The organism is Flavobacterium sp. (genome assembly GCF_013822155.1).
GTDB lineage: Bacteria > Bacteroidota > Bacteroidia > Flavobacteriales > Flavobacteriaceae > Flavobacterium.
Window position 1 is genome coordinate 1 of record NZ_PNJW01000013.1, and the last position, 57,671, is coordinate 57,671.

The window sequence follows — 57,671 nt, forward strand, 5'->3', positions numbered from 1 at the left end:
GTTCCTTTATCAACGATTTGACCATCTTTTACATAAATGGTTGAACCATAAGGAATATTGTGAGTGTTTAATACAATACCTGTATTTTCATCCACTAATTTTAATTCTGTAGAACGAGAAATCACGATGTCAATTGCTTTTCCATCAGCATCTTCTCCTTTAACAGTTTTTAAATCATCTAATTCTAATCTACCTTTGAAACGAGTAATGATATTTGATTCTTCAGACATACCACCCGCAACCCCACCAACGTGGAAAGTACGAAGTGTTAACTGAGTTCCGGGCTCACCGATAGACTGAGCAGCAATTACTCCAACCGCTTCCCCTTTTTGAGTCATACGACCGGTTGCTAAGTTTCTACCGTAACATTTTGCACAAATACCTTTTGCCGCTTCACAAGTCAATGGTGAACGCACTTCCACTCTTTCAATTGGAGATGCTTCAATCGCTCTCATTACTGATTCGGTAATTTCTTGACCACCTTCAATCAATACTTCTAAATTCAACGGATTGATAACATCTTGAAGAGCTACACGTCCTAAAATTCTTTCACCTAACGATTCAACGATTTCTTCATTCTTTTTCAAGGCAGAAACTTCGATTCCTCTTAAAGTTCCACAATCTTCGGTATTCACAATTACATCTTGTGATACGTCGTGTAATCTTCTGGTTAAGTAACCGGCATCAGCCGTTTTCAAAGCCGTATCCGCAAGACCTTTACGAGCACCGTGCGTAGAGATAAAGTATTCTAAAATTGAAAGACCCTCTTTAAAGTTAGAAAGAATTGGGTTTTCAATAATTTCACCACCACCAGCAGTTGATTTTTTAGGCTTAGCCATCAAACCACGCATACCGGTTAACTGACGAATTTGTTCTTTAGAACCCCTAGCTCCAGAATCAAGCATCATATACACCGAGTTGAACCCTTGTTGGTCTTCTCTAATGTTTTTCATTGCTAACTCTGTCAATAATGCATTTTTAGAAGTCCAAACGTCAATTACTTGATTATATCTTTCATTGTTTGTGATTAATCCCATGTTATAGTTCATGGTGATTGCATCTACTTCTTCTCTTGCATCTGCTATTAATTCTTGTTTTTGGTGAGGAATAATGATATCACCTAAACTGAATGATAATCCACCACGGAATGCAAACTTGTAACCCATGTCTTTCATGTTATCCAAGAAGGCTGCCGTTGTTGGCACATTGGTTACAGATAAAATTCTTCCGATAATATCACGCAACGACTTTTTAGTTAAAACCTCGTTGATATATCCTGCTGCTTCCGGTACTACTTCATTAAATAATACTCTACCGGCAGTAGTTTGAATTAATTTATATACTAATTTTCCGGTTTCATCAAAATCTCTTGCTCTAATTTTAACACGAGCATTCAATTCTAATTTACCTTCATTTAAGGCAATATTTACTTCTTCCGCAGAATAGAAAGTTAGGCCTTCACCCAAAATTTTATGCTCAGGAGTTGATAAACGTTCTTTGGTCATATAATAAAGACCAAGAACCATGTCTTGAGATGGAACCGTAATTGGTGCACCATTTGCCGGATTCAAAATATTGTGTGAAGCCAACATTAATAATTGTGCTTCCAAAATAGCTTCCGGTCCAAGTGGCAAGTGAACTGCCATCTGGTCACCATCAAAATCCGCGTTAAACGCCGTACACACTAATGGGTGTAATTGAATTGCTTTCCCTTCAATTAATTTTGGTTGGAATGCTTGAATACCCAAACGGTGTAAGGTAGGAGCACGATTCAGTAATACAGGGTGTCCTTTGATAACATTTTCAAGGATATCCCATACTACAGGCTCTTTTTTATCTATAATTTTCTTAGCCGATTTAACTGTTTTTACAATTCCTCTTTCAATCAATTTACGGATAACAAAAGGTTTGTAAAGTTCAGCAGCCATATCTTTAGGGATACCACATTCGAACAATTTCAATTCAGGCCCAACGACAATAACGGAACGAGCAGAATAATCCACACGTTTACCTAATAAGTTTTGACGGAAACGACCTTGTTTTCCTTTTAAGGAATCCGAAAGTGATTTTAATGGTCTGTTTGATTCTGTTTTAACCGCTGATGCTTTTCTTGTATTATCGAATAAAGAGTCAACTGCTTCCTGCAACATACGTTTTTCGTTTCTCAAGATAACTTCCGGAGCTTTAATCTCCATTAATCTTTTCAAACGGTTATTTCGGATGATTACACGACGGTATAAATCATTTAAATCGGATGTTGCAAAACGACCACCATCCAATGGCACTAATGGACGTAATTCTGGTGGAATAACCGGAATTACTTTTAAAATCATCCATTGTGGCAAGTTTTCTCGGTTAAGATTTGCTTCACGGAAAGATTCAACCACTTGAAGACGTTTTAACGCTTCAGTTTTTCTTTGTTTTGATGTTTCATGATTAGCAGCATGACGTAAATCGTAAGACAATTGGTCTAGATTTGTTCTGGCTAATAAATCCATAATACATTCCGCACCCATTTTGGCGATGAATTTATTTGGATCATTATCATCTAAATATTGGTTTTCCATTGGAAGGGTATCTAAAATATTCAAATACTCTTCTTCGGTTAAAAAGTCTAATCTTGATAAAGATTCTCCTTCTGCATTTTGGGCAATACCGGCTTGAATTACTACATATCTTTCGTAGTAAATAATCATATCTAATTTCTTAGAAGGCAAACCTAAAATATAACCAATTTTGTTTGGAAGTGAGCGGAAATACCAAATATGAGCGATTGGCACTACCAAATTGATGTGTCCCACACGATCACGTCGTACTTTCTTCTCAGTTACTTCCACCCCACAACGGTCACAAACGATACCTTTGTAGCGAATTCTTTTATATTTACCACAAGCACATTCGTAATCTTTTACAGGGCCGAAAATTCGTTCACAGAAAAGACCATCACGTTCCGGTTTATGGGTTCTATAATTGATGGTTTCCGGTTTAAGAACTTCCCCTCTTGACTCAGCCAACATTGATTCCGGAGAAGCCAATCCGATGGAAATCTTATTAAACCGCTTAATTGGGTTTTTATCTTTATTATTTCTATTATTCATCATAGTCAATAAAATTTGTTTATTATGTTTCAAGTTTTAAGTTTCAGGCTGCACAAAACATGCAACCTGAAACTTGAAACAACAATATTATTCTTCTAATCGGATATCTAAACCAAGACCTTTCAATTCATGCATTAATACATTGAATGATTCAGGTAATCCCGGTTCCGGCATTGGCTCACCCTTAACGATTGCTTCGTAAGTTTTAGCTCTACCAATAACGTCATCTGATTTTACAGTCAAGATTTCTCTTAAAGTACTTGAAGCACCATAAGCCTCAAGAGCCCAAACCTCCATCTCTCCAAAACGCTGACCTCCAAATTGAGCTTTACCTCCTAATGGTTGTTGCGTGATTAATGAGTATGGTCCGATAGAACGTGCATGCATTTTATCGTCAATCATGTGTCCTAATTTCAACATATAGATTACTCCAACGGTTGCTGCTTGGTGAAAACGTTCTCCGGTTCCTCCATCATATAAATAGGTATGACCAAATCTTGGAATTCCTGCTTCGTCTGTCAATTCATTAATTTGGTCGATTGTAGCTCCGTCAAAAATTGGTGTAGCATACTTTCTTCCTAAATTCTTTCCAGCCCATCCTAAAACGGTTTCATAAATTTGACCAATGTTCATACGAGAAGGTACACCAAGTGGATTCAATACGATATCAACAGGAGTTCCGTCTTCAAGGAAAGGCATATCTTCGTCTCTTACGATACGAGCTACAATACCTTTATTTCCGTGACGACCCGCCATTTTATCACCCACTTTCAGTTTACGTTTCTTAGCGATATAAACTTTAGCTAATTTTAAAATTCCGGCTGGTAATTCATCTCCAACAGTAATGGTAAACTTCTCTCTTCGTAAAGCACCTTGAAGGTCATTTAATTTGATTTTATAATTGTGAATCAAATCATTTACCATGAAATTAGTTTCATCATCAGAAACCCACTGACCTTTTGTTAAGTGAGCGAAATCTTCCACTGCATTTAACATTTTTTGCGTATATTTTTTACCTTTTGGTAAAACTTCTTCGCCTAAGTCATTCATTACTCCTTGCGAAGTTTTTCCGTTTACAATGTTGAATAATTTTTCAACTAATTTTTCTTTTAATTCGTTGAATTTAACTTCGAACTCCATTTCTAATGAAGCCAAATCATCTTTATCTTTTGTACGTTTGCGTTTATCTTTAACGGCTCTTGCAAATAATTTTTTATCAAGAACGACACCATGTAATGATGGAGATGCTTTTAAAGAAGCGTCTTTTACATCACCTGCTTTGTCACCAAAGATAGCCCGTAACAATTTTTCTTCCGGAGTTGGATCTGACTCTCCTTTAGGCGTAATTTTCCCGATAAGAATATCACCAGGTTTTACTTCAGCCCCAATTCTAATCATTCCATTTTCATCCAAATCTTTTGTAGCTTCTTCTGAAACATTAGGAATATCATTGGTTAATTCTTCGTTACCTAATTTAGTATCACGAACTTCCAATGAATAATCATCAATATGAATTGATGTAAAAATATCATCACGAACCACTTTTTCAGAAATTACAATTGCATCCTCGAAATTGTACCCTTTCCATGGCATAAAGGCCACTTTCAAGTTTCTTCCAAGAGCTAATTCTCCTTTTTGAGTGGCATAACCTTCACAAAGAACTTGTCCTTTAACAACTCTGTCCCCTTTTCTAACGATAGGTTTCAAGTTGATACAAGTACTTTGGTTTGTTTTTTGGAATTTGATTAATTGGTATGTTTTTTCATCTGCTTCAAAACTTACCATTCTTTCTTGCTCTGTTCTGTCATATTTGATGGTGATTTTTTCAGCATCAACATATTCTACAACACCATTTCCTTCCGCATTAATTAATACTCTAGAATCAGAAGCAACTTGTCTTTCCAAACCAGTTCCAACAATTGGAGCTTCCGGACGTAATAATGGTACGGCTTGACGCATCATGTTAGATCCCATCAAAGCACGGTTCGCATCATCATGTTCCAAGAAAGGTATTAAAGAAGCTGAAATAGAAGCAATTTGATTTGGAGCAACGTCTGTATAATGAACAGCAGAAGGATCCACAACCGGGAAGTCACCTTCCTCACGGGCAATAACTTTATCCGCTAATATTTTTCCTTTTTCATCCATTTCAATGTTTGCCTGAGCAATCATTTTACCTTCTTCTTCTTCCGCACTTAAATAAACAGGTTCAGAAATCAAATCTACTACCCCATTCGTAACTTTACGATAAGGCGTTTCAATGAATCCCATTCCATTTACTTTAGCATAAACACCAAGTGAAGAAATCAAACCAATGTTTGGTCCCTCAGGTGTTTCAATTGGACAAAGACGACCATAGTGTGTATAGTGAACGTCACGTACCTCAAATCCGGCTCTTTCTCTCGAAAGTCCACCAGGTCCAAGGGCAGATAGTCTTCTTTTGTGTGTAATCTCTCCTAATGGATTTGTTTGATCCATGAATTGAGAAAGTTGGTTTGTTCCAAAGAAAGAATTAATAACCGAAGACAATGTTTTCGCATTAATCAAATCAATTGGTGTAAACACCTCATTATCTCTAACATTCATTCTTTCGCGGATTGTTCTGGCCATACGAGCCAAACCAACACCAAATTGAGCAGAAAGCTGTTCTCCAACTGTTCTAACACGACGGTTTGATAAGTGATCAATATCATCAATCTCTGCTTTAGAGTTGATTAATTCGATCAAATATTTTACGATTGTAATAATATCCTCTTTGGTCAACACTTGTTTTTCCATTGGGATATCCAAACCTAATTTTTTGTTCATTCTGTAACGACCTACTTCACCTAAGTTGTAACGTTGGTCAGAGAAGAACAATTTATCTATAATACCACGAGCAGTATCTTCATCAGGCGGTTCAGCATTACGCAATTGACGATAGATGTGTTCTACGGCTTCTTTTTCAGAGTTGGTAGGGTCTTTTTGTAACGTATTATGAATGATTGTATAATCAGCTTGATTATTATCTTCTTTATGTAACAAAATAGATTTCACATTAGAATCGATAATTTCCTCAACATTGTCTTTATCAATTATAGTATCACGATCTAATATGATTTCGTTTCTTTCGATAGAAACTACTTCACCGGTATCTTCATCAACGAAATCTTCATGCCAAGTGTTTAACACACGTGCAGCTAATTTACGTCCGATGTATTTTTTAAGTCCTGTTTTAGATACTTTAATTTCTTCCGCAAGGTCGAATATTTCAAGAATATCTTTATCTCTCTCAAAACCGATGGCTCTGAATAAAGTAGTTACAGGTAATTTTTTCTTTCTATCGATATAAGCGTACATTACGTTGTTGATATCGGTAGCAAATTCTATCCATGATCCTTTGAAAGGAATAACACGGGCAGAATATAATTTGGTTCCATTAGCATGGAATGATTGTCCAAAGAAAACACCGGGTGAACGGTGTAACTGCGATACAACAACTCTTTCAGCACCATTGATTACAAAAGTACCGCTAGGAGTCATATAAGGAATAGTACCTAAATATACATCTTGCACAATCGTTTCAAAATCTTCATGTTCCGGATCTGTACAATATAATTTTAACCTGGCTTTTAATGGCACACTGTAAGTTAACCCTCTTTCAATACATTCTGAAATAGAATAACGAGGAGGATCTACAAAATAGTCTAAAAATTCAAGTACAAAATTGTTTCTTGTGTCGGTGATTGGAAAATTTTCCATGAAGGTGTTGTATAGACCTTCGTTGCCTCTTTCGTCAGATTTGGTTTCCAATTGGAAGAAATCCTTAAAAGATTTTACCTGAATATCCAGAAAATCGGGATATTGTGGTATATTTTTAGTTGAGGCAAAATTCAATCTTTCAGTCTGATTAGTTATCATCTATGGACAAAATTTTGATTAAAAAAAGTAATTATTTTTGTGTAAAACACTGTTTAACTAATACTTTCTTTTTGCAATCAATACATCTTTAAAAATTTTTTCAGATTGCTCTGTCTTAATTTTCTTTCTTCGTAGTGATCAAAAATAATAGGGTATTTTAAACTAATTGATAATAAAATAATGTATAATTTTATTATACGAAAAATGGTTTAGGTCGTTGGAGGTTAATCCAAGACCTAAACCTAGTTCTTAAACCTAAGTTAGCTTATTTAAGCTCTACTACAGCTCCAGCTTCTTCTAAAGATTTTTTAAGACCTTCAGCCTCATCTTTAGTCACACCTTCTTTAACATTAGAAGGAGCAGCATCTACTAAATCTTTTGCTTCTTTAAGACCTAAACCAGTTAATTCTTTAACCGCTTTAACTACAGCCAATTTAGATGCACCAGCTTCTTTCAAAACTACAGTGAATTCTGTTTGCTCTTCTACTACAGCAGCGTCTCCGCCACCAGCAGCTGGTCCGGCAACTACAGCAGCTGCTGCAGGCTCGATACCATATTCATCTTTTAAAATTGTTGCTAATTCATTAACTTCTTTAACTGTTAAGTTAACCAATTGTTCTGCGAATTGTTTCAAATCTGCCATTTTTTCTATCGATTTAAATAGTTTGTAAAATATAATTTATTAAGTGCGTTCTCGCGGGTTTCTTATCTTTCGGATAAGGTTTTAACAATTCCTGCAATTTTGCCACCACCTGATTTAAGAGCGGATACAACATTTTTAGCAGGAGATTGTAGAAGTCCGATGATTTCTCCGATAACTTCTTCTTTTGATTTAAGAGATACTAAGGCGTCTAATTGGTTGTCACCAATAAAGATAGCCTGATGAATGTAAGCTCCTTTTAAAAGAGGTCTATCTGATTTTTTACGGAATTCTTTAATGATTTTTGCAGGAGCGTTTCCGTTCTCCGCAATCATTATTGAAGTATTTCCTTTTAATACTGAAGGTAAATCTCCATAATCGTTAGCAGAAGCTTCCATCGCTTTTTCCAACAAGGTGTTTTTTACAACATTTAATTGGATACCGGCTTTGAAACACGCTCTTCTAAGATTTGAAGTTGTTTCAGCATTAAGATTTGAAATATCTGCAATGTAGACAACATTACTATCAGCCAACTGTGCAGTTAAATCTTCAATAACTCTTGATTTTTCTTCTCTAGTCATACTATTATTATTTAACTACCAATTAAACTGCTTTAGGATCTAAAGCAATTGCAGGGCTCATTGTACTAGACAAGTGAATAGACTTGATATAAGTACCTTTGGCTGCTGTTGGTTTCATTTTGATTAATGTTTGAATAATTTCGTGAGCATTATCTACAATCATGTCTGCATTGAAAGAAATTCTTCCAATTCCAGCATGAACAATACCCGTTTTATCAACTTTAAAGTCGATTTTACCGGCTTTCACTTCTTGAACTGCTTTTGCAACATCCATTGTAACCGTACCTGTTTTTGGGTTTGGCATTAAACCTCTAGGACCTAAAATACGACCTAATGGACCTAATTTACCCATTACAGCAGGCATCGTGATAATTACATCAACATCTGTCCAACCGTCTTTAATTTTTTGTAGATAATCATCTAAACCTACGTAGTCTGCACCAGCAGCTTTAGCTTCCGCTTCTTTATCTGGAGTAACTAATGCTAAAACTCTAACATCTTTACCAGTTCCATGAGGCAATGTTACCACACCTCTTACCATTTGATTTGCTTTTCGAGGATCAACTCCTAAACGAACTGCAATGTCCACAGACTCATCAAATTTTGCAGAAGCAACATCTTTTAATAATGCCGAAGCATCTTTTAAAGAATATAATTTGCTTTTTTCAATTTTTGATGCAGCCTCTTTTTGCTTTTTTGTCAATTTTGCCATGTCTTTCTTTTAATTAAAAAGGAGCAACTCCTGATACTGTTATTCCCATAGAACGAGCTGTTCCTGCTATCATACTCATAGCAGCCTCAATAGTAAATGCATTTAAATCTACCATTTTGTCTTCAGCGATTGTTCTAATTTGATCCCAAGTAACACTAGCTACTTTTTTACGATTTGGTTGACCTGAACCTGACTTTAGCTTTGTTGCATCCATTAACTGAATAGCAGCTGGCGGAGTTTTTACAACAAAATCAAATGATTTGTCTTTGTATACAGTAATCTGTACTGGTAAAACTTTGCCGGGTTTATCTTGAGTTCTCGCATTGAATTGCTTACAGAACTCCATGATATTAACTCCAGCAGCTCCCAAAGCAGGTCCAACCGGTGGCGAAGGATTCGCGGCACCTCCCTTAACTTGTAGTTTAACTACTTTACTAATTTCTTTAGCCATTGTTTAAAAAAAAATTTAGCACATCTCAATTGGAAGCAAGATGCGGTTTATAATAATGTAACAAATTATACTTTTTCAACTTGCATAAACCCTAATTCTAAAGGTGTTTTTCTTCCGAAAATTTTCACCATCACTTCAAGTTTACGCTTATCTTCATTAATTTTCTCAACAGTTCCATTGAAACCGTTGAAAGGTCCGTCAATAACTTTGATAGTTTCACCAATGTTGAACGGAATATTTTGAGAATCGGTATTTATTGCCAACTCATCTACTTTACCTAACATTCTGTTTACTTCGGATAAACGTAAAGGAACAGGATCTCCGCCTTTTACTTCTCCTAAGAAACCAATAACACCTGTAATAGATTTAATGATATGTGGTATTTCTCCGGTCAAATTTGCTTCAATCATCACATAACCTGGAAAATAGACTTTATCCTTAGCAATTTTTTTACCATCTCGTACTTGTACTACTTTTTCAGTTGGCACCAATACCTGAGCAATAAAATCGCTTAAATGAAGCCGATTAATTTCGTTATCGATATAAGTTTTAACCTTATTTTCTTGGCCACTTACAGCTCTAACGACATACCATTTTTTTAAACTACTATCAGCCATAACAGAAATTATCCTTTTATCAAATTAAAAAATCCTGATATTGCTTTTCTAAAAACTTCGTCAACACCCCATGTAGCTAGAGCAAAGACAACTGTAAAAATCGCTACTATGATCGTTAGACGTTGTACTTCAGACCAAGGTAACCAAGTTACATTAGACTTCAATTCTTCGAAAGCATCTGTTATGTAATTAACAACTTTTGTCATTCTTATTTGTTTTTGCACGGGTGGAGAGATTCGAACTCCCATCAACGGTTTTGGAGACCGCTATTCTACCCTTGAACTACACCCGTTTGTTAAAAGCCAGTAATATTCATAAGAATAGTAACTGGCTTTATATATTTATTGAATTAATCAAGAATCTCAGTAACCTGACCAGCACCTACAGTTCTACCACCCTCACGGATTGCGAAACGTAAACCTACATTCAAAGCAATTGCACTTAATAAAGTTACTTCAATAGTTAAGTTATCACCTGGCATTACCATTTCAACTCCAGCTGGTAAAGAAATAGTACCAGTTACGTCAGTTGTTCTAACATAGAACTGTGGACGATAGTTGTTATGGAATGGTGTGTGACGACCACCTTCTTCTTTTTTCAAGATATAAACCTCTGCTTTAAATTTAGCATGTGGTTTAACAGAACCTGGTTTACAAATAACCATTCCTCTTTTGATATCTTCTTTAGCAACACCTCTTAACAAGATACCTGCATTATCTCCAGCCTCACCTCTATCAAGGATTTGACGGAACATTTCGATACCAGTAACTGTAGAAGTTAATTTCTCAGCACCCATACCTATGATTTCAACTGGATCTCCTGTATTACAAATTCCTGTTTCGATACGACCTGTAGCTACAGTTCCACGACCAGTAATTGTAAATACATCTTCAACAGGCATTAAGAAAGGTTTTGCAATATCTCTTTCCGGCTCTTGAATCCAACTATCAACAGCTTCCATCAATTCAAGAATTTTTGGAGTCCATGCTGGGTCATTATTTAATCCACCCAAAGCTGAACCTTGTATAACAGGACTATTATCTCCATCATAATCATAGAATGATAATAAATCTCTGATTTCCATTTCAACTAATTCTAATAATTCCGCATCATCAACCATATCCACTTTATTCATGAACACAACGATTCTTGGAATACCTACCTGACGTCCTAAAAGGATGTGCTCACGTGTTTGTGGCATAGGACCATCTGTAGCAGCAACTACTAAGATAGCACCGTCCATTTGAGCAGCACCTGTAACCATGTTTTTTACGTAATCCGCGTGACCAGGACAGTCAACGTGTGCGTAATGACGATTAGCAGTTTCATACTCAACGTGAGATGTATTGATAGTAATACCTCTTTCTTTTTCTTCAGGAGCATTATCAATTTGATCAAATGATTTTGCTTGACAGTAACCTGCATCAGATAATACTTTAGTAATAGCTGCAGTTAATGTAGTTTTTCCATGATCCACATGCCCAATAGTTCCAATATTAAGGTGTGGCTTGTTACGATTAAAATTTTCTTTTGCCATTTTAATTAATTTAAATCTTAGTTATATAATAGTGTTAAATCTTACAATTTAGAGCCAATGACGGGAATTGAACCCGTGACCTCTTCCTTACCAAGGAAGCACTCTACCCCTGAGCTACACCGGCAAGAAATCAATCCTTTTTTAGTAAAAAATTGTGGGGAGAGCAGGATTCGAACCTGCGAAGGTTTCCCAACGGATTTACAGTCCGTCCTCGTTGGCCGCTTGAGTATCTCCCCTCAAATTTTTTTATACTTTTTTAAAGAACGTAAATGCTTTAGAATCTTATTCTTACAAAGTATTTTGATTTTTAATTTTTAATTGAGCCGATAGAGGGACTCGAACCCACGACCTGCTGATTACAAATCAGCTGCTCTAGCCAGCTGAGCTACATCGGCAGTGCTCAATAAAAAAAGCCCGCTATTTCTAACGGACTGCAAATGTATAGATTTTATTTGTCAATCAAAAACATTTTTTAAAAAAATATTTTTAGATGTGTGTTCTAATTTTTTCTTTTCTTTTTAGCAACAATCTTTCTAAAGCTTCGCTAGAAGAATCAACTGCTTCTTCAAAAGTTTTGCATTGTTTTTTAACTATTAAATCATCTCCGGGTACATGAACTTTAATCTCAACTATTTTATTTTCCTTTTCACTAGTCGCTTCAACTTTCAGAAAAACGTCAACCACTACAACTTTGTCGTAATATTTTTCCAATTTATCCATGCGTTCTGTCACAAAATCTACTAACTTTCTGTCAACATTAAAGTTAACGGCGTTAACATTTACCTTCATAATCAAATTTTTAAAGTTTAACAATAAGAATTACTTTTGATTTCTGGGATGTGCTTCTGAATATACTTTCTTAAGTTCTGACAAACTGCTGTGTGTGTATACTTGTGTAGAAGCCAAACTAGAATGTCCTAACAATTCTTTCACTGAATTTAAATCGGCTCCGTTATTCAAAAGATGCGTGGCAAACGTGTGACGCAAAATGTGAGGGCTTTTCTTTACCTTCTCGGAGATAGTACTAAAGTACGTATTTATTAATCGATACACAAGAGAGTCATTTAATTTAACACCTTTTTGTGTCAAAAACAATTGCTCTGTATTTTTAATATCCTGAATAGCATTGCGTTGTATAATATACATTTTTATCTGACTAATTATAATAGGCAATAAAGGTAAAATTCGTTCTTTATTCCTTTTTCCAATGACCTTCAGTGTGTTACTATTAAGATCAATCGAACTCAGTTTTAAATTAATTAATTCTGCTCTTCTGATACCCGTTGTATAGAACATATCTATAATGAGTTTATCTCGAATTCCCTCAAAACCATCCGGATAAATAATTTGATTCAGCACTAAGTCTACTTCTTTTTCAGAAAAAGGAATCTGGATTTTCTTTGGTGTTTTAAGAGCTTTATGCTTCAACAAAGGACTTTGTTCAATTTGTTTTATTCTTAATAAGAATTTGTAATAACTTTTTAAAGAAGAAATTTTACGGTTTACTGATGATGCCGAAATATTTCCATCCACTAATGAGACAATCCAACTTCGAATTTGAGGATAACCTACTATATCAATAGAATCTTGTTCAAAATGAGTTTTATTAAAAGAATCAAACTCTTCTATATCTTTTATATAAGCTTTAACGGTATGCAAGGAATAGTTTTTTTGCATTTGTAAGTAATCCTTAAAAGCTTGTTGATTTGATTGCATAAAAAAAACCGTTAGCTTCAAAGTTACAAAACTTATCAAACTAACAGTTTATTTTTTATAAAAAAAACTATTACATTTCTACACTGTCTCGCAATGTTTGAATGTACTGAGCTTTTTGAACTTGTGCTCTTTTAACAACAGATGGTTTAATAAAAGCCTGACGTGCTCTAAGTTGACGAACAGTTCCAGTTTTATCAAATTTTCTTTTGTAGCGTTTTAACGCTCTATCGATATTTTCTCCGTCTTTAATTGGTATAATTAACATAATCTAGACACCTCCTCTCATTTAGGGTGCAAAAGTAACATTTATTTTGAATTGTGAATTATGAAATTTGAATTATTTTACAGCAGGCTGATAATTCTGCTTGTCAATAATCATTTTTGACAATATCTCTTTTAAGATTTCTGAAGTTCCACCGCCTATAGGTCCTAAACGACTATCTCTTAATAAACGTGCCAAGGGATACTCTTCCATATATCCGTAACCGCCTAACATTTGTAGGCAACTATAGATTGTTTCATCAGCTACTTTGGTCGATTTTAATTTAGCCATAGTAGCTTCTTTAACTACATATTCTCCCTTATTTAATCGAGCAACAGCAGCGTAATTAAAAACTTTACAATGTTCTACATCAGTAGCATGCTCAACCATTGTGTGTCTCAATGCTTGAAATTTATTAATGGTACTACCGAATGCTTCGCGTTGTGACATATATTCTATCGTATAGTCAATTGCATACTCTGAACGGGCGTGTGCGTTGATAGCCATGATTAAACGTTCTAAAGCAAAGTGTTGCATAATATAAGGAAATCCTTTTCCTTCTTCACCCATTAAATTCTTTTCAGAAATTTCAACATTGTCAAATGCAATCTCAGCTGTATCCGAAGCCTTCCAACCTAATTTATCAAGTTTTGTAGCGGAAATTCCCGGGGTAGAAGTATCAACTAAAAAAATACTTATTCCTTTATTTCCTAATTCCGGGCTTGTTTTAGCAGCAACTACATAATAATCGGCATACACCCCGTTTGTAATAAAAGTCTTGGAACCATTTAAGTAATATTTATCACCTTTTTTAACGGCTAAAGTTCGCATTCCTGCTACGTCACTCCCTCCAAAAGGTTCTGAAATGCACAAAGCTCCAATCTTATCTCCGGAAATACTTGGCACTAAATAATCTTGTTTTATTTGCTCATCACCTTCTGCATTAAGATGCGTCATGGCTAAATAAGCATGTGCCCACATGGCCGCAGCAAAACCGGATGATTTTATTTTTTGTAATTCTTCCAAAAAGATAACAGTGTAAAACAAATCCAAATTCATTCCGCCGTAGGCTTCCGGATAATTTATTCCAAAAAAACCCATCTCACCAAACTTCTTCCAGATAAAACGTTCAATAGTTCCTGTTTTTTCCCATTTTTCAATGTGAGGCACAACTTCTTTATGTAAAAAATCGCGTAATGTTACCCTAAATAGTTGGTGCTCTTCAGTGAAATAAATAGAATTCATAAATAAATAAAAGTTGTTTTTTTTCTATATTTTTTTAGAATTCCAAATATAAGGCGATAATTTTGATTTTTTCGTTAGGCATTCCTTTAATTTTTGTTAAATCCTCAATAGAATGAATGCCCTTATTCATGCTTCTGTATGTAACAATTTCTTTAGCAATGGTATAGTTAAAATAGGGAAACTTCGCTAATTCTTTTACAGACAAATTATTAACATCAATTTTATTTACTGTTGGAATTGTCGTAACCTGAAAATATTTATTCAAATTTTCAATTACTTCCGGACTTAATCCCCAAATGGATTCCATTTGTTCCATCGTTACAAAACCACCCAGAATATCTTTTTGTTTTAAAATTCTTTCAGACAAAGCAGGTCCGATTCCATAAATCTTGATCAAATCATCTTGTGTTGCCTCATTGATGTCTTTTCGAACAATACTTTTTTTATTCTCGTAGGTATTTTTAGCGAAAGAAGAAAATTCTTTTTTAGGTTGATTTACCCAATCAGGAAATTTAAAATAAGGTGAAATCGCCAGTAGAAGACTATCGGAAACACCCGTAACTGCTTGAAATTCTTTTGCAGAATTCACATATTTATTTTGCTTTCTAAATCCAAATAGTCTATTTAATTCCTCTAAAGACATCCCTAACTGATACCCTTTAAAGTCTGAAATAAAATTTGGATTAAAAGGATATATCTTTCTTTCAGAAGAAGATTGACTTATCTTTAAACTATCTATAACCGATTGCATGGCTAACCAACTTTTATCGGTAGTTGATGGATTTGTTGATTTGCTTGAAGACCAATAAAAATAACTCAATTGAATAATAACGATAAGAAGTAATAAAGAAAGCACACCTCTTCGTTGTTCATTTGTAAACTGGAAGTAGGATTTAATCTTCATAAGAAAATATTTAAAATTATTCGAATTTTTTAATCTCACCGGACTTAAGCTTTCTAAAATATTCTTTCAAATCAGCTTTTACTTCGCTGGAGAGAAAATATAACCCCAGAATATTTGGGAAAGCCATCCCTAAAATCATCATATCAGAAAAATCAATTACAGCACCTAAACTAGCAGAAGAACCAACTACAACAAATACTAAAAACAAAACTTTATAGACATTCTCCATTTTTTTAGTATTTCCAAAAAGATAAGTCCACGATTTCATTCCATAATAAGACCAAGAAATCATAGTAGAGAAGGCAAATAATATAATAGCTACGAGCAATACATATTTAAACCAAGGTAATACACTGCTAAAAGCCGCGGAAGTTAATGCAGAACCCGTTAATCCTTGAGTATCTTGAGCATATCCTGAAAATATTAGTACCAAAGCGGTCATTGTACAAACTACAATAGTATCCACAAATGGTTCCAATAAAGAAACGATTCCTTCACTCACCGGCTCATCTGTTTTTACCGCGGAATGTGCAATTGCGGCAGAACCCACACCTGCTTCATTTGAAAAAGCAGCTCGTTGAAAACCGACGACTAAAACACCGATTACACCTCCCGATATTCCATCAGCTGTAAATGCCCCGGAATAAATTTCGGAAAAAGCATCTCCGATATGAGCAAAATTAACAAATATGATTATTAAAGAGGTAATCACATATAATCCTACCATAAAAGGTACAATTTTATCAGTCACACTGGCAATTTTTTTAATTCCTCCAATAATTACAATTCCGACAAAAAAAGCAACTACTAAACCGTACCAAAATCCATTTCCTACAAAAACAGGAAACACATTAGCTAGTTGAGCAAAAGATTGATTGGCTTGAAACATATTTCCGCCTCCAAAAGATCCTCCAATAGCTAAAACAGAAAAAATAACAGCTAATACCTTTCCAAAGCCGGCATACCCTTTTCTTTTTAAACCTTCAGAAAGATAATACATAGGACCCCCTGAAACTTCACCTAAATCGTTTAATCGTCTATATTTCACACCTAAAGTACATTCGACAAATTTAGAAGACATACCCAAAAATCCGGCTAAAATCATCCAAAATGTTGCTCCTGCCCCACCAATAGAAATGGCAACCGCAACACCGGCAATATTTCCTAAACCAACTGTTCCTGAAAGAGCTGTTACTAATGCTTGAAAGTGAGAAACTTCTCCCGCATCTCCTGGTTTATCGTAATCTCCACGAATTAACTGATAAGCGTGCTTAATTCCTTTTAAATTGATAAAGCCCATATAAATGGTAAAAAAAGTAGCTCCAACAACAAGCCATAGTACAACTAAGGGCATATCAAATCCGAAGGATGCGAAAGGTTTATAGAAAAAAACACTTGCCATAGCATCTACAGCCGGTTTTATCACATCATTAATTTTTTCATCTAATCCTTTTTCCTGACTAAAAGTTAAAATAGGTAGTAAAAGAGCAAAAAGCGAGAATAACTTCTTCATAAAGTTAATTTAAGTTTAATTTAGTTCAGCAAGATGCGAAAAAAATTGCTTTAAAAAAAAAGTATGAGGAATTTTTTGAAAAAAACTCGTTTATAAATCAAAGACAGAACTGCGTTTAGTGTGTAACATATCTTTTAACCTTAACCAAAAAGCCAAAGTTAAATAAACACCAAACCAAAGTCCAACTGTAACAAAAGATATATAGATAAAAAACAGACGAACGTTTGAAGCTCTCATGCCTAAACGATCGGCTAACCTGGAAGAAACATGAAAACCATGTTTTTCAAAAAAATGACGAATAGAAGTAATCCAGCTCATTAATTAGCAGTTTCTTTCACACGCATATAAGGTGTTGTTTCTTCTTCAACATTTGTGACAAAATAAGGAGAATCTCCCCACCAAAAAAAAGTTCGATATCTTTCCTCGTATTTCAACTTAACATACTTTCCTTGAAGATCTTCTAATTGCTGAATCACTTCTTTTTCTTTGTTTGCCACTGAAAAAATAAAAATCTGTGCTCCAGAAATTCCCTGACTCATTTCCCCTTCCCAAGTTTTAAAAACAACTCCTTTTTTACTGAATTTTATAAGTTCACCGGAACGAACTCCTTCACTATAAGGCACATACATTATAAATAAAAAGTATCCAACAAAAGAAAGCAAAAACAGAAATAAAAATCGATAAAAATATTTTTTAACCTTTTGTGAAAAAGAAAGTTTAGTAGTGTTATTTGTTTCCATTTTTAATAGTTTTTAATGACGTAAAGTTAATTAACTTTTGTCCAATTTCACAATTTAAACATTTATTATAATTACAATATTCCTTCTTCATTTGCAATAGTGCCTGAGATTGAAAACTATTTCCTGAATTTATTCCTGCCTTTTTGAACTTATCAATGATTGAATTTTTTTCTGAAGCTATTTCTGAAACTAAACTAATTAATTCTTCAATATTTGTATTTCCATTATTCATTGCATAACAAAACTTAATCGGAACAATACAATTCAAAATAATTAAATCAATGAAATTTTTGGATAAACTTTTATTTTTAGGAGGACTTTCTCTATCAAATATATAATGATTTTTCCAGTAATATGAAGTGTTGACATTAAAAAGTGAGTACAATTCTTTAACCGAATTTACAAGAAGACATTTTTGAAACAGTTGTTTATTTAAATGTATTAATTGAGCTAATTGAGCCAATCGAATAGTTGGAAAATTATCAGGCCGATGTTTAAAAAACTGAATGGGTTCCGGTATTTTTTGTTCTAAACTATATTTGTGTGCCAAATAATTCCATTGTTTTTTTAAATCATTGAAATAAACATCTTCTTTATAGTCATCTAAGAGACCGAGCCTTCCAAAAAAAAGAGCTTCTAAATTTTTAACTTCATGACTTTCTTTTCTTATCATTGAAAATGGAATCGATTTTAGCAGGTTTAGAAAAGAAATTCCGTTTGTATTCAATCCAAAACTTTTGGCCAGAAGACAATAAAAAACAGCCTCCCAATCGTATGTGGATTCCAAAAGCAAATGATTAATTTCCAACGATTTATTTTGCAAACGCTCAATAAACAAACGCTCCTGCCAATTATTCATAGTAAAGTCATCAATGGTTTTAATTTCATTTTCACAATTAATCCATGACTTTGGAGTAGTTAGCTTATGGTAATTAGCAACAATTTCAGGAGAAACATATTTTTTTAGTTCTACTACAGGGATTGCCGTATTGTTTTTTCTAAAAACATCGGTATCGTGTTCCCATACCACGTGTAATACCACATTGTCATAATTAAAATCGGTTTCATGATGATGCACATACCAATCTGAGGATTTTAAATGAATTTCAACATTTCCAGCCCATTTTTGATTATCAATTATAAGTTGAGCATTAAAAAAATCAGGACCTGCTTTTTGAAGATATTGGCCCGTATTTACTATTGATATTTGCTTACCATCAACAGAATAAAGATTTGTAAAGTTGAATTTTTTGTATTGCCATACAAAATGCAGAAAGTCTTCTTTCATGGCGATTAATGATTTTAGTATTGTGGCGGTTAAATGAAATACTAAGATATAAAAAAAATCCTTACCAAAAAAATTGATAAGGAATTATAAAAAAATCGAATACCTTTTTTAGTTTATTGAACTAATGATATCGTGTTTAGTAATGATATGGTACTTTCCGTTTTCTAAAGCTACCAAAACAGCCTGATTATCTTTATTAATCAGTTTTGTGACTTCTTCAAATGGGGTGTTTTCCTGAACAATTGGGTAGGGTTTCCCCATAATTTCACGGATAGGTTTGTCACCAATATTTTTATCAGCAAAATAACTTCTGAATAAATCAGTTTCGTCTAAAGAGCCCACAAAACCGGTCGAATCAATTACCGGAATTTGAGAAATATTATATTTTTTTAATCTTTCAATGGCGTGTGAAACCAATTCCTCTGTGCGAACAATTATCAGAGGCTTGTCTATATGCGATTTAATTAAATCAGAAGCTTTAGTCATTTCTTCATCTAAAAATCCACGTTCCCGCATCCAATCATCATTGAACATTTTACCAACATATCGACTTCCTGAGTCATGGAATAAAACGACCACTATGTCTTCCGGCTTAAAGTGTTCTTTCAACTGTAGCACTCCTTTGATTGCAGCACCGGCTGAATTGCCTACAAAAATACCTTCTTCAAGTGCTAATCGTCTGGTATAAACAGCGGCATCTTTATCGGTAACTTTTGTAAAACCATCTATTAAAGAAAAATCAACATTTTTAGGAAGAATATCTTCCCCAATTCCTTCGGTAATGTATGAATAAATTTCATTTTCGTCGAAGATTCCGGTTTCGTGGTACTTTTTAAAAACAGAACCGTAGGTATCAATTCCCCAAACTTTAATATTAGGATTTCTTTCTTTCAAATATTTAGAAACACCTGAAATTGTTCCGCCTGTTCCCACTCCTACTACAAAATGAGTTATTTTACCATCTGTTTGCTCCCAAATTTCGGGAGCTGTTTGCTCGTAATGAGCAATTGCATTGGATGGATTATCATATTGATTAACGTACCAAGAATTTGGAATTTCCGTACCTAACCGTTTAGAAACAGAATAATAAGATCTTGGATCTTCCGGTTCAACATCGGTTGGACATACAATTACTTTTGCTCCAACTGCTCTTAAAATATCCATTTTTTCTTTGGATTGTTTATCGGTAATCACACAAATTAATTTGTATCCCTTAACAATCGCTCCTAATGCTAAACCCATTCCTGTATTACCGGATGTTCCTTCAATGATAGTACCACCGGGTTTCAAACGACCATCAGCTTCGGCATCTTCAATCATCTTAACGGCCATTCTATCTTTGACTGAATTACCCGGATTAAAAGTTTCCACTTTGGCCAATACCAAACAATTCAGTTCTTTGGTGATTTTATTAATTTTAACTAACGGAGTATTTCCGATTGTTCCCAAGATATTTTCTGCGAATTTCATGCTATTTATATTTCGATTGTAAAGGTATTGATAAAAAAAGATACTGCAAGTTTTGTTGGTAATTTCAAAAAGGTTAGGTTTTAATCATAAGAAAAAGTTCCATACTAATCCAAAGCGAATCATAAAATCTCTATAAGGATAATTTGGAGCCGAATAATAATCAAACCCTGTCCAAGCAGAGTTGAAATGTTCAGCTTTAAGGTAGATTTGAGTCTGACTGATTTTAGCATTTATGAAAAAATCAAACATTGGAAAGTTACCTATTTCTCGGGTAGATTGACTATAGAAACTACTAATAACCGGATTATAATCATTGGCATAGTAATTTGTAAAATAATTAAATGTCACACCGGTTTGAAGAAACAAGGCGTTTTTAAAAAAATAATCCGTGAAATACAATGTATTACGCGTAGTAAATTGAGGAACATTTAAGACGTTTTCACTTTGATCTACTTGTTGAAATAAGAGGGTATTGTCAAGGGCAAGTTTCCACCATTTAAATTCTTTGCTAACGCTTAAACTCAAATAATTAATTGTGCTTGAATATTGTTTAGGGGTGACTAATAATTGTTCGCCTGTAGCATCATCATTACTATAGTATAAAAAATCATTCAAAGTTGAAAGCTGCAAAGTAGCAGAAACCCATTGAGTTGTAGCTTTTGCCGTAAGTGAATTAATTTTTTCATTATTAAAATTATTATACCAATTGTAATCTACATAACTACTTTGGAATAATGTATAACTATGATCCGGAATACGGTTTAAATTTTGATATTGAACACTTAAATTATTTTTTGAATCAAAAGCATAGCTCAAATTCAAATCTAAATCGGATAAATTTTGATCTGTAATTGATTTAGAATAGGTAAATTTTCCATTCCAATTATTTTTACGATAAGAATATTGTCCTCCAAAAGTCTGAATAATATCATTTACGTTATTCGGAATGGTTTGATTTTCGGTAATTATAACTCTATCATAATAGTAATTGTATCTAAAATCTTCAATAAAAAATTTAAATTCACCCAATAGCGTATTCCCATAAACAGCACCTACACGATTAAACATTCTATTATAGCGTGTTTGATCTTTAATATTATTCAAAACATACGAATCCCCAAAACGGTAAATTATTTTATCACCTGTTGGTGTCGTAATAGTAGTGGCAACAGTTGTCTGATTATATTCAATCTTCTTGTGTTCATAATTAAATTGATGATCAATAAATAAGTTATTCGTAGCATCCTTGCTATTAATTCTAAATTGATGGTCTATAAAATAGCGATTGCCTATCATAAATGTATTTGCATCTGTTAAATATACTTGCAAACGAGCTCTGTTTTTAAACTCAGGATCATCACTTTCAAAATCACTCAGATTATAAATACCGCCATTTTCACCATTTAGAAAATCCTGTGATGTAAAATGGGCATTTAAAGCATATCGCTTGTTTTTAGTGACATAACTAGTTGTAAATCGAAAATTACCGGTACTGGATAATTGATTAATGTATTTGCCCAAAGAGCGAAGGCCTTTGTAGGCTATAGAAAAATTTAATTGTTCTGACGTGTTTAAAGTAATAAAAGCATCAAGATTTTGTCCCTGTTCCATAACTGTTTTAAAATACAATTCAGTCAAAGGAGTAGCCACATTATAATATTGAATATCTTTTGCTTGTAAGTAGTTAAAATGCTTCCCAGAGAAACCAACTTCCGGATAAGAATGAAACTTATTAAGACCAAAATCTAATGTGTTATAAGTTTGTCCTTCATTTGCAAAAGGTTGCAATCCAAAAATATCTTTTCTTAAATAATTAAAACGATATTCTTTTTGTATGGATAAGGAAGTATCTAAAACAATTGTATCTCTTTCAATGGTAATAATTTTATATTGATCAATTCTAGCCTTTGGAGCTTTTGGCTTTTTAGAAATTAAAGAGGTTGCTTTTTCTAATTTATCATCTTCTTGTGCGAAAGTAATAGAAGAAATTAATAAAAAAAGAAATAAAAGATTTCTATTCATAATTAATAAGTGTTACGCAAATGTACAGAGAAAAAAATAATTAAAACTCTTACATTGAGAAGTGCCACATAATTTAATACAATTTTAGGAAGAAATTAATCAAAAAAAATCGCCTAAAGAAAAACTTTAGGCGATTAAGATATAAGCTTTAATACTTAGTTAAAATAACTAGTTTTTTTTGCTCTTTTTGCATTTTTAGCTGCAATTTTGTTTTTGATATTGGCTAATTTACCGGTAGCAATGGTTGAACCATTTTTGCTGAAGGTATATAAACCATTTTCAATTTTCAACGTTGCAACATACATAAATTCTGAATCATAATTTGGTACATTACCAAAATCTGAATCAATTGCATCAGCTGAATCTTGCATAAATGAACCACTAAAAGATGAATTATCTCTTGTGTAGTTAACTGTAGTTTTGATTTCAAATGCCGGAGAAATGGCTACAGATGCTAAACCAGCGTCATCATATAAATTCATCGTTAATTCATAAGTTCCATCTTCAACATCTGCCATACTGATTATCATTTCTTCAGGACAAGCACCGGTTGCAGCTTGAAAACCAGAAACATCGTTGCCTTCAGCATCTAAAAGATAGTAATCAACATCATAACCGATATCACAAAGTGTTAAACTAATACCAGAAAATTCAAATGTTGTATTCCAATCTAATACTAAATTCAAATCACCAAAATCAGTGATATTAAAAGCAAGATTTGCTCCAGGAAAACTAACGTTAGGGTCATTAAAATCACCAATTTTCAACGTGAAAGTTTCAGTAGATTCAGTTTCACCATCACCATAAATTATTACAGTACCAACACCTCTTTTAGTAAAAGCAGGTATTCTAACCGAGTGATCAAAATCAAAATCATCACCTTCAACAGCATCACCTGAAGCTAAAGTTACTGTAACATAGATATCAACTGGTTGAACATCTTGTAAAGTAACTGCATATTCAAGTGTTCTATCAATACCACCTTCATTTACATTATTGGTAGCACTGAAAACAAGACCAGGCGTTACTGCTTCAATTGCAGCCGCTCCACTATTAACAATAACAACAGAATCTCCAGTTGCATCATCTTCATTCTCGCAAGATGTGAACGTAAAGCCCGCCATTAAAAATGTTAACAATAGAATATTAAATTTATTTTTTTTCATAAAATTAAAATTTGAATTACTTATCATAAGGATAAGTTCATTATTAAACAATTAGTTAATTAAAGCGGTGTAAGCGTTGTTATAAACGGTCTTTCTACAGTGTTACCAGTAAAAAATATAGAATAGTGAATAGTAATAACACCCGTTGTTAAATCAACTGAACTTAACGCCTTTTGTGCAGCACTTTGTCTAACTTCGTTAGTAAACGCAGCAGCTAAGTTTTGTGTCTCTAAACCTAATACACCACAAACGTCTTTAAAAACATAACCAGCGTTTGTACCGGCAGGTAATTGAATTGTATTACCAGAAGTACCAGGTGTTTGGCCTGCACAGTAATATGGTCCTATGTATGATGTTAAGTACAAACCATCACCAATTTCTCTCACATTATCTTGAGCAAAAGTATAAACAACTCCTGTTTCAGTTCTAACAGTTGAGTTAGAATATAAACCCTTTAGGAATGAACCACAAGATACAGTTACATTTGTTTTTGGATTATTCATGTGAGCATTACCGTTATCTAAATTTGACATATAAGATAATTCCCATTTATCACCAATATTCAACGTTGAATCATCAGCAGGTAATGGCACACCATTAATTGATAAGCCAGCTATCAATTCATTATAGTCAAATGTAAAAGAAACTGTCTCCATTTGGTCAACATTCGGAAAAGTAAGCGTTTTCAATATAATCTTTTCTGACATTACTCCATCAAAAGTAATAAATTGCTTGTAAACATCAACTGTTTGAATCTTTTCACGACCTTGAAAACCTGAAATAGTTACAGGAAAAGCATCAGTTGGTGCACTACCTTGAGCATAAGTCAAATCAGTAGTTTGTACGGTTAACAAACCGCCTTGAGTTGCACTATCCGTTAGCGTATCACTAGTATCATTTGAACAAGACGTAAACGCTATTGATGCAAATAAGAATAATGAAAGTTTAAATATTTTTTTCATAATTATCAATTTTTTAGTTCATCCACCATACTTTAGACAGCATGGTATCTCCATTACTTAATAAAGCGGATGCTGCAGTATAATTTGCATTGTTAGTATTTTGTGAATTAGTAGAATAATAAAATCTACTAGGAATTTGATTTATGTCAGCATTTTGAACAGGAGCAAGAGCAGGGAAACCAGTTCTTCTCCATTCTGTCCAAGCTTCAATACCCTGACTATATAAAGCTAACCAAGTTTGGTATCCAATTCTTTCATTAGCTTGAGCAGTTGTAAAGAAATCGATACCTGATTGAGCAATATAAGCATCAGTTGCAGTTGTACTAATACCATTAAATGCCATACTAGCTCTAATCCCAGCTAAATAAAATTCTCTAGAGGCATCAATACCACCAGAAATAAAACCTTTACTAGCTGCTTCGGCCAATAGAAACTGAACTTGAGCATTTGATAAAAAGATCCCTGGAAGAGTTGGTTGCAAATAAAATGTACCAGGAGACGAAAATCCGTTATAATTTCCAGAATTTTCAACTCCAGGAATGTTACCTACATAAAGATTCGCATCATTTTTTTGAGCATATACCGGTAATCTTGGGTCATTAGTATTAGCTAAAGCGTTAACTAAAACTGAACTTACTTTGTATTCTTTTCTACCTCCATTATCAATTGTTTCATAAATTGGATTTGCATTTGGTATAGAAGATGCATAAGTCATTTGAGCCGAATCAGAGTTAGAAGAAAACAATAATCCAGAATTTACTAAATCTTGTAATTCAGCATTTACATTTCTTTTGGAAGAAATTCGCATTAACGCTTTAAATTTTAAAGAAGCCGCAAATTTTCTCCATTTAGTAACATCACCTCCATAAGCTAAATCAGATGTTGATGTAAAATCACCTGTTCCGGTTGCAAATAAAGATTCTGCTTCATCTAATAAAGCTAAAATACCATCATAAACAACTTCTTCAGCGTCAAAAACAGGTTTAACATTTCCAGGAACAACAGCTTCTGTAAAAGGAACAGGACCATAAACATCGGTCAAAATTTGAAAAGCATTAGCTTGCAACACTAAAGAAACACCTTGCAAATTAGTATTACCTTCTTCACCAGCTAATTTGTAAGCTTGCTTAGATTCATTAATAACATTTACATATAAAACATCATATAATGAATTCATTACCGCTCTTCTGGGAATATATCTTTCTTCGTCATTGTATTGAACTTTAGACCAATGCTGAGCCCAACACAATCCCATATCACCACCAACCTGTGCATTATAAACTATATCTTGAGTATTAATCATAGATGCAGCTAATAAAAGATTAGGATCAGTAACAACCGGGCTATTAGGAGTAGTGTTTATCTCCTCAAAATCTTTATCACAACTCACCGCAGTAAAAGCAATGGAGGCAATAAATAAATAAACTATTTTTTTCATTGTCATTTTTTTTAGAATTTAATATTAACATTAAAACCATAAGATCTAGCAGATGGTAATTGACCAAATTCCTGACCTTGCTCTCCGTTTGCATTACTAAAGGCAGATTCCGGATCAACATGAGGCGTTTTGGAATACAATAATGCTAAATTTCTACCTACTACAGATAATTTTAAATCTTGGATAAAAGAACCTTTTAACCATTCTTTAGGTAAAGAATAACCAAAAACTATTTGTCTCAATTTAACATAACTAGCATCAAAAACACCACTCTCAGTAAAGTTAGAATAGTTATAAGCATATTGATTAAAATCTTTAGCCGATCTTACTACGTTGTTAGCCACATAACCACCATTACCGTCAGCCATTACACCATCACCTACAACACCAGTTTCACGACCATATAAAGTTTCTTCTAAACCACCGGCATATCTACCCCACATATAAGTCATAGAGAATAAATCACCTCCCATTTTAGCATCCACTAAAGTACTTAAATCGAAGCCTTTGTATTTAAACGCAAAATTAACACCACCAGTCCAATCTGGAGTAACATTACCTAAAACTTCAAGTGTTTCTTTATTTGTTTTTGGTAAACCATTTTCATAAATAATTTCACCTGCATCTGTTCTAGCATAAGGGAAACCAACTATAGCACCATAGGCTTCACCTGGGATTGCTTGCAATTCCATACCCCATTGACCTCCTAATACATAAGAGTCATAACCCGCTAAACTAACCACTTCATTTTCATTTTTAGCAAAATTCACATCTATATCAAAGGAGAAATCATTAGTTTTTAATACAGTTGCACCTAATGTAATCTCAATCCCTTTATTTCTCATCTCCCCAGCATTTTCCCATGAATTTGTGAACCCTGAAGCTGTTTCAACTTGTAATGGCAATATTAAATCATCACTCGTTTGATCATAATAAGTAAAAGCGAAACGTAATCTGTTATTAAATCCATTTAAATCAAAACCAGCTTCAATACCAGTTGTTGACTCAGGTTTAATCAATGGATTCCACTGTGTATTTGGCACAGTTGAAATAGTTCCAAATAAATTACCAGTAACATTAAAAGTAGTATTTGTACTATACTCACCCAATGCACCAGTACCCCCTACTTTAGACCATCCACCTCTAAGCTTTAAATAATTTATCTTAGCATTGCTGAATCCTAAAATATCAGATAAAATTAAAGACCCAGAAACAGCAGGATAAAAGAAAGAATTGTAATCTGGAGCTAATAAACTTGACCAGTCATTTCTTCCTGAAAAATCTAAAAAGGCATATCCTTTATAAGATAATTGACCAAAACCAAGCACACTATTAATTCTTTGTTCAAAATAAGTATTATTAGCTAATGCGAAAGTCCCTGATTTAGGATTATTTAAAGTAAATAACCCCGGCAACTCAATACCACTTGCTAATTCTCCACTAATATTTGTTCTTACTCTTTTCATACTATTCATACCCGCATTCAAACTTAACTTAAAATCTTCACTTAAATCTTTTTGATAAGTAAGAATAGTTTCTGCATTTATCTCAGTATATCTTCTTTGGACTTCAGCATAGTAACCATCTTGAAACTCATTAGTACCTTTTTCACTTCTTAATGTTTCTCTTTGAGAATAATGATCCATCATTAATTTACCATTCACAGATAAATTATCATTGAATTTAAAATTCAAGAAAGCATTACCGGTAAATCTGTCTTGATCAAATGTATTTCTATTTTTTTCCAATATCCAATAAGGATTGTTTTGGAAATTAGTATTCCAGTTTAATGGAGTACCAGCTGCTAATGTATTAGGATCAGCCAATGGTAAATTTCTCCAATCTCTTAAATCAGGAAAGTTAACGTTACGAGCAGACCAAATAAACTGTTGTACAACGTTTTGGTTGTTATACCCAACTGTTGGCAAGTTATTACTTTTATTATTAAAATAATTTACACTACCTCCAGCGGTTGCCTTTTTCCCTAACTGAGTTGAACCATTTAAAGAAACATTGAATTTTTTGAAATCTGTAAAAGGAACCATCCCCGTTTCGTCAGAATTACCAATCGAAAGTCTAAAGTTAGACACATCATTACCCCCAATAAAAGACACACTGTTTGTGATTGAAACCCCAGTGTCATAAAAATCTTTCACGTTATCAGGATGAGAAACCCATGGTAATGGAGCTCCACCTACTTTATAAGAATCCCATTGAACAAAGTTTAAGCCCACATCTAACGCAGGACCCCAACTTTCATCTACACCATCATTGTAACCACCACCAGATCCATCAAAAAAATTAAAAAAATCATTGGTAGCTCCTTGTCCATAAGAATTTTGAAAGCTTGGCAATTTCAATGGATCAGAAAAAGTAATGTTAGAGTTAAAAGAAACTTCAAACTTACCTTTGTTTTTGCCTGATTTAGTAGTAATCAAAATAACTCCATTACTGGCTCTTAAACCATATAATGCAGCAGCAGTAGGTCCTTTCAACACATTGATACTTTCAATATCATCAGGATTAATACTCGCAGCACCATTTGGTAAATCTCTACCACCACCAGAACCTGCATTACCATAATTTGTATTATCAAATGGAACACCATCAATAACAAACAATGGTTGGTTGTTACCAACGATAGAAGAAGCACCTCTTAAAATAATTCTGGCAGAAGCTCCAACAGAACCTGAAGAACTTGTAACCTGAACCCCGGCTACTTTACCGGATAAAGCATTCACTAAGTTAGCCTCTCTGGCTTCAGTCATTGCTTCACCTTTAATAGATTGTGCAGCATAGGTTACGGCTTTTTCTTTTTTCTTAACACCAAAAGCACCCGTTACTACAACTTCATCTAAAGCAGTATCATCTTTTAATGTAGCATTTACTACGTTAGACGCAGCAACTTTAACAGAAACTGCTTTGTAGCCTACGAAAGAAAAATCTAACGTTTCGCCTACACTTGCTTTAATGGAATACTTTCCATCAAAATCTGTTGATGTACCTCTACTTGTACCTTTAACAACAACTGTTGCACCTGGCAACGGCATACCGCTAGCATCAGTAACAGTACCTGATACAGTTTTCTCTTGTGCGAACGAAAACTGCATTGAAAACGCTAGTAAAAGCGTAAAAATCCATTTGAACTTCGATCTCATATTAAATTTATTTGAGTTAGTTATTCCGCAAACTTCCTAATAATTTCTTAAATAAACAAATATTACTTCGGAATAATATTATTTATTTTTGTTAAAAATTTTGCAGTTAGTTCGTTGTTATGGCACAAACTTGATTAGAAGATGCTTTAAAACAGAAATGGTTGCGTGACAATTCTCATTTTATTAAACTATTTTTATGTTAAAATTAAGATACTCGGAATATGAATTTGAATGCGGAACAGATGAAGCCGGCCGAGGATGTCTTGCCGGACCGGTGACCGCGGCTGCAGTAATAAGCCCTTTACGATTTGGACAAGAAAATGGGACTCATTTGATTGAAAAATATTTTGAATTACTAAACGATTCTAAGCAGTTGTCCGAAAAAGTCCGATTTGAATTAAGACCCATTATTGAGGAAACTGCTTTTTCTTTTGCCGTTACACATATATATAATGTAGAAATTGATGAAATAAATATTTTGAATGCTTCCATGAAAGCTATGCAGGAAAGTATTTTGAAATTAAAGAGAATTCCAAACTATATTATTGTAGATGGAAACAGACCTTTAAATGGAAAATTAGGATTGATTCAAAAAAATGGTAAGATTTTTACTCCTAAAGAAACGGAACTTTTGAAATCTATTCCGACTACAAGCATAGTTAAAGGGGACAGTAAATATGTTAGTATTGCAGCTGCTTCTGTTTTAGCTAAAACTTACCGAGATGATTATATGAATCAGATTCATGAAGAATTTCCCATGTATAATTGGAAACAAAACAAAGGGTATCCTACCAAGGAACATCGAGAAGCAATTGCTAAATACGGTACGACCAAATACCACCGAATGACCTTTAGATTATTACCTGATCAATTGAAATTGGATTTATAAATTCAGCTTCAAATAAATTAGAAAAGTGTTTTACTATTTTTTCTTTTACTTTCTCTTCCTCTACTTTTTCAACACCGAGTTCAACCTGTAAAGAAGTTACAGCTTTTCCGCGAATGCCACAGGGAATGATATTATCAAAGTATCCTAAATCGGCATTCACATTTAAAGCAAAACCATGCATGGTTACCCAGCGAGAAGCCCGAACACCCATCGCACATATTTTTCGAGCAAAAGGAGTGCCTACATCCAACCAAACTCCTGTTTCTCCTTCACTTCTTGTTCCTATTAAATTATATTCAGCTAACGTTAGAATGATGACCTCTTCTAAAAACCGTAAATATTTATGAATATCAGTAAAATAATTTTCTAAATCAATAATTGGATAGCCTACGATTTGTCCGGGACCATGATACGTAATATCTCCACCCCGATTAATTTTATAGAAAGTTGCTTTTTTTGCATCTAGTTGTTTTTCAGAAAGCAGTAAATTTGAAATATCGCCACTTTTACCTAAAGTATATACATGAGGATGCTCCACAAAAAGAAAATAATTTGGCGTTTCAATTGCTGAGCCTTCTCTTCTGTTCAAAATTTTAATATCAACTATTTTTTTAAACAATTCTTCTTGGTAATCCCAAGTTAGTTTATAGTCTTTTGAGCCTAAATCTTGAAGTTGAATTTTTTTGTTCATTTTGTAGTTAAAAGTACAAAAGTACAATTTATACCTTCACAAATTAAACTGTTTTATTTACAAGTCTCTAAAAACCCAAATCAAAATAAACCAATGCAATTTCACTAGGTTGTCCTTAACTAAAAAAAAATTATCTTTGCACCTTTAAAAATTGATGCTATGCAACTTTCGGAACAAGAAATAATTCGACGCGAAAAACTAAACATTTTAAGAGAAATGGGTATTAACCCATACCCTGCTGACCTTTATCCGGTTAATCACACTTCAACTGAAGTGAAGGAAAACTATGAAGAAGGCAAGAAAGTGATTGTTGCCGGAAGAATTATGAGTACCCGAATTCAAGGAAAAGCCTCTTTTGCATCTTTACAAGATAGTGAAGGAAGAATTCAATTGTATTTTAATCGAGATGAAATATGCCCGGGTGAAGACAAAACATTATACAATGAAGTATTTAAAAAACTGATTGACCTTGGTGATTTTGTTGGTGTAGAAGGTGAATTATTTACTACACAAGTCGGTGAAAAAACAATTAAAGTTTTAAATTTTAAACTTTTGAGTAAAACACTAAGACCTTTACCTCTTCCCAAAACAGATACGGAAGGACACGTTTTTGATGCTTTTACCGATCCTGAGTTGCGTTTTCGTATGCGTTATGTCGATTTAGTTGTAAACCCACATGTGAAAGAAGTCTTTGTTAAAAGAACAAAACTTTTTAATGCCATGCGAACGTTTTTTAACGACAAAGGCTATTTTGAAGTAGAAACACCTATTTTACAATCTATTCCAGGTGGTGCAGCTGCGAGACCATTTATGACTCACCATAATAGTTTAGATATTCCTTTGTATATGCGGATTGCCAATGAATTATATTTGAAAAGATTAATTGTTGGAGGTTTTGACGGTGTTTATGAATTTTCTAAAAACTTCAGAAATGAAGGCATGGACCGAACGCACAATCCGGAATTTACAGCAATGGAAATTTATGTAGCTTATAAAGACTACAATTGGATGATGGATTTCACTGAAAATCTGCTAGAATTTTGTGCAACGCACGTTAATGGGACAACTAATGCGACATTTGGAGAGCATCAGGTGGATTTTAAAGCTCCCTATACCCGTATCACAATGACCGATGCAATTATTAAATTCACCGGTTTTGATATTTCAGGAAAAACAGAAGATGAAATTAGAATTGCTGCTTTAAACATGGGCGTTCAAGTAGATGATTCCATGGGAAAAGGTAAATTAATTGATGAAATTTTTGGAGCAAAATGTGAAGGTAGCTTTATTCAACCTACTTTTATAACCGACTATCCTAAAGAGATGAGTCCGTTATGTAAAGAACATCGAACTAATCCTGAACTTACGGAACGATTTGAACTTATTGTTTGTGGAAAGGAAGTGGCAAATGCCTATTCTGAATTAAATGACCCAATTGATCAGAGAGAACGTTTTGAAGCACAATTAAATTTAGCCGATCGTGGTGATGACGAAGCCATGTTTATTGATAACGACTTTTTAAGGGCATTAGAATATGGAATGCCCCCAACATCCGGATTAGGTATTGGAATGGATCGACTAGTTATGTTTTTAACCAACAATCCATCCATTCAGGAAGTTTTATTCTTCCCACAAATGCGACCTGAGAAAAAACAAGTGGAATTATCTGAAGACGAAAAAATTGTAGTAGAAATTTTAAAAATCTCAAACAATATTTCGCTATCTGAATTAAAGGAAAAATCAGCTTTAAGCGGCAAAAAATGGGATGCGGCTATGAAAGGTTTAGCCAAAAACAATTTGGTAAAAGTTCATGTTGAAGGAGAACTTAAAACCGTTGAATTGAAAGGTTAATTTAAATAAATTATAAAAATCAAATCCCGACTATAAATAGTCGGGATTTTTTTGTTTTTAATAATTTTGAGATCCAGCCATTGCAGAAGCGAAGATTGCTCCAAATACGGAAATAAAAACAATCATTAAACCAATTACGATTGCCAAAACTATCAATTGTGCTTTAGCCCAATTTTGTTTATTTACGTTTTCATTATTACCAAAGGCATAAACAAATAACATAATAAATCCTACTAAAGGAATTGCCATAATTAAAAGTGTTACGAGCCAGTCTTTGACTGACATTGGTTTTTGATTTGCATTTTGAATTTCTTCCATGTGTGAGTTTTTTTGGTTATGTATGCAATATACTTAAAAATGTAAGAATTCCATTTTGTGTGGTCTTTTTTGTTAAAAATATCCTAAGCATTAAACTATTCAAATTATTAATGGTCTTAATGTATATCATTCATAAAAAACAAATAAAATGAAAAATGTAATTGTAACCGCAATTTTGTTATTTGGATTAATAACATTTGCACAAGAAGGCCAAATTAATGCTAGTAATGGAAGACCTGCAAGAATGGGTCAAAAACAAAATTTCACACCTGAACAAAGAGCAGAACTTCAAGTAAAAAGAATGACGCTCCATTTAGATTTAAACCAAAAACAGCAAGTGGAAGTAAAAAAATTAGTATTGGAACAAGCCAAAAAAAGAGAAACCATACAAACTGAGATGAGAGCTAAAAGAGAAAGTGGTGTAAAACCAACCGATGAAGAACGATTTGCTAATCAAAGTCAAATGCTAGATGAAAAAATCGCTATGAAAACAGCTTTTAAAAAAATTCTTACTCCTGAACAAATGGCTAAGTTTGAAGAAAATTTGGCTAATCGCTCTGAAAAAATGCAAGCTCGAAGAATGAATAAATCGAAAAAATTTGCAAACAAAAAATAATTTTTTTAAACAATATTTTGTCAGTTAGTCAATTTGATTTATATTCGCTCATTAACTAACTAAAAATGACCGTTATTATGAAAAAAATTGTTGCTATAGTATTGTTTATGATTGCTTTTGGATTTTCATCTAATGCACAAAGTTCAATAAGTAATGCTAAACCTACTTCAAGAGAAGTAAATCCTAAAGAAGCTGCTTACAAAGATATTTCTGATTTGAGTGCTGTTATAGACATCACTCCGGAATTTAAAAATGATTTGATGACTTTGTTTATGATGCGTGAAGAAGCAATAGCAGGTTGTACTACTGAAGACGAAAGAGTAATTACATACCAAAAATTCGGTGAGAAAATAATGTCTGGTTTAACTGAAGAACAAAGAAAAACTGTTGCTCAAAAACCAGAATTATATGCAAGGTTAACGAAATACAAATCTGCAAAATAACAGTAGTTATATAGAAATCACAAAAAATCCCGATTACTCGGGATTTTTTTATTTAAAATTGTTTTGAAACAGTATCGATTGCTTTAATCGTAAAATCTAAATCCTCATAAGTTAAAGCATCTGTAATAAACCATGTTTCATAGGCTGATGGAGCTATATAAATGCCTTCTTTTAACAATCCATGAAAGAATTTTTTAAAGGTTTCATTATCTCCCCCTTTAGCCGTTTGAAAATCAATAACTGGTGTTTCATTAAAATGGACAGAAATCATGGAACCGACTTTGTTAATTGTAAAAGCAATTTGGTTTTTAGTCAAAACGTCCCGAATTCCATTTTCCAAATATGTTGTTTTTTCGTCCAAACGTTTAAAGATAACATCATTTTGATTCAATTCGTTTAACATGGCAAAACCGGCTGCCATCGCTAACGGATTTCCGGATAAAGTTCCCGCTTGATAAACAGGCCCTATCGGAGATAAGTAATTCATAATTTCATTTCGGGCAGCAAAAGCACCAACCGGTAATCCGCCTCCAATTACCTTTCCGAAACAAACAATATCGGCTTTGATTCCAAATAATTCTTGAACACCTCCTTTTGCCAATCGAAATCCGGTCATTACTTCATCAAAAATCAGTAATGCTCCATCAGCATCACAAAGTTTTCTTAAACCTTCTAAAAATCCATTCAAAGGTGGCACACAGCCCATGTTCCCTGCAACGGGTTCTACAATGATTGCTGCAATTTCCTCTTTATTTGACTCAAAGAGTTGAGCTACACTTTCCAAATCATTATAATTGGCCAATAAAGTATCTTTCGCTGTACCTTGTGTTACGCCGGGACTATTGGGTATTCCAAATGTACTGGCACCGCTACCCGCTTGAATCAAAAAGGAATCTGAATGCCCATGATAACAGCCTGAAAACTTGATGATTTTATCTCTTTTTGTAAATCCCCTAGCTAAACGAACAGCACTCATACAAGCCTCTGTTCCCGAATTTACAAAACGAATTTTATCAATATTTGGTACCATCGAAACAGCTAATGCGGCAATTTGTGTTTCCAATTCCGTTGGCATTCCGAAAGAAGTTCCAAGTTTAGCTCGTTCAGTTATTGCCCTAATCACGGGCTCATGAGCATGACCTAAAATCATTGGCCCCCAAGAGTTGATATAATCAATCAGTCTGTTTCCATCTTCGTCGTATAAATAAGCCCCTTTGGCACTTTTTACAAAAATTGGTGTACCGCCAACTCCTTTAAAAGCTCGTACAGGAGAATTAACTCCACCCGGAATTACTTTTTCCGCTTCAGCAAACAGTTCACTACTTCTTTGGTATAACATTGTATTTTATTTATTTTTTAAATCATTATTTCACACTGATTTTCTGTCCAACTGAAAGCGAATCTGATTTTATATTATTTTTCTTTTTTAATTCGTCAACAGAAATATTAAATTTTTTGGAAAGTGAATACAGCGTATCTCCTTTAACCACAACATATTCTTCTTTGGTAGTTATTGTTTCGGAAGTTGATTTTGTTTGAATAGCTGATTTTCCAACAACTTCAACATCATATTGATGCAAATTATACCGTTCTATCAAACTGATTAACTTATCAGGATATTTTGGGTCTGTTGCATAACCTGCATTTTTGAGCCCTTTTGCCCATGCTTTATAATCACCTTGAGGCAATTCAAATAGCGAATCATAACGGCTTCTGGAAGTTAAAAACAAGGAATGGTCACGATAGGACTCTGCCGGATCTTTGTATTTTCTAAAACATTCTTTTTCAGAATCATCATCGAAAAGAACACTAGGTCCTGTCCACTCTTTATGACATTTAATGCCAAAATGATTATTTGCCTTTTGGCTTAAAGTTCCTGTTCCAACTCCTGATTCTAAAATTCCTTGTGCTAAGGTAATGCTTGCCGGAACTCCGAATTGTCGCATGTTATTTTTGGCAGTTTCCTTAAAATCTTCGATATATTTTATCACCATTTCCGGTGTAACTTTTACCTTTGAAGTCGCTTCTAAAACTTCCTGAGCGTTTTCATTTTCATTCTTTACTGTGGAATTAGAAGTTTGTTTCTGTACTGGCTTCTTAACGTTTCTTGTAATTGGAGCTGACGATTTTGAAGTTCTAATCGTTGGTTTAGACGAAGAACAAGCCGTTATGATTAATAAACTTAAAAGGAAAATTACTTTCTTAAACATGTATTTTTATTTTGGGCAAATGTAATTGTTCTAATTTAATATTCATACCTTGAATTCCCTGAAGGCCTCCGGTGTGAATAGCAAGAATTTTTGAGCCATTGGGAAAAAATCCTTTTTCAACTAAATCATATAATCCAAACAACATCTTTCCGGTATAAACGGGATCTAATTGTATTTTAGTGTTTTCTAAAAAGAAATTCATAAATTGAATCAACGCTTTGTCAATTTTTGCATATCCACCAAAATGATAATCCAGATTTAATTCCCACCGATTATTTTGGGCATATTTACAAATATCTTCTTTTAAAAAATCACCCTTTAAAACTGGAAAACCAATCACTTTTTGATGATTCAACGAAGAATTAATAATCCCTGAAATTGTGCCTCCGGTTCCTACACAACAGCAAATATAGTCAAAGAAGGCATCTTCCTGTGTTAAAATTTCTTCACATCCTTTGATAGCTAATTCATTTGTTCCACCTTCAGGAATAAGATAAAAACGACCAAATTGATCCATTAAATCCACCTGATAAGTTGCTTCATTTTTGTGTCTGTATTTTTCTCTCGTTTCAAACACAAACTTCATTCCACATTGTTGTGCAAATAATAATGTTGGATTATTATTTATTTGTGATTCCAATTCATCCCCACGGATTACTCCAATTGTTTTAAAACCATATTCTTTTCCTGCGAAGGCTACTGCTGCAATATGATTTGAAAAAGCTCCACCAAAAGTTAATAAAGTATCTTGATTTTCGGCTTTCGCTTGTTCCAAGTTGTATTTTAATTTTCTGTATTTATTTCCTGAAATATAAGGATGAATTAAATCTTCTCTTTTAATAAAAAGGGAGACATTTTTATTAAATCCAATCACTTCCTGATTAATAACTTTGAATTCCATACGCCAACAAAAGTACTGAATTTGAGCTGAACAAAAAAAGACAGCCATAATGACTGTCTTTTGGATAAATTTATCTTTCGATTAAAATTATTCTTTAAAAATCAATACTTTTTTACTGATTTCCTGATTTTCAGCGGTATTAATCTTAACAATGTAAACACTGTCGCTTAATCCGGAAGTTGAAAATTCATAAGATGGTTCAGCAACTAATTTTTCTTTATTAAATATTAATTTACCTGTTATATCAAATAATGATACAGATTTCACATTTAATAAATTTGGATTACTAATTGACAATTTTTTGTTTTCATTGTTATGAATCACATCAAAATTATAACTAGTATTATCAGGAGCACTTAATGTTTCATTTAAAAAAGTAATTTCAAAACGGTCTGTTACATTTCCGGCAGGCAATGTAATATCTACAAAACCATTCTTGATATCATGATAAATAGTTGTTTGTTTATCATAAAGATAAATGTTTTCAGCCAAATCAAAATTGATTAAATTACCTACTAACACTCTAAAATTTGATTCTGTGGAAGCTTTAACGGCAAAAGGAATTCGTTTTGTAATTTCGAAAGGCAAAGTTGAAATCACAAATTGTTTATTATCTACAATTGGAAAATAAGCATCGTTAGGCAAATTAAGTTCCTGTGTCGCAGCGTCAAAAGCAAAATCATACCCATCATTGGTGTTTGGATTAAAGGCTAAAACGGTTTCTCTTGTAAATTGATTATTTAAAATCGTATGAATTTTGATTTGAGGCAATTGAGCTTTTGAAAACTGCGTATAATCTGTTCCGGTTAAATTTGGAATTTCTTGCCAGTTTTCATTTGTATCTGTTGAGTTTTCATTGGTTGCATTTCTTTCAAATTCGGAATTAGTAGTAACACCTCCTTCTTTAACAAAAACACGATAATCATTTTTCATTTGAGCCTCTGGAGAAGGAGTTGGAACAACGCCTTTAATTATAAATCCTTGCCCAATTGGAGAAAACATTCGATAATAATTAACTCCGAATCCAGTACTTGCTGTATTTGGTGTACCATCACTATTATAAGTAGTCCAAGGTTCATTAGCATAAGTCCCCGGTGAAAAGGGTCCATTATTTGCAACATAACTGCTATAACCTCCGACGTAATTTGCTAAAACGTGAGTTGTTCCCGGTTTTTCATGCTCCCAAAAATAAGCAGCTCCATCAATAATGGGAGATCCTACAAAAGTAGTACTACCATCACCATAATCTATACTATACCCACTATTTTCCAATAAAAATAAATTTAGATTTATAGCAGAGGGATATGGATTTCCGGTTAATGTACTATTGGTATAATTAGGTCCAGGATCACTAACAACAGGAATTCCAATTGTTCCATCATTTGGTTTTCCTCTAAAATCATAGCGTTGTTTATTAGTTGGGTTATTTTGAACACCAAGTACTGATGTGTTGTCTGTTCCGCTAACGCCTTTCATGGTAAACCCTTGACCGGCAGCAATAGTAGTTCCCGCACCAATAAAATTCCAACTTGAATATTGATTAGCTGTAGTTAACGTATAAATCCAACGGCTTGAAATAGTTAAAAGACTATTTGTTGTAGAGCCATTATTTGAAGTTGTAGTTGTTTGCCCTAAAGGCGAAAATGAAATAGGTGTAATTCCATCAGGTCTTTTTAATAATGTAATCCCAAAATTAGAATTCAATACACTTGCAGAAGGCACTCCAACAGGAGAACACCAATAATTGTAACCAAAATTATTTGAAGTTCCTTCTTGAAAAACTGAAAGTGAGCCTAATCCTGTATTTGCTGAGACACCACTTGTTTTTTGCAACAACTGACTTTCATCTCTTAAATAAATATCGCCATTAGCAGCAAGGCTTACATCTTGAGTAACGGTTACATATTGGTTTTGGACGTAAACGAAACTTCCTGAACTCACATGCAATTGAGCATGACTTATGAGCACAGAAAAAAAACATATTACTAGTGGTAAAAATTTCAGTAATTTTCTCATATCTAAAAACTTAAAGTTCAAATATATAAATAATTAATCAAATTTTAATCTTTACAGAAAAGGATTTCATAAAAACCAACTTAATAAGGCTCTTCTAATTTAATAAATATAAAATTATCCTATTAAAAAATTATAAAAATTTTATATTTTAGTATTTAATATAACATCTTTTTTCTTACATATTATGTTTATTTGTGTATTTCATCGATTTTTTAATACACTTTATCGGTATTTATATATATTTGTTGAGTCAAAAATCATGAACTGAAATCGAATTTAAAAATTATAGGTTATGAAAAATATCTTTACTCAATTGAATAACTTAAAAGTCAATCAAACAAGCAATACTCTTTTACCAAAAATAAGAATTATTTGTTTGCTGTTAGTTGCAAATTTAACCCAAGCCCAAACTGTACTTATCGATCCATCAGGAGATGGCGGATTTGAAAACGGGACTTCATTTGCTGCAAATGGTTGGACAGCTACTACGGGCACATCGACCCAAAATCAATGGGTTTGCAATACCGGTGCAACGGCAGGATTTTCGGGTGCGAGAAGTGCATATATCACAAACAATACTAGTGGAACTCCACCTCACAATTATACTTTAAACGCAACAAGAAGAACGCATTTATTTCGTGACATTACGATTCCTATAAATGAATCTGATATTACACTTAGTTTTAGTTGGATTGGAATAGGACAAGGAACAAGTGACCGCTTAAATTTATGGTTAACGCCTACATCTTATATCCCAGTATATGGAACTATAATTACAACAAGTGGAACTGCACCAACGGGACGAGTTTTACTTGGTAGTTATAACAACCAGGCAACTTGGACTAACACTACTTTGAATTTACCTTCATCATATGGGGGACAATCGTTTAGATTGGTTTTTGAATGGGTAAACAACAATAGCTCAGGAACACAACCACCTGCTGCAATAGATAATATTTCGTTAATCTCTAATTTAGGTCCCATAAATGATGCATGCTCAAATGCTATCAGTTTAACAGTAAATCCAGATACTAACTGTACAACACTTACAACAGGTACAACTTTTGCTGCAACACAATCACAAGCTGGTTGTTCAGGAACTGCGGATGATGATGTTTGGTTTAGTTTTGTTGCAACAACAACAAATCACATTGTTACAGTTACTCCGGGAACATTAAGCGATGCTGTTTTACAAGTTTTTAGTGGGTCTTGTGGGACTTTAACAAGTCTTTCTTGTAGAAATGCAACCACTGGTAGTAATGCTGAAGTTGCCTCATTTACCGGATTAACCGCAGGAAATACTTATTTTGTTCGTGTACATAGCTCCGCAAACGGAACCGGTCAAGGAACCTTTTCTGTTTGCGTTACAACATCAAATGACAATTGTAGTGGTGCTTTTAATTTGACTGTTAATCCAACTAATACATGTACTACGTCTACTTTTGGAACAACAAATGGTGCAACTCAATCGCAATCAGGATGTTCCGGTACAGCGGAAGATGATGTTTGGTACAGTTTCGTGGCTACTTCAACAAACCATATTGTGACCGTTTCACCTACAACATTAAACGATGCAGTTTTACAAGTATTCAGTGGTTCTTGTGGTTCATTAACCAGTATTATTTGTAGAGATGTTACCATAAATTATAATCCTGAAGTGGCCTCACTAACCGGATTAACAATAGGCAACACCTACTATGTTCGTGTATATGGATATTATAATGGATTGAGAGGAGATTTTTCAATTTGTGTAACAACTCCAGCCGATCCTTGTGATAATATCGTAAATATAAGTTCATGTGGTGAAGTAATAAACCAAACCATAACTGCAGGAAATGGAATATATTCCAGTTCAACGTGTGGAAATTCTACACCAGGAATTGAATATTTATATTCATTTACTCCAACCGTTTCGGGTACATTTTCTATTCAACAATTGAGTTCATATAATTATATTGACTACCAATACAAAAATGCCTCAACCGGATGTAATTCAAGTGATTGGATGTGTATTGGCCCTTTAACCGGTGCACAAACCAGTTATACTTTTTACATGTCGGCAGGCAACCAATATTACATCATGATTGACCCTCTTACAAGTGGAGGAGAAAATGTAAGCTTCTCTATTAATTGTTTAACCGCAGCTTGTACCGCGGGTGAAGGAGTTGGAACATCTTCTTTAGGATGTCCTTCTGTTGCAGCAGGTGGATTAGGTTTAAGTGGTGCAAATCCAGACCCTATTGAGTGTGATGCTCCATCAACTTGTACTACATTAGAAGCTACATATTTAAAACTTGGTTTAACAACAGATTATACCGTACAGTCAATTCCATATGAACCACCGTATCAATTTAATTGTTTAGCAAATCCTGTGAGTGTGAATATCGATGATGTTTGGTCTGAAGAAATTTATCTACCTTTTTCATTCTGTTTTTATGGAAACACGTATACTTCATGTCTAATTGGTTCAAATGGGTTATTAACATTTGACACTTCAAATGCTAGTGGATATGCCGGATGGCAATTTGCCAATAACTTACCAAGCACTGTTGGAGCACTGTTTAACAATACTATTTATGGTGTTTACCATGACATTGACCCGAGTAAGGGTGGAACTGTTGGTTGGGAATTAATTTCTTTAACAACCGGATGTAAAGCTTTAGTTGCCTCTTGGAGTGAAATACCAATGTATTCCAATACTTGTAACTCTATTTTATATACAGGAATGATGGTATTATATGAGGATTCTAATGTTATCGAAGTCTATATTAAAGAAAAGAATGTATGTCCAACTTGGAATGGCGGAAATGCTGTTGTTGGTATTCAAAATGTTGATGGTACACAAGCCGTAGTTGCCCCAAGTAGAAATTCGTTAGATACTGATTGGACTGTTTCGATGGAAGCATGGCGATTTGTTCCATCCGGAACACCTATTACAACCCTTGAATGGTTTGAAGGTTCAGGGACATCTAGTCCTGTCATAGCTACTACAGACACTCTTGAAGTTTGTCCTACAACAACGACAACATATACTGCCAAGATAACCTACACTTTGTGTAATGGCTCTACTATTACAGAAATTGATGAAACAGAAGTAAAAGTTATTGAAGATAAAATATGGAACGGAACAATTGACAATGATTGGGATGAAGCAAACAACTGGACGCCAGTTGGAGTTCCAACAAGTAATGATTGTGTTACTATTCCTGTAACTCCAAACAATCCATTAATTGGCGGTTTTGAGTATGAAGGCTTAGCAAAAACTTTACGAGTATTAAACGGTGCTACACTATCTGTTGATTCAGATAATGGTGTTACGGTTACAAAATGGGTTGATGTTCAATCCGGTGGTTCCTTTGAAATAAACAACAACGGAAGTCTGGTTCAAATTGACAACAATACAAATACCGGAAATATAACATACCGTCGAAATGCGTTTATCCGAAAACTGGATTATGTATATTGGTCATCACCGGTAACACCATTTCATGTGAGTGCAGTTTCTCCCGGAACTCCTTCCTCTGTGAGATACTTTTGGAATTCTACAGTTGCAAATACTAACGGAGGTTTTGGAAATTGGGCCAATGCCAATGAAAACATGATTCCTGGCAAAGGATATATTGTGAGAGGCCCAAACTCGTTTAATTCAACCGCTCAACTATTTACTGCAAATTTTACAGGTGTCCCAAATAACGGTAATATCAGCACACCTATTTCAAGAGGAAACTATACTGGTGTAGATTATGCTGGTACAAATGGAGTAACTATTACAAATATGGATGATAATTTTAACCTTATCGGAAACCCTTATCCTTCTGCTATTCGTTTTACAGATTTTATGGCTGCTAATCCTGATTTAGAAGGATCTATAAGAGTTTGGACTCATGGTACATTACCAAGTAATGCTAATGGAAATCCATTTTATGGTAGTTTTACTTATAATTATACATCAAATGACTATATCATTCATAATGGAACAGGAACCATAAGTGGACCTGCTACATACGATGGTTTTATACCGGCCGGTCAAAGTTTCTTTGTTGCCATGTTAGATGGTGCTGCGACAACTTCAACTGTGAATTTTACAAATTCAATGCGTGTTAAAAATAAAAATACTCAGTTTTACAGAAATGGAAATTCATTGAATGAAGAAAACTCGGCTAGTAACAGTAGAATTTGGTTAGACTTAGTTTCATCAACCAATAGTGTAAGTCGTAGTTTAGTGGGTTATGCTGTAGGTGCCACAAATGCCAAAGACCGCATGTTTGATGCTTACACCAAAATTGATAATGCCTTAGTACTTTATTCATTAATTGATTCTGAAAAAGCTTGTATTCAAGGAAGAGCCTTACCATTTGATGCCAATGATGTTGTCCCGTTAGGATTTAAAATTGGTACGAGTGGAAATTACACTTTAGCAATTGCTGCAGTTGATGGTATCTTTACAAATGAACAAACAGTTTACTTAAGAGATAAATCTTTGGGTGTCATTCATAATTTAACTTTAAACCCATATAGTTTTACCTCAACTCCAGGGGTGTTCAATGAACGTTTTGAAATAATCTACACCAACGGAACATTAGGTATAACTGATTTTGAAAGTCAAGAAATACAAGTTGTTACAAATGAAAATTTAACTGTATATTCTACAAATGAACTTATAAAAGAGTTAGTTGTATATGATGTATTAGGCAGAAAAATTAATCATTATTTTAATATTAATGCAAATGAAATTTCCTTAAAAGAGCAAAAGACTAATCAAGCATTAATACTTAAAATCACCTTAGAAAATGGAATAACTGTTAACAAGAAAATCTTATATTAATTTTTTTAGTTGTTTAACCTAAAGGCCTCTTTACAGAGGCCTTTTTTTATACCATAAAAAGCAGAATTTTATTATTATGTAGTTCATCGGATTTTAAAAACTTTCATCGACTATTTTAGTTATTCCGTTATTAAAGTGTTAATATTGTATCATATATATTCCAAAAACAAAAAATTACATGCTTAAATTCAACTCTTAAGCAATACTACAGTTAAAACCATAATTCAATCTTAAGGAATTGACATTTGCCCCAAACATTTGTTAAAATTGAAATTATTTAAGACAACGATCTAAAACCGTGCTTATCATGATACAAAATTTCAATTTACGAATTGGTTTAGTTTTTTTTAAAAAAGAAACCTATTTCAATACCAAAAACAACATCATACATTTAATATTGATGTTAGTTGCTTTTTTTGGATCTTCCACTGCTTTTGGACAAACCACAGTAAATATTACTACTACTGGTAACGGTACATGGACTGCTCCATGCGACGTAACTTCCATTACCCTTGAAGTATGGGGTGCCGGTGGTGGTGGACAAAGAGCTGAAGGAAATCCCTCTGCTGGTGGCGGAGGCTCTGGTGGTGGTTACATTAGAACTACATATGCTGTAACACCCGGCACAACTTATAACTTATTTGTTGGTAATGGCGGTTCAGGAGTTACTGGAAGTAATGGCCAACCTTCTTGGTTTGATACAAATACTACTATCATAGCAGTAGGCGGACGAGGTGCCGGCGGAGCAGTTACGGCAAACAACACTTGGGGAACCGGAGCAACTGCATTTACTACAGGAAATAATGGGGGGACCATCATTTCAACTTATGGTGGAAATGGTGGAAATGCCGGGAACAACTTTAGCGGTGGAGGTGGCTCAAGTGCGGGAGATACAGTTGGAAATGATGCCGCCGGAATTACTGCAGGTGCTGCACCAACAAATGGATATGCAGGTGCTACCGGCAGAAACACTACTGGTGTAGGTGTTACAGGCGGAATAGGGGCTGGCGGTGCCGGTGGAAGAACCAATACAACTGATCGTAGTGGTGGAGCAGGTGGTCGTGGTCATGTTAGAATTACCTATACTTCAACATTAGCGGCATATTGTTCACCTACTTTTACAAGTGGAATTGAACCTATTACTAATGTCACTTTTGCCGGAATAAACAATACTACATCAAACACAGTAAACGGGACGCCTGCATTAGAATCATTTTGTATAACCGGAACAGTTATGCAAGGTTCAGCAACCAATGCTATTTCAGTCATGGGTAATACGGCAGGTAATTTTACAAACAACATAAGAGTCTATATTGATTGGGATAAAAACGGAACATTTGGAAATGTTGCCAATGAAATTTACAACATAGGCACAATCACTAACTCAACCGGAGTCGATTTTATTAGCCTAACCGGGAATATCGCTGTTCCTTTAACCGCTGGACTTGGATTAATAAAAATGCGAGTTATGAAGCGTTACAACGGTTACTCATCCGGCCCTTGCCAAACCGGAGCAGGTTATGGTCAAGCGGAAGATTACCTACTTAACGTAATTGCTCCACTTCCTTGTGTTACGCCAACAGCTCAACCAACTGCTTTAGTTTTAACTTCAAGTGAAGCCACCATTAATGGAACATTTACTGCTGCTTCTCCTACGGCAAATAACTACTTAGTGGTCATGAACACTTCGGGTGTTGCCCCTATTCCTGTTAACGGAACTACTTATATAATTGGTTCAACCGCACTGGGAGGCACTAATGTGGTCATAGATACAGATGGTAATACTAATTTTTCTGCTACTTTATTATCTGCTGTTACAAATTATTATTTTTTTGTTTTTTCAATGAATAATTTGTGTACAGGTGGGCCTTTATACAATACAACAAGTCCTTTAACAGGTAGTGCAATCACTCCTTTATCTTATTGTGCATCCATTCCCACAACCGCAGGATTTAATGACGGTATAACTCGAGTTCGATTTAATACGATAGACAACAGCACATCTGCAAATGCCGGGAATGAATATACAAATTATACAACCACTCATAATACAACTGTAACACAAGGAATAGATTACAACATCGATGTATGGGTTAATACAGATGGTAACTATACTCAAGTTCAAATGGTTTGGTTTGATTGGAATTTAGATGGTGATTTTGATGATGCGGGAGAAGCATATAATTTAGGAACAGTAACAAACAGTGCAAATGGACTAAGCTCCTTATGCCCGTTCACTATACAAATCCCTATCAATTCTTCAATTGGAGCAACACGAATGAGGGTTTCTTCTCGTTTTTCTATAGCTGGTAGTCCTTGTGAAAATGGTCAAGATGGTGAAGTAGAAGATTACAGTGTTACCATTTTAGCAGCTCCTCCTTGTACTGCACCAACTGCTCAGCCGACTGCTTTAATATTAACTCCCGGAGCTACTTCAATTACCGGTACATTTACAGCAGCTGTTCCAGCACCACAAAACTATTTAGTTTTAATGAATACAACGGGTGTGGCTCCAACTGCATTACTTACGAATGGTACCACTTATCCAACAGGAACAAGCATTGGTGTTGGCAATATCGTAATTGATACAGATAGCAATACAACCTTTACAGCAAGCGGTTTAAATACAACTTCAACTTATTATTTTTTCATTTATTCTATGAATGCCAAATGTAGTGGCGGTCCTATATTCAATACAAACCCAACTATTTTGATTGGAAATACAACAACAGTGGGAACACCACCTGGCCCATGTATTCCAACAACTGCTTCTCCAAGAAATAGTGACCGATACATTAGCAGAGTTGCTTTTATTGGAACTTATGTAGAAACAAACAACACAAGTACTTTTAGTAATATTACCCCTGGATATCAAGACTTTACAGGTTTACCTACAAAAGCTCAGCAAGTCCAAGGCGAAGGAGTAAATATGCTAGTTGAATCAACCGGAGGAAGAGCAAGATTACACGCTTGGGTTGATTGGAATAAAAACGGCACATTCGAAGCTACAGAAATGGTTTATGGTCCTGCTGTGGCTGGTATTTCTAATACTTTTGGTTTTGCCATACCTTCTGGAGCCGTGCCTGGTGATTATAGAGTGCGTGTAAGAACTTTTAATAGTTTTTACAATGATGGTAACCCATTTAATGGTAATCCAGATGAATATTTTGGATTAAATTTTGATGCATGCCAACCTTTTAATACAGGAACATTTGGAGCATATTCTACTAATCAATATGGCGAAGCAGAAGATTATTTGTTTACAGTTATTGAGCGTTGTGATGTAAAAATTGTATCCATCACTGAAGGTGAAATTTGCGGACCAGGTCAAGTGCCTTTGTCTGTAACGGGATCTCCCGGAACAACTTCATATAATTGGTATAACACAGAATTTGGCGGAGTACCTTTTCAAACTACTCTTACTGGCAATTGGACAACTTCACCCATTTCGTCTACTTCTACATTTTATGTGACAGCTGTTAACGGTTGTGAAGCAATTGTTAGAACACCAATTGTTGCCAAAGTTAGTCCACTTCCTACTTTATCTTTTACTCCTTCCAATCCAATTATATGTGGAGATAATGCCATTTTAGCACTAACTGCTGCAGGAGATAAAGAACTATTCTATTTAATTGATGAAGATTTTGAATCTGGCACATTGGGCGTTTTTAGTAATCTCAATACAGATGCCAACAATAATTCTTTTGATAATTTAACAAGATGGACTGTTAGAACTAGTACTTTTATTCCAAATGGCCCCGTTTGGAAACCGGCTATTTCTTCAGGTTTCGGCAGTAATAAATTCGCAATGACTACAGCAGATATTAGTCCATCAGCCCCGAATGAAATTGAAAATTCCTTAACACTTACTTCAGGTTTAAATACTACTAATTATTTAAACTTAACCTTAACAATGAAGCTTTATTATTCCAGATATCTTCCGGATAACGACACCTTTTATACGGAATATGTCATTATTGAAAGTTCTACTAACAATTTTGCTACTTCTAATACTTTGGCAAATTACATTGTAGACATGGGTATAGGAACAAAATTTTCTACCTTATCATTTGATTTATCTAGTTTAATAAATCAAACCAATGTAAAAATTCGAATCAGACATCGCACATGGTCAAGCTCTACAGGTTGGTTAGGAGATGGTGCTGCTGTTGACGATATCAAACTTTTTGGAGAAAAACCATTAACAACATCCTTTAATTATGACACCTCAACCGTAGATGCATTCTCTGATCCAAGTTGTACTCCGGGCACTGAATATAATTCAGGAACACCTGCAAGTACTATCTATATAAGACCAACTATAACACAATTAGAAAATTCAAATTTCACTATTCCTGTTTCCACTACATTGTCTAATGGATGTTCAGTTGCCGGAAATATAGTGGTGATTAATAATTCTAAAATATACAATAATCCAACAGACAGTAATTGGAATAATCCTGCTAATTGGAAACCAACCGGAATTCCAAATGCCAATAATTGCGTAATTATCTATAATGATACCGATATTACAGGAACTAATTATCAAGCGTTTGCCAAAAATTTGAGGGTACAATCTACTGGAAATTTAAATTTAGGTTCATCTAACTTTTTAACCGTTACTGAGAAAGTAACAATTGTACCAGGCGGTATTTTTGATATTGAAAACAACGGTAGTATGGTGCAAATTGACAATGTTACAAACAGTGGTGATATTATCTATAGAAGAATTGCCTCAGGAATTAAAGGAGGAGATTATGTCTATTGGTCATCACCCGTTTCAAATCAAGCTTTAAATTCCATTTATACTACACCAACTCAAGGTCCAAAATACAAATGGAATACAACTTTAAATAATGGAAATGGTATTCTTCCAAATATAAGTCAAGGAACTTGGGTAAATGCCAATGGAAACACCATGGAAACAGGAAAAGGATATATTGTCAGAGGCTCTAGCTCATCAAGCATGGCTGCTACTTCTATAAACAGTACTTTTTCCGGAGTGCCAAACAATGGCACTATCCCTGTAACGATAGAAAGAGGAGTATATACCGGTATTCCGTATGCAGGTGTAAACGGTACACAAATTACAAATTTAGATGACAATTGGAATCTTTTAGGAAACCCTTATCCTTCTGCCATAAATGCTTTACAGTTTTTATATGACAATAGTAGCAGTATTTTAGGTAATGTCAGACTTTGGACTCATGGAAGTGATATTGCCTTAACAAACGGGACAACTGTTACCAATCCATTTTATGGTAGTTTTGCTTATAATTATAATTCCTCAGATTATTTATTTATCAATTATCTGGGTACAACAATTCCGACTGCTTCTGATTTAATTAAAACCGGTCAAGCCTTTTTTGTACAAATGGTGGATGGTCCGGGTAATTCTTCCGGAACAGTTAATTTCAATAATCTGCAACGAAGTAACACGTATGCTAATGATAATTTTTATCGAAATTCAACTGAAAACGAAAATACAAATGGAATTATCGCTCCTGAAAGACATCGTATTTGGCTAGACATAGTTAATTCAAACAACAATTCTGTTGTAACCCTTTTAGGTTATGCTGACGGAGCAACGCAAGGAAAAGATTCATTTTTTGATGCTATGGAAAAAACTTCCGGCAGTATGGGGATTTATTCTTTGATTGACGCTGAAACGTTTGCTATTCAAGGTCGTTCCCTCCCTTTTGACATTTCAGATGAAGTTCCTCTTTGTTATAATGTAAGCACACCCGGAACTTTTCATATTGCAATTCGTAAAGTAGATGGATTATTTGAAACACAAAATATTTATTTGAAAGATGAACTTTTGAATAGTTATCATGATTTAAAAGCTGCACCATATCTATTTACAACAGACGCTGGGGTTTTTACCAATCGTTTTAAAATTGTATATCAAAATCAAACTTTTGGCATTCCTGATAATAGCGATAATCAGGTCATTGTATATCGAGATAATGCTAAATCAATTCAAATTTCTACCGGAAATCACACTATGAATAAAGTTAAAGTTTATGACATCAGTGGTCGATTATTGGTTGAAAAAACCAACATCGACAGTAACCTTTTAACTATTGATGACATTAAAGGAATTGCTGATCAAGTCCTTTTAGTTACAATACTAACCAATGAAAACAGAATCATAAATAAAAAAGTTTTTTAATACTTTTTCTATCAACTCTTTTTTAAACCTCATTTTTAATCAAAATGAGGTTTTTTTACATTAAAAAATATCAAAAAATTAACGAATTACTATTTTACTGACAAGAATTGTCAACATAAAGCCTATTTTATTCGCCGAAATAACATTTTATTAACAATTGTTTTGCCTTTTGTTATTTTTTCAATTTAAATAATTATTTTAGTCGAAACTAATTGACTCTAATACCACATACAATGAAAAAAGAAGATTGGGGAATCTTTTTTCCATTACCAAATAAACTCGTTTTTAAAATTTTTATGCTGTTTTTTATTTTCTTCTTTGCAAAGGAAGCAAATGCTCAGTGTACAAATACTACTTCTTGGGGTTCTGCTATAGCACCTACAAATACAACTCCGGTAACAATCAGCACTTGTAATTATCAAACAGAATACAGCCCAATAACTTCAATAGTAGCCGGAACAACTTATCAAATTTCAAATACTTGCGGCGGATACATCACCGTAAGAAGTGGCACATACAATGGTACAGTAATCAGTCAAGGAAATTCTCCTCATACTTTTACTGCTACTACTTCAGGAACATATTATGTGCATTATAATACTGATGCGGCTTGTGGAACTGCAACAAACTGTTGCACAACTACTATTACGTGTACATCATGCTCTGCTCCTACACCACCCGTAAATGATTTATGTTCTAACGCAACAAGTTTGCCATGTGGAACATCCAATTTAGCCGGAACAACAATTGGCACAACAAACATTGCTAATGTTTCAGGTTGTACTATGTCCAACTATGGTGTTTGGTACACCTTTGTAGGCGACGGACAACAAACAACAATTTCAACTAACCCGGCATTTGATATTAAACTATCCGTTGCCACCGGCACTTGTGGTTCACTAACCAATATTGCTTGTACAGATACTGCTCCTGAAACCGCAACATTTACTACTACATTAGGAACAACATATTATGTGTACGTTGCTCATTGGCTAAGCGGCAGTAATACAACGGGAACATTTACAATTTCCAGAACTTGTTCAGCCCCACCACCTCCTCTTACAAACGATGAATGTAGTGGTGCCATTTCGCTAACCGTTAACAGTTCCTGTAATTATACTACTTACTCAAATAGTGGTGCCACAGCTAGTCTAGGCATACCCGCTCCGGGCTGTTCTTTATACTCCGGTGGTGATGTTTGGTTTTCTGCTGTTGTACCGGCAAGTGGTAACTTAAATATTGACACCCAATCAGGAGTTATCACAGATAGTGGAATGGCAGCTTATTCCGGCACTTGTGGAACTTTAACATTAATTGCATGTGATGATGACGGAGGAAGTGGAGCAATGTCCATGCTCTCCTTAACAGGAAGAACACCCGGCGAAACAATTTACATCAGAATTTGGGAATTCGGAAATGACAACAACGGCTCTTTTGGTATTTGTGTAACTGAACCGACTAATCCTTGTTCAACAATTACAAACATTGCCACTTGTGGTTCAACTATAAATGTGACAATTCCGGCTGGAAACGGCACTTATACCAACTCTCCTTGTGGATGGACAACTCCGGGAAATGAAATTATTTATACATTTACACCAACCGTTTCCGGGACATATACGCTTCAACAAACCGGTTCCTATGGCACAATTGACTACCAATACAAAGCTGTTTCAACAGGATGTAATGGCATTGGTTGGGGATGTATTGATGATTTATTTGGAGCTTCTACAAGTTCAAGTTTTTTTCTTTCCGGAGGAATTCAATATTATATTCTATTAGACCCTGAAAGTACAATTGGTGGAAATGTTAGTTTTATAATTAATTGTACGACTAATCCCTGTTCAAGTGGTCCTGGAACAGGAACAACTGCTCTAGCTTGTCCATCTGTCCAATCGGGGGGTTTGGGTTTAAATGGTGCTGACCCTCTTCCGATAGACTGCCACACAGTTGCAACTTGTGTAGATTTAGAGGCAAATTATCTACAATTAGGAGATACATCAAGCTATACCGTAGAATCCATTACATATATTCCACCCTATCAATTTAATTGTTTACAAAACCCGGTAAGTGTAAATATTGATGATATTTGGTCTCCCGTCATTAATATTCCGTTTAATTTTTGCTTTTACGGAAATACGTATAATTCGTGTATCATGGGTTCAAATGGGATGATTTCTTTTAATACAGCAAGTGCAGGTGGTCCCTCAGGTTATGCTTTCAGTAATAACTTACCTAGCTTAGTTGGTGCTTTATTTCCAAACACTATTTATGGGGTTTATCATGATATCGACCCAAGTGTAGGCGGAACTGTAGGTTGGGAACTAATTACATTAAACACCGGATGCCGTGCCTTAGTGGCTTCTTGGAGTGACATCCCCATGTTTTCTGCCACCTGTAATTCTATTCTATATACCGGTATGATTGTCCTTTATGAAGACACAAATGTTATTGAAGTTTATATAAAAGAAAAAAATGTATGTTCTACTTGGAATGGCGGTAATGCTATTGTAGGTATTCAAAATGCAGCCGGATCACAAGCAGTTGTTGCTCCCGGTAGAAACGGTCTTGATGCCGATTGGACTGTAACAAGTGAAGCTTGGCGTTTTGTCCCATCAGGTCCGTCTATCACTTCAATACAATGGTTTGAAGGCTCCGGAACATCTGGCCCGATGATTGGTAACACAGACGTAATTAATGTTTGTCCTACTGCAACGACTACCTACACAGCTCAAGTAACTTATACTTTGTGCAATGGAAATACAATTGTAGAAAATGACGAAACCGTTGTTACTGTCATAGGAGATAAAACATGGAACGGCTCAATAGATTCAGATTGGAATAAAAACAATAACTGGACACCGGTAGGAATACCAAACAGCTCTGATTGTGTATTAATTCCAATAACCCCAAATGACCCTATTATTTCAGGCACGAACTATAATGGTTTAGGTGGAACATTACGGATTTTGAATGGAGCAACTCTAACAGTAAATTCAAATAATAGTATAACAATAACGGATTGGGTAAACGTTCAACCTACGGGAACATTTGATATTCAAAACAATTCCAGCTTGGTTCAAATCAACAATACAACAAACATTGGGAACATTATTTATCGAAGAAATGCCAATATCAGACGTTTAGATTATGTTTATTGGTCATCACCCGTAGCCGGTTTTAACGTGAATAATATTCCTGCTCCTATTGCCCCCGGACCAATTTATTCTTGGAATACAACTGTGGCAAATCCAAATGGAGGTCAAGGCAATTGGGTTGGAGCTGCCGGAAGCACAATGCAACCCGCTATTGGTTATATTGTACGTGGACCAAATAGTTTTGGCAGCACTCCGGCAATTTTAAATGGAAGTTTTATTGGTGTGCCAAACAACGGACAAATCACAATTCCTATTTCACGAGGAAGTGACACAAATACCGCTTTACATTATGGATTAAACGGTACTCAAATTACTAATTTCAGTGACAACAACAATTTAGTTGGAAATCCTTATCCATCTGCTATTAGAGCCAGTGAATTTTTATTCAACAACAATACCAAAATTGAAGGAAATTTAAAATTATGGACACACGGCACTTTACCGGCAACTATTAACAGTCCTTTTTATGACACATTTGTATACAATTATACAGCGGGCGACTATTACACCTATAATTTCACCGGAGTTACTTGTTGCCCGGTAGCTTCTGCAGATTTATTTATCGGTGCAGGTCAAGGATTTTTTGTACAAATGAAGGATGGTTCCCCAGCATCAGATAATATTACGTTCACTAATAGTTTGAGAAGTCCGAACTATGATAATAGTTTGTTTTATCGAACTTCTAACATAGCAGTAAGCGATTCTCCTCTTACTTCTTTAGAGCGAAACAGAATGTGGTTTGACATTGTTAATTCAAACGGAATAAATGACCGTACTTTAGTAGGTTATATTGAAGGAGCAACCATGGACAGAGACAGCTTTTTTGATTGTAATACCGCTGTATTAGGCTCAATGACTGTTTATTCTATCTTAAATGAAGAAAGACTTTCTATTCAAGGGAGAAGCCTTCCTTTTGATGAAAATGATATCGTTCCAATGGGCGTTCATATACCTGAAAGCGGAACATATACTTTCGCTTTAGCTGCGGTAGACGGCTTATTTGAAACCCAAACCATCTATTTAAAAGATAAGTTTTTAAACATAACGCACAATATAAAAACAAATCCTTATACTTTTTCATCTGAACAAGGTTCATTTGACAATCGTTTTGAAATTGTATATTTAAACGAAGCACTTAGCAATCCGGATTTTTCCCTTGAAAACGAGATTAGGGTAGTGACTAATGAATTTGTAAACGTTTATTCAACTGTTGAACCAATTGAATCAATAATCGTTTATAACGTTTTAGGACAAAAATTAAAAGAATACAACAATGTGAATGCTAATTCATTCAAAATAACGTCGCTTCAAAAAAACAATACTACATTGCTGTTGAAAATCAAATTACAAAATGAATTAATTAAAATTGAAAAAGTAATTTATTAAAAATAATTAAAGAAATTCCAAAAAGACCTTTGCTTTAAAAAGTAAAGGTTTTTTTCATTTTGATAAGCTTCTCTTTCAAAGCAGATATTTCGATAGGCGAGATTTCTATCTTTATATTTAATCCATTTGTATAAAAATTCAAGACCATACCAAAGAAAAAAAGGAATAATTAATAATTCGATTTGTTGCCGAATATGAATTCTTTCGTGATTTAATAAAACTGCATTGTGCTTGTCCCCATGGTGCTTTAAAAAAACAAATGGAAACAACGTAAGACCTCGAAAACCTTTTGGCGTTAAATATTTAAAAACAATCACTATCATTTGTGACAAAGTTGCTAATTTTGTAGCTATGAATACATCAAATTCTGAAAATAAATTAATTGAAGGCGAAGATTTTTATTTTACGGCCGAAGGTTATAAGTGTTTTACGGAAAAATACCATTTAAAAAGAGGCTACTGTTGTAAAAGCGGCTGTCGACATTGTCCGTATGGTTTTGATAAAAAAACCGGACAGCTAAAACCAAAAAAATAAACATGAAAGCAATACAAACCAAATCATTCAAAGAGCAAATCACAGAAGGAATTCCATCCGTATTGCCAGCTATAAAACCTTATGAAATTGAAATAAATCATGCTCCAAAGCGAAAGGAAATTCTTTCTGCTGAAGAAAAAAAACTCGCTTTGCAAAATGCACTTCGGTACTTTGATGCAGAATTTCATGCAACACTACTACCTGAATTCAAAGATGAATTAGAAAAATATGGTCGTATTTACATGTATCGCTTTCGACCTGATTATCGAATGTATGCACGCCCAATTTCTGACTATCCTGGAAAATGTGAACAAGCAAAAGCAATCATGTTGATGATACAAAACAACTTGGATTATGCTGTAGCTCAACATCCACATGAGTTGATTACCTACGGTGGAAATGGTGCTGTTTTTCAAAATTGGGCTCAGTATCGATTGACAATGAAATATCTTTCTGAAATGACTGAAGAACAAACCTTAGTGATGTATTCAGGCCATCCTATGGGATTGTTTCCGTCACATAAAGAAGCACCTAGAGTTGTAGTTACTAATGGAATGGTGATTCCAAATTATTCAAAACCGGATGATTGGGAAAAAATGAATGCGTTAGGGGTTTCTCAATATGGACAAATGACAGCCGGAAGTTATATGTACATTGGTCCGCAAGGAATTGTGCATGGAACAACAATTACCGTTTTAAACGGCTTTCGAAAAATCAAAAAAAATCCCGAAGGCTCAATTTTTGTTACATCTGGACTTGGTGGAATGAGTGGTGCTCAACCCAAAGCAGGCAATATTGCGGGTTGTATCACCATTTGTGCAGAAGTAAATCCAAAAATTACTAAAATTCGTCATGAACAAGGTTGGATAAATGAAATGATTGAAAAGGTGGAAGATTTAGTGATTCGTGTTCGAAAAGCACAAGCTCAAAAAGAAGTTGTTTCCATCGCTTACCTTGGAAATATTGTCGATGTTTGGGAACGTTTTGATTCAGAAAATATTCACATCGATTTAGGTTCAGACCAAACTTCCCTACATAATCCATGGGCAGGTGGTTATTATCCGGTAGGACTATCGTTTGAAGAATCAAATGAGTTAATGGCAAACAATCCGGAATTATTCAAAACAAAAGTGAAAGAAACGTTGGTTCGTCATGCTGCAGCCATCAATAAACATACCGCAAAAGGAACTTACTTTTTTGATTACGGAAATGCCTTTTTGCTTGAAGCTTCACGTGCAGGAGCCGATGTAATGGCTATTGACGGTATTCATTTTAAATACCCCAGTTATGTTCAAGATATCATGGGGCCTATGTGTTTTGATTATGGTTTTGGCCCGTTTCGCTGGGTTTGTGCTTCAGGAAAACAGGAAGATTTAGCCAAAACCGATCAAATTGCTTGTACCGTTTTAGAAGAAATGGCTAAAACAGCTCCGATTGAAATTCAGCAACAAATGCAAGACAATATCAAATGGATTAAAGAAGCTCAAAAAAATAAATTAGTGGTAGGTTCACAAGCCAGAATATTATATGCCGATGCCGAAGGAAGAATGAAAATTGCAGAGGCTTTCAATAATGCGATAGCAAAAAAAGAAATTGGTTATGTTATTTTAGGACGTGATCACCATGATGTCTCCGGAACAGATTCTCCTTATCGTGAAACCTCAAACATCTATGACGGTTCAAGTTTTACGGCAGATATGGCAATACAAAATGTGATTGGTGATAGTTTCCGGGGAGCAACTTGGGTGTCCATTCACAATGGCGGAGGAGTTGGCTGGGGTGAGGTAATCAATGGCGGATTTGGTATGGTTCTTGATGGCTCTGAGGATAGTGAGAGACGTTTAAAATCAATGCTTTTTTGGGATGTTAACAACGGAATTGCTAGAAGAAATTGGGCACGAAATGAAGGTGCCATTTTTGCAATAAAAAGAGCCATGCAGACGCAACCTTTATTAAAAATTACCATCCCTACTATAGTTGATGACAATTTATTATAATTTGTTTCACGTTTTAGGTTTCAAGTTAGCCTTTATAACTTGAAACCTGAGACATGAAACTTGAAACAAAAAAATTACACTATGAAAACACTCAAATTCTTACCCTTGCTTCTACTCTTTCTGTTTACTTCTTGTAGTTCAGTAAAAGTAAACTATGATTATGACAAAAATGTTGATTTCAATCAGTTTAAAACGTATGCTTTTCAAAAAAGTGGTATTGACAAAGTTGAAATTTCAGATT

40 protein-coding genes and 4 tRNA genes (1 of these 44 running past the window's edge) are annotated in these 57,671 nt (G+C 34.4%); 10 read left to right on the forward strand and 34 right to left on the reverse strand.

The features are described from left to right. From rpoC to C0512_RS05325, 28 genes are all read right to left on the reverse strand, one after another. On the reverse strand, nucleotides 1-3,101 hold a 3,101-nt coding region (gene rpoC / locus C0512_RS05190), incomplete at its 3' end, for a DNA-directed RNA polymerase subunit beta' (protein WP_290859475.1). A gap of 84 nt (nucleotides 3,102-3,185) precedes the next feature. Beyond that, nucleotides 3,186-6,998: a DNA-directed RNA polymerase subunit beta gene (rpoB, locus tag C0512_RS05195; RefSeq protein ID WP_290859477.1), complete on the reverse strand. Its 3,813-nt coding sequence runs from the start codon at nucleotides 6,996-6,998 to the stop codon at nucleotides 3,186-3,188. A gap of 265 nt (nucleotides 6,999-7,263) precedes the next feature. Beyond that, nucleotides 7,264-7,641 carry a 50S ribosomal protein L7/L12 gene (gene rplL / locus C0512_RS05200; protein ID WP_290859479.1) on the reverse strand — a complete coding sequence of 126 codons (378 nt, stop codon included), beginning with the start codon at nucleotides 7,639-7,641 and terminating at the stop codon, nucleotides 7,264-7,266. Between the two features lie 62 nt (nucleotides 7,642-7,703). After that, nucleotides 7,704-8,219 carry a 50S ribosomal protein L10 gene (rplJ, locus tag C0512_RS05205; protein WP_290859481.1) on the reverse strand — a complete coding sequence of 172 codons (516 nt, stop codon included), beginning with the start codon at nucleotides 8,217-8,219 and terminating at the stop codon, nucleotides 7,704-7,706. A 22-nt stretch (nucleotides 8,220-8,241) separates the two neighbouring features. Then, entirely contained in the window at nucleotides 8,242-8,931 is a 690-nt protein-coding gene (rplA, locus tag C0512_RS05210; protein ID WP_290859483.1) for a 50S ribosomal protein L1, read from the reverse strand. Between the two features lie 13 nt (nucleotides 8,932-8,944). Then, a complete protein-coding gene (gene rplK / locus C0512_RS05215; RefSeq protein WP_290859485.1) occupies nucleotides 8,945-9,382 on the reverse strand; it encodes a 50S ribosomal protein L11 in 438 nt (145 codons plus the stop codon). A gap of 65 nt (nucleotides 9,383-9,447) precedes the next feature. Continuing rightward, complete coding sequence (gene nusG / locus C0512_RS05220) at nucleotides 9,448-9,999, reverse strand: transcription termination/antitermination protein NusG (protein ID WP_290859487.1); 552 nt, start codon at nucleotides 9,997-9,999, stop codon at nucleotides 9,448-9,450. An 8-nt stretch (nucleotides 10,000-10,007) separates the two neighbouring features. Then, a complete protein-coding gene (gene secE, locus C0512_RS05225; RefSeq protein ID WP_290859551.1) occupies nucleotides 10,008-10,205 on the reverse strand; it encodes a preprotein translocase subunit SecE in 198 nt (65 codons plus the stop codon). A 15-nt stretch (nucleotides 10,206-10,220) separates the two neighbouring features. Further along, nucleotides 10,221-10,291 (reverse strand) — tRNA-Trp (locus C0512_RS05230). A gap of 57 nt (nucleotides 10,292-10,348) precedes the next feature. Further along, the gene (tuf, locus tag C0512_RS05235) at nucleotides 10,349-11,536 is read right to left on the reverse strand and encodes an elongation factor Tu (RefSeq protein WP_290859489.1); all 1,188 of its coding nucleotides are present in this window, start codon (nucleotides 11,534-11,536) and stop codon (nucleotides 10,349-10,351) included. 52 nt (nucleotides 11,537-11,588) lie between these two features. Then, nucleotides 11,589-11,660, reverse strand: a tRNA-Thr gene (locus C0512_RS05240). Nucleotides 11,661-11,691: 31 nt separating this feature from the next. Continuing rightward, a tRNA-Tyr gene (locus C0512_RS05245) sits at nucleotides 11,692-11,772 on the reverse strand. Between the two features lie 85 nt (nucleotides 11,773-11,857). Beyond that, nucleotides 11,858-11,931 (reverse strand) — tRNA-Thr (locus tag C0512_RS05250). 91 nt (nucleotides 11,932-12,022) lie between these two features. Continuing rightward, the gene (gene raiA, locus C0512_RS05255) at nucleotides 12,023-12,325 is read right to left on the reverse strand and encodes a ribosome-associated translation inhibitor RaiA (RefSeq protein ID WP_290859490.1); all 303 of its coding nucleotides are present in this window, start codon (nucleotides 12,323-12,325) and stop codon (nucleotides 12,023-12,025) included. A gap of 30 nt (nucleotides 12,326-12,355) precedes the next feature. Beyond that, nucleotides 12,356-13,252: a tyrosine-type recombinase/integrase gene (locus tag C0512_RS05260; RefSeq protein WP_290859492.1), complete on the reverse strand. Its 897-nt coding sequence runs from the start codon at nucleotides 13,250-13,252 to the stop codon at nucleotides 12,356-12,358. Between the two features lie 70 nt (nucleotides 13,253-13,322). Beyond that, complete coding sequence (rpsU, locus tag C0512_RS05265; RefSeq protein WP_290859494.1) at nucleotides 13,323-13,517, reverse strand: 30S ribosomal protein S21; 195 nt, start codon at nucleotides 13,515-13,517, stop codon at nucleotides 13,323-13,325. A gap of 72 nt (nucleotides 13,518-13,589) precedes the next feature. After that, nucleotides 13,590-14,759, reverse strand: a complete 1,170-nt coding sequence (locus C0512_RS05270) for an acyl-CoA dehydrogenase family protein (RefSeq protein WP_290859495.1) — start codon at nucleotides 14,757-14,759, stop codon at nucleotides 13,590-13,592. Nucleotides 14,760-14,793: 34 nt separating this feature from the next. After that, nucleotides 14,794-15,663, reverse strand: a complete 870-nt coding sequence (locus C0512_RS05275; protein WP_290859497.1) for a helix-hairpin-helix domain-containing protein — start codon at nucleotides 15,661-15,663, stop codon at nucleotides 14,794-14,796. Between the two features lie 16 nt (nucleotides 15,664-15,679). Then, nucleotides 15,680-17,176, reverse strand: coding sequence for a sodium:alanine symporter family protein (locus C0512_RS05280; RefSeq protein WP_290859499.1), 1,497 nt, complete (start codon nucleotides 17,174-17,176; stop codon nucleotides 15,680-15,682). Nucleotides 17,177-17,266: 90 nt separating this feature from the next. After that, on the reverse strand, nucleotides 17,267-17,494 hold the full coding sequence (locus tag C0512_RS05285) for a PspC domain-containing protein (RefSeq protein WP_290859500.1): 228 nt from the start codon (nucleotides 17,492-17,494) through the stop codon (nucleotides 17,267-17,269). After that, complete coding sequence (locus C0512_RS05290; protein WP_290859502.1) at nucleotides 17,494-17,916, reverse strand: 6-phosphogluconate dehydrogenase; 423 nt, start codon at nucleotides 17,914-17,916, stop codon at nucleotides 17,494-17,496. The genes C0512_RS05285 and C0512_RS05290 overlap by 1 nt, the downstream gene beginning before the upstream one ends. Then, entirely contained in the window at nucleotides 17,903-19,204 is a 1,302-nt protein-coding gene (locus tag C0512_RS05295; RefSeq protein WP_290859504.1) for a DUF2851 family protein, read from the reverse strand. Before C0512_RS05295 ends, C0512_RS05290 begins: the two co-directional genes overlap by 14 nt. A gap of 108 nt (nucleotides 19,205-19,312) precedes the next feature. Continuing rightward, nucleotides 19,313-20,674, reverse strand: a complete 1,362-nt coding sequence (locus tag C0512_RS05300) for a pyridoxal-phosphate dependent enzyme (protein WP_290859506.1) — start codon at nucleotides 20,672-20,674, stop codon at nucleotides 19,313-19,315. Between the two features lie 84 nt (nucleotides 20,675-20,758). Then, on the reverse strand, nucleotides 20,759-22,696 hold the full coding sequence (locus C0512_RS05305) for a putative porin (protein ID WP_290859508.1): 1,938 nt from the start codon (nucleotides 22,694-22,696) through the stop codon (nucleotides 20,759-20,761). A 155-nt stretch (nucleotides 22,697-22,851) separates the two neighbouring features. After that, complete coding sequence (locus C0512_RS05310) at nucleotides 22,852-23,862, reverse strand: hypothetical protein (protein ID WP_290859510.1); 1,011 nt, start codon at nucleotides 23,860-23,862, stop codon at nucleotides 22,852-22,854. A 59-nt stretch (nucleotides 23,863-23,921) separates the two neighbouring features. Beyond that, complete coding sequence (locus C0512_RS05315; protein WP_290859512.1) at nucleotides 23,922-24,824, reverse strand: hypothetical protein; 903 nt, start codon at nucleotides 24,822-24,824, stop codon at nucleotides 23,922-23,924. Nucleotides 24,825-24,837: 13 nt separating this feature from the next. Continuing rightward, nucleotides 24,838-26,262 (reverse strand): SusD/RagB family nutrient-binding outer membrane lipoprotein, encoded by a 1,425-nt coding sequence (locus tag C0512_RS05320; protein ID WP_290859514.1) that lies wholly within the window; start codon nucleotides 26,260-26,262, stop codon nucleotides 24,838-24,840. An 11-nt stretch (nucleotides 26,263-26,273) separates the two neighbouring features. Then, entirely contained in the window at nucleotides 26,274-29,420 is a 3,147-nt protein-coding gene (locus C0512_RS05325) for a SusC/RagA family TonB-linked outer membrane protein (protein ID WP_290859515.1), read from the reverse strand. A 196-nt stretch (nucleotides 29,421-29,616) separates the two neighbouring features. On the opposite strand from C0512_RS05325, the gene C0512_RS05330 reads away from it, so the two are divergent. Further along, the gene (locus C0512_RS05330; RefSeq protein WP_290859517.1) at nucleotides 29,617-30,309 is read left to right on the forward strand and encodes a ribonuclease HII; all 693 of its coding nucleotides are present in this window, start codon (nucleotides 29,617-29,619) and stop codon (nucleotides 30,307-30,309) included. Here C0512_RS05330 and lipB read toward each other — a convergent pair. Further along, nucleotides 30,272-31,000, reverse strand: coding sequence for a lipoyl(octanoyl) transferase LipB (gene lipB, locus C0512_RS05335; protein ID WP_290859519.1), 729 nt, complete (start codon nucleotides 30,998-31,000; stop codon nucleotides 30,272-30,274). The genes C0512_RS05330 and lipB overlap by 38 nt on opposite strands. Before the next feature lie 159 nt (nucleotides 31,001-31,159). Here lipB and lysS point away from each other — a divergent pair, with 159 nt between their 5' ends. After that, nucleotides 31,160-32,851, forward strand: a complete 1,692-nt coding sequence (gene lysS, locus C0512_RS05340) for a lysine--tRNA ligase (RefSeq protein WP_290859521.1) — start codon at nucleotides 31,160-31,162, stop codon at nucleotides 32,849-32,851. Between the two features lie 57 nt (nucleotides 32,852-32,908). Here the strand turns inward: lysS and C0512_RS05345 are convergent, their stop codons facing one another. Continuing rightward, complete coding sequence (locus tag C0512_RS05345; protein ID WP_290859522.1) at nucleotides 32,909-33,169, reverse strand: hypothetical protein; 261 nt, start codon at nucleotides 33,167-33,169, stop codon at nucleotides 32,909-32,911. Between the two features lie 148 nt (nucleotides 33,170-33,317). On the opposite strand from C0512_RS05345, the gene C0512_RS05350 reads away from it, so the two are divergent. After that, complete coding sequence (locus C0512_RS05350) at nucleotides 33,318-33,785, forward strand: Spy/CpxP family protein refolding chaperone (RefSeq protein WP_290859524.1); 468 nt, start codon at nucleotides 33,318-33,320, stop codon at nucleotides 33,783-33,785. 77 nt (nucleotides 33,786-33,862) lie between these two features. After that, nucleotides 33,863-34,228 carry a hypothetical protein gene (locus C0512_RS05355; RefSeq protein WP_290859525.1) on the forward strand — a complete coding sequence of 122 codons (366 nt, stop codon included), beginning with the start codon at nucleotides 33,863-33,865 and terminating at the stop codon, nucleotides 34,226-34,228. Nucleotides 34,229-34,280: 52 nt separating this feature from the next. On the opposite strand, the gene hemL is transcribed toward C0512_RS05355, so the two are convergent. The 4 genes from hemL to C0512_RS05375 form a co-directional block, all read right to left on the reverse strand. Further along, nucleotides 34,281-35,567 carry a glutamate-1-semialdehyde 2,1-aminomutase gene (gene hemL / locus C0512_RS05360; RefSeq protein ID WP_290859526.1) on the reverse strand — a complete coding sequence of 429 codons (1,287 nt, stop codon included), beginning with the start codon at nucleotides 35,565-35,567 and terminating at the stop codon, nucleotides 34,281-34,283. Nucleotides 35,568-35,592: 25 nt separating this feature from the next. Continuing rightward, a complete protein-coding gene (locus C0512_RS05365) occupies nucleotides 35,593-36,438 on the reverse strand; it encodes a glucosaminidase domain-containing protein (RefSeq protein WP_290859527.1) in 846 nt (281 codons plus the stop codon). Then, complete coding sequence (locus tag C0512_RS05370) at nucleotides 36,431-37,339, reverse strand: 1-aminocyclopropane-1-carboxylate deaminase/D-cysteine desulfhydrase (RefSeq protein WP_290859553.1); 909 nt, start codon at nucleotides 37,337-37,339, stop codon at nucleotides 36,431-36,433. The genes C0512_RS05365 and C0512_RS05370 overlap by 8 nt, the downstream gene beginning before the upstream one ends. 87 nt (nucleotides 37,340-37,426) lie before the next feature. After that, the gene (locus C0512_RS05375; protein ID WP_290859528.1) at nucleotides 37,427-39,355 is read right to left on the reverse strand and encodes a T9SS sorting signal type C domain-containing protein; all 1,929 of its coding nucleotides are present in this window, start codon (nucleotides 39,353-39,355) and stop codon (nucleotides 37,427-37,429) included. A 292-nt stretch (nucleotides 39,356-39,647) separates the two neighbouring features. Here C0512_RS05375 and C0512_RS05380 point away from each other — a divergent pair, with 292 nt between their 5' ends. From C0512_RS05380 to C0512_RS05410, 6 genes are all read left to right on the forward strand, one after another. Next, nucleotides 39,648-44,180, forward strand: coding sequence for a T9SS sorting signal type C domain-containing protein (locus tag C0512_RS05380; protein ID WP_290859529.1), 4,533 nt, complete (start codon nucleotides 39,648-39,650; stop codon nucleotides 44,178-44,180). A gap of 307 nt (nucleotides 44,181-44,487) precedes the next feature. Then, complete coding sequence (locus C0512_RS05385; protein WP_290859531.1) at nucleotides 44,488-50,355, forward strand: GEVED domain-containing protein; 5,868 nt, start codon at nucleotides 44,488-44,490, stop codon at nucleotides 50,353-50,355. Between the two features lie 233 nt (nucleotides 50,356-50,588). Continuing rightward, nucleotides 50,589-54,899: a hypothetical protein gene (locus tag C0512_RS05390; RefSeq protein ID WP_290859532.1), complete on the forward strand. Its 4,311-nt coding sequence runs from the start codon at nucleotides 50,589-50,591 to the stop codon at nucleotides 54,897-54,899. Nucleotides 54,900-55,250: 351 nt separating this feature from the next. After that, a complete protein-coding gene (locus tag C0512_RS05400) occupies nucleotides 55,251-55,433 on the forward strand; it encodes a DUF5522 domain-containing protein (RefSeq protein WP_290859534.1) in 183 nt (60 codons plus the stop codon). A 2-nt stretch (nucleotides 55,434-55,435) separates the two neighbouring features. Further along, nucleotides 55,436-57,430 (forward strand): urocanate hydratase, encoded by a 1,995-nt coding sequence (locus tag C0512_RS05405; RefSeq protein ID WP_290859536.1) that lies wholly within the window; start codon nucleotides 55,436-55,438, stop codon nucleotides 57,428-57,430. 81 nt (nucleotides 57,431-57,511) lie between these two features. Then, nucleotides 57,512-57,671: the start of a DUF4136 domain-containing protein gene (locus C0512_RS05410; protein ID WP_290859538.1), read on the forward strand. 377 nt of this gene lie beyond the right edge of the window; only the first 160 of its 537 coding nucleotides appear in the window; the start codon lies at nucleotides 57,512-57,514; its stop codon lies off the right edge, out of view.

What these genes read in the sequence shown, in the direction of transcription:
- rpoB (WP_290859477.1), bottom strand. Translation starts at nt 6,998, where the DNA reads ATGATAACTAATCAGACTGAAAGATTGAATTTTGCCTCAACTAAAAAT.
- rplL (WP_290859479.1), bottom strand. Translation starts at nt 7,641, where the DNA reads ATGGCAGATTTGAAACAATTCGCAGAACAATTGGTTAACTTAACAGTT.
- rplJ (WP_290859481.1), bottom strand. Translation starts at nt 8,219, where the DNA reads ATGACTAGAGAAGAAAAATCAAGAGTTATTGAAGATTTAACTGCACAG.
- rplA (WP_290859483.1), bottom strand. Translation starts at nt 8,931, where the DNA reads ATGGCAAAATTGACAAAAAAGCAAAAAGAGGCTGCATCAAAAATTGAA.
- rplK (WP_290859485.1), bottom strand. Translation starts at nt 9,382, where the DNA reads ATGGCTAAAGAAATTAGTAAAGTAGTTAAACTACAAGTTAAGGGAGGT.
- nusG (WP_290859487.1), bottom strand. Translation starts at nt 9,999, where the DNA reads ATGGCTGATAGTAGTTTAAAAAAATGGTATGTCGTTAGAGCTGTAAGT.
- secE (WP_290859551.1), bottom strand. Translation starts at nt 10,205, where the DNA reads ATGACAAAAGTTGTTAATTACATAACAGATGCTTTCGAAGAATTGAAG.
- tuf (WP_290859489.1), bottom strand. Translation starts at nt 11,536, where the DNA reads ATGGCAAAAGAAAATTTTAATCGTAACAAGCCACACCTTAATATTGGA.
- raiA (WP_290859490.1), bottom strand. Translation starts at nt 12,325, where the DNA reads ATGAAGGTAAATGTTAACGCCGTTAACTTTAATGTTGACAGAAAGTTA.
- C0512_RS05260 (WP_290859492.1), bottom strand. Translation starts at nt 13,252, where the DNA reads ATGCAATCAAATCAACAAGCTTTTAAGGATTACTTACAAATGCAAAAA.
- rpsU (WP_290859494.1), bottom strand. Translation starts at nt 13,517, where the DNA reads ATGTTAATTATACCAATTAAAGACGGAGAAAATATCGATAGAGCGTTA.
- C0512_RS05270 (WP_290859495.1), bottom strand. Translation starts at nt 14,759, where the DNA reads ATGAATTCTATTTATTTCACTGAAGAGCACCAACTATTTAGGGTAACA.
- C0512_RS05275 (WP_290859497.1), bottom strand. Translation starts at nt 15,663, where the DNA reads ATGAAGATTAAATCCTACTTCCAGTTTACAAATGAACAACGAAGAGGT.
- C0512_RS05280 (WP_290859499.1), bottom strand. Translation starts at nt 17,176, where the DNA reads ATGAAGAAGTTATTCTCGCTTTTTGCTCTTTTACTACCTATTTTAACT.
- C0512_RS05285 (WP_290859500.1), bottom strand. Translation starts at nt 17,494, where the DNA reads ATGAGCTGGATTACTTCTATTCGTCATTTTTTTGAAAAACATGGTTTT.
- C0512_RS05290 (WP_290859502.1), bottom strand. Translation starts at nt 17,916, where the DNA reads ATGGAAACAAATAACACTACTAAACTTTCTTTTTCACAAAAGGTTAAA.
- C0512_RS05295 (WP_290859504.1), bottom strand. Translation starts at nt 19,204, where the DNA reads ATGAAAGAAGACTTTCTGCATTTTGTATGGCAATACAAAAAATTCAAC.
- C0512_RS05300 (WP_290859506.1), bottom strand. Translation starts at nt 20,674, where the DNA reads ATGAAATTCGCAGAAAATATCTTGGGAACAATCGGAAATACTCCGTTA.
- C0512_RS05305 (WP_290859508.1), bottom strand. Translation starts at nt 22,696, where the DNA reads ATGAATAGAAATCTTTTATTTCTTTTTTTATTAATTTCTTCTATTACT.
- C0512_RS05310 (WP_290859510.1), bottom strand. Translation starts at nt 23,862, where the DNA reads ATGAAAAAAAATAAATTTAATATTCTATTGTTAACATTTTTAATGGCG.
- C0512_RS05315 (WP_290859512.1), bottom strand. Translation starts at nt 24,824, where the DNA reads ATGAAAAAAATATTTAAACTTTCATTATTCTTATTTGCATCAATAGCG.
- C0512_RS05320 (WP_290859514.1), bottom strand. Translation starts at nt 26,262, where the DNA reads ATGAAAAAAATAGTTTATTTATTTATTGCCTCCATTGCTTTTACTGCG.
- C0512_RS05325 (WP_290859515.1), bottom strand. Translation starts at nt 29,420, where the DNA reads ATGAGATCGAAGTTCAAATGGATTTTTACGCTTTTACTAGCGTTTTCA.
- C0512_RS05330 (WP_290859517.1), top strand. Translation starts at nt 29,617, where the DNA reads ATGTTAAAATTAAGATACTCGGAATATGAATTTGAATGCGGAACAGAT.
- lipB (WP_290859519.1), bottom strand. Translation starts at nt 31,000, where the DNA reads ATGAACAAAAAAATTCAACTTCAAGATTTAGGCTCAAAAGACTATAAA.
- lysS (WP_290859521.1), top strand. Translation starts at nt 31,160, where the DNA reads ATGCAACTTTCGGAACAAGAAATAATTCGACGCGAAAAACTAAACATT.
- C0512_RS05345 (WP_290859522.1), bottom strand. Translation starts at nt 33,169, where the DNA reads ATGGAAGAAATTCAAAATGCAAATCAAAAACCAATGTCAGTCAAAGAC.
- C0512_RS05350 (WP_290859524.1), top strand. Translation starts at nt 33,318, where the DNA reads ATGAAAAATGTAATTGTAACCGCAATTTTGTTATTTGGATTAATAACA.
- C0512_RS05355 (WP_290859525.1), top strand. Translation starts at nt 33,863, where the DNA reads ATGAAAAAAATTGTTGCTATAGTATTGTTTATGATTGCTTTTGGATTT.
- hemL (WP_290859526.1), bottom strand. Translation starts at nt 35,567, where the DNA reads ATGTTATACCAAAGAAGTAGTGAACTGTTTGCTGAAGCGGAAAAAGTA.
- C0512_RS05365 (WP_290859527.1), bottom strand. Translation starts at nt 36,438, where the DNA reads ATGTTTAAGAAAGTAATTTTCCTTTTAAGTTTATTAATCATAACGGCT.
- C0512_RS05370 (WP_290859553.1), bottom strand. Translation starts at nt 37,339, where the DNA reads ATGGAATTCAAAGTTATTAATCAGGAAGTGATTGGATTTAATAAAAAT.
- C0512_RS05375 (WP_290859528.1), bottom strand. Translation starts at nt 39,355, where the DNA reads ATGAGAAAATTACTGAAATTTTTACCACTAGTAATATGTTTTTTTTCT.
- C0512_RS05380 (WP_290859529.1), top strand. Translation starts at nt 39,648, where the DNA reads ATGAAAAATATCTTTACTCAATTGAATAACTTAAAAGTCAATCAAACA.
- C0512_RS05385 (WP_290859531.1), top strand. Translation starts at nt 44,488, where the DNA reads ATGATACAAAATTTCAATTTACGAATTGGTTTAGTTTTTTTTAAAAAA.
- C0512_RS05390 (WP_290859532.1), top strand. Translation starts at nt 50,589, where the DNA reads ATGAAAAAAGAAGATTGGGGAATCTTTTTTCCATTACCAAATAAACTC.
- C0512_RS05400 (WP_290859534.1), top strand. Translation starts at nt 55,251, where the DNA reads ATGAATACATCAAATTCTGAAAATAAATTAATTGAAGGCGAAGATTTT.
- C0512_RS05405 (WP_290859536.1), top strand. Translation starts at nt 55,436, where the DNA reads ATGAAAGCAATACAAACCAAATCATTCAAAGAGCAAATCACAGAAGGA.